The following is a 57,671-nucleotide window of genomic DNA, read 5'->3' on the forward strand; positions in this document are numbered from 1 at the left end:
TTACAGGACTTTACTGGTACCTACTTAGTCGTTTCTCATGATCGTCAATTTTTGAATGAAATCACGACCCATATCATTGATATCGAATTTGGCAAGCTTTCTAAGTATACGGGGAATTTAGACAAAGCATTAAAGCTAAAAACGCTGCAAAATGAAAGTTATATGAAGCAATACGAAGCACAACAAGAGCATATCAAGAAAACCGAAAGCTATATCCGTAAATACAAAGCTGGTTCTCGTTCAACAATGGCAAAGAGTCGTGAAAAACAATTGGCAAAAATCGAACGTTTGACCCCACCCCAAGATGTCCCTAAACCGCATCTAGGATTTGATTTAGCACCGATCGTTACCACCTTGGCCTTGGAAACCACCAATCTAGTCATCGGATACGACCAAAAGCCCTTACTCTCCCCGATCAACCTAACGATCCGCTATGGCGAAAAAATTGCTATACGGGGATTTAATGGGATCGGTAAATCAACATTGATCAAAACAATTCTTGGTGTGATCCCAGCAATTGAAGGGGCCGTTTCTTACCCACAGCATACAAAATTCAATTACTTTTCTCAAGACCTTGACTGGGAATATCCATTGCAGACCCCTCTTCAATACCTTGAGGATCTTTTTCCGAAGGCCACCAACAAAGAATTGCGACGGCAACTTTCTCGGGCAGGTTTACCTAGCCAATTAGCCCAGGAAGAATTGAAGCTATTAAGTGGTGGTGAACAGACAAAAGTCAAACTAGCCGAAATGATGTTGATCAAAAGCAACTTTTTGATTCTTGATGAACCGACCAACCATATCGATCAAGACACGAAAAACAATTTGGAAGAAACCCTGGCAGCTTTTCCCGGAACCGTTCTGATCGTTTCCCATGAAGGCGAGTTTTATGAATCCTTTGTTGATCGGATCATTGATTTGAAAGACTAAAAAAACACGCTTATCCTCTATTCGAAGATAAGCGTGTTTTTAACTTTCCACTTTTTCTTTTCTTAATTCAGTCAACTCTTGGCTAATATCTTTGCGTTTTTCTTTCATTACATAAGCCAAACCAATTATGAAGGGCCAAATGAATGTTGCTAAACGGTACAGTAGCATGGAAGACGCAGCATCGACCGTGCCAACTAATGGACCAAAAAGCAGCATATAAATAAATTCAAATGATCCGATCCCTGCCGGTGTTGGAATCACCCCGGACAAGACGACGGCAAAACTGATGAAGGATAACGTCAACAAGAAATCGATCTCTGGATGCTGCACAACAAGAATCACATAAGGAATCACATACCAAGGCAGCATCTTCAAAAGATTCCACAAATAGATACGCAAGAAAGCGGTGCGGTCGGTAATGATCGCATTGACTGTTTCTCGTAAAGAATAAATTTGGGTGTTGCATTTGTCAACGATTCCTCTTAATGTCGCACTTTTGAACAGCTTATTGCTGACGATCACGAAAAAGACTTGAATGTTGATGCTGACCGAAAGTGCTAACAAAGCGGCAATGATCAAAAAAACGAGTACGATCCCCGCTAAAATTACCCAAATCATATTGGGTGCATTGTCATAGAATAGCGAAAATTGAATGATCAACCCAGCGATTGCATAAGTCAATATGGCGAACTTATACATCACCATGTGTAAGGTGGTGACCCCAACGCCCTGTGACAACTGCAAGCCATTTTTACGGTAAAAATTCACCTCTGAGATTAAGGTGCCTGCCCCAAACGTCACAATCCGATAAAACCCACTGTAACAGACGGTCAGAAACCCCGCCTTGGTGGTGAATTCCGGTTGGAAAGTCACTGCGATCTCTTTGACTGTTCGTCCTTCAATCACTAGGTACAGTGTGCCAAGCCCCATAACCAGTAAGACGACGAGAAAGCTGGTCTCTCTTAGCCCCGCCAAAATATCCATCATCGAGTTACGGACAAAAAAATACATCACACCCAGAATCCCTACTAGTAAAAGTAAATTAAGGGCGAACTTCACTTTAGTTTTCATATTAACTCCTTGCTTGTTATACCGAATTTATGCAAAAAAGACCATCAGCAGGATAGCAAAAACGGTGCCAAAAGCAAAAAAGAGGTGAAACTTCTTCTTTCTTGTTTTGTGGCGAAATACGCGTTGCGCAATTAAACCGCCTAATCCTCCGCCAATCGCCCCCATAAAAAGGAGATTTGCTTCGGGAACCCGCCAACCTTGTTTCACTGCCTGATATTTATCATACCCCATCAGACAGAAAAGATAAAGATTGACTGCAATTAAATAAAACCACAATGGATTGTAAATCAGTGCATCCATCCATTTCCTCCATATGATTGATCGTAGGGACCATTATTTTGATTCTTGTGCTTCCTCAGGTACCAACATCGTCAACCCGTGCTTAATGACTTTCATCTCGATTGGCAGATCATCCGTTGGATCGCCGTCGGTCCGAGTATGAACCGTTTTTTCTTTCGCCTTGATCGAGACCTTTGCGGCAGTGAAATATTCAACACTTGGTACTTTGGCAATTCTACCACGAATGATTCTTGGCAAATACAAAATAAACCGTAAAATGTTCAATTTTGGCAAAAGAATAACATGGAACAAGCCATCGTCAGGTTTTGCTTCTTCATCAAAGTTCTTAAACCCACCTGCTGAATTCGACATGACGATCGTCAGTAATTGACTTTTCCCCTGCCATTTCCGTTCGTCAGCGATGACTTCCAATTTGTATTGTTTCTTTTTGATCAACAGATGAATGAACCGTTTCATAAACGCCAACGGACCGTACTGTTGTTTTTCTTCTTGGGAAGTTGCTGCTGCAGTATCTGCTAAAAGACCAATGGTCATCGTCGAGATCATTACTTGATCATTGACCATCCCATAATCGATCGGACGTTCAACCCCTGTTAAAATATTCTCAAACGCTTCTTCTGGCTTGACTGGAATACCTAACATTCGAGCGAAGTTATTTACCGTTCCTCCAGGAATGATCCCGATCTTCAGCTCATCCAGCTTTTCTTTGAATGTTTGCAGCCCCTGATGGATCGTTCCATCCCCACCAATAATAACAATCGTATCGACCGCATGTTTCTTGGCTGCCTCTTTAACATCCTCAGGGTCAACATCGGGATTTGATGCTTGTAAAAACACTTGATGCTCATCGCCTTGTTCGTTCACATAGGCTTGGAATTTTTCTGCTGTTTCTTTTGCTTCACTTTTCCCCGCTGTATCGTTGTATAATACGAGAATTTTCATCCTATTCACATCCTAATAAAAGGCCGGGCCTTACGCAAGACCTGCGTGAAGAGTTCCCAGCCCTAAAGTTATTCTTTTCTTTCAATGAAGAAGCTGCTGCTATGCTTGCGCATTCAGTTCGGCGATTTTCACGATCACATCGGTCGCTTTCATCATCGATTGTAGTGAGACGAACTCATAACGTCCATGCATATTTTCTCCACCAGCAAAGATATTCGGGGTTGGAATCCCTAGATAGGAGATTTTCGAGCCATCCGTACCACCACGGACAGGTTCTGTCATCGGTGTGATTCCAACTGCTTTCATCGCATCTTTCGCTAAATCAATGATGCTCATATCTTTTTCGATGATTTCTTTCATGTTGTAGTATTGATCATATAGATGTACGTGCACTCGTGGTTCATCAAAGCGGGCATTCAAGCTTTCTTGAACCGCTAATAATTGTGCTTTTCTTTCTTCGAAACGACTCCGGTCATGATCTCGAATAATGTATGCCATTTTCGCTTCTTCTACTGAACCACTAAGGCTCATCAAATGGAAGAACCCTTCTGTCCCTTCGGTTTTCTCAGGAACTTCATCAGCAGGTAGCGCATTTTGAAAATCGACTGCTAGTTGCAAGGCGTTGATCATGGTGTCTTTAGCTGTTCCAGGGTGGACATTCTTTCCTTGGATCGTAATTTCAGCTTGCGCCGCATTGAAGGTTTCGTATTGCAATTCTCCTACTGGACCGCCATCCATTGTATAGGCAAAATCAACATTGAAATCTTCCACATCGAATTTATCGGCACCAACACCAATTTCTTCATCAGGTCCAAATGCGACTTTGATTTCCCCATGCTTGATCGTTGGGTTTTTCAGTAAAATTTCCATGGCTGTCATGATTTCTGCAATACCTGACTTATCATCAGAACCTAATAAAGTGGTACCATCAGTAGTGATCAAGGTTTCCCCAGCATAATTTTTTAAATTCGGAAAATCTTTTGTATTTAATGTGTATTTTCCTTCTTTATCTAATTTAATGGTCGATTCGCCATCGTAATTTTCGATGATCTGCGGATCAACATTTTCTGCATTAAAATCGGCGGTATCCATATGGGCGATAAAACCGATGGAGCGCACGTCATGATCGACGTTACTTGGTAATGTTGCGATCACGAAACCATTTGATTCATTGTAATGAACATCGCTTAACCCTAGTTCTTCAAGTTCTTTTTGCAGTTCTTTAGCAAACGCGACTTGTGTTTGGGTGGAAGGGGTTGTGGTGCTTGTTGCATCCGAACGTGTTTCTGTTTTGACATATTTTAAAAAGCGAGGCAATAAATTTTCGTACATAAAAGATTCTCCTATCTATAGTCAAATGGATTTGTTGAAGTGGTGGAAGGAACAAAGGTCACAGCCCAGTTCTCTTCTGCTTTCCACTGATTGAATTTCTCAATAAACCGAGGAATACATTCCTTTTCGATGTTGTGCCCTGGATCGATCGCGATCAACCCATTGGCTTGCATGTCATGGGCGAAATGGTAACTGATATCGCCAGTGATGTACACATCCGCTTGATGGCGTAAGGCATCGGAATAAAACGATTGACCACTGCCGCCACAAATGGCGATTCGCTGAATTTTTTCAGGTGAGTTAGGAAAACTGACAACACGTAAAGCAGTCAAACCAAACCGCTCTTTGACACGTGCGACAAACTGATCAATGGAAAGAGGCTCAGCGAGGTTGCCAACCCGTCCGATTCCATAGGTCTTCGGCAAATTGTCTAAGGCATACAGATCATAAGCTGGCTCTTCGTAAGGATGAGCAGCGATCATTGCCGAAAGGACCTTTTTCTCGATCGTTTCTGGAAAAATGACTTCGATTTTCGCTTCTTGCACCTGTTCTTCTTTTCCAATCTCACCGATGGCAGGATGCGCCGCTTGCTGTGGCGTAAAGCGACCGGTGCCAATCAATGAATAGCTGGTGTTTTGGTAATTGCCTTGCTGACCAGCACCAGCTTTTCCTAATGCCTTTCGCAATGCTGGTGCCGATTCAACAGGTGTAAATACAGCTAACTTCTTCATTTTTACTTGATGGGTTTGCTTCAAGTACGTATCTGGTTCAACTTCTAGCAGTTCACAAAACCAATCGTTCAAACCGTCTTCAATAATATCCATATTGGTGTGGGCGGCGTAAACGGCGATATCATGCTTGACGAGATCCATCAACATCTTTTGTTGCGGATCATCGGTCAGCAAGCGGTTCAAAGGGCGAAAGATCGGTGGATGTTTCGCGATGATCAAGTCGATCTTTTTCTCGATGGCTTCGGTTACCACTTCTGGACGGACATCAAGGGTCATCATGACTCGCTCGAGGGGTTTGTTTAATGTACCAACATGCAGACCAACAGGATCGTCTTCTTCTGCCAAACATAATGGGCAATATGCTTCAAAGCGTTTGATAAATTCTTGACCAGAAATCATGCCAGTACCTCCTTGATCCATTCGATTTGTTCTTTCAATTCATTCATTTTCTCAGCAGGTGGTTCTTTGGCTTTCTCTAACTCTTTGACCACTCGTTGACGCTGCTTCAATTCATGCTGCCATTTTTTATAAAAAACTGGATTTTTTTCTTTTAATAAAAAGGGACCAAAAAATAATTGCTGGGGCGTGTACGTCGCTTTTCCAGTTTCCGCAACGATGATTTCGTAATTTTTGTCATTTTCTTCTAACAGCACTTCATGAATGATCGTAAAATTGTGATCAACGAGCCATTCCCGCAAAGTCCTTTCGCCAACATTCGGTTGTAAGACCAAACGCTTGACCCCCGCTAAGCGATTTTTTCTGCTGCCTTCTTCTAAAATAGAGCGAATCAAAGTTCCCCCCATTCCAGCAACAACAACCGTGTCGATCTTATCTGCTGGCTGAATAGCGTCCAATCCGTCTGCTAAGCGCACCACGATCTTCTCTGTTAGCCCGTTTTTACGTACTTGTTTACTGGCAGAATCATAAGGTCCTTGAACGACTTCTCCAGCTACAGCATAAGTGATTTTGTTCTGCAGCATCAATGCCACAGGTAAATAAGCATGGTCGGAGCCGATGTCGGCGATACGTGCTTGGTCGGGAATTTGTTCGCCCACGCAAGCCAAACGATCCGATAATGCATGTTCGTTCATATTGTCACTCCTTCTTTCGTAGTATAACACGCTTTCCATAAATAGAAAAAAATGTGCGTCTTGACTGTGGTGCCATTGCCAAGGCGCACATTGCATTAATCGTTCACTAATTCAACCTTTTGAATCGAGTTACCGGGAATTTGCGGTGGGATCGACATCGTCATGATTGGGACGCCTTGCAGCGACACTTGGACCTTGTCTCCTTCAACTAACTCCTCGATCTCTCCTGAATAGGCCTCGATAGGGACATGGAGAATGACCCCATCATTTTGAAAACTTTGGACGACTTGATCCTCATCTTCAACTGCCGCTACGTCTTTCAAAAATAATTGAAAGGTATCATCTGAACCTGCTCGGGCATCTTCTTGAATAATACCAGTAAAAACCGTCGCTGTTTCGCTCTCTGAAGAACTATTGGCAACGGAACTAGCATTCTCACTTGATTCAGAAGGCGTGTTATCGCCACTTGATGCATTGTTGTTTTCGGGACTGCCACAAGCCGTTAACAGCAGCACTGCTGCTAAGGACAAGCCTAGAATCACTTGTTTTTTCATCATCTTCTTCCTCCAGTAATGGTTTTTTTAGGCATCATTTCGTCGATTTTTGCCCGTCATTTGGATCTCTTGTGTCAAGTAACGAATACGCTCCATAATACGTTTGGCTTTCAATGGTTCGGATTCGCCGCGTTGCGTTACTGAAAGATGCTGCTCCAACTCATGCATGGTAAAATTCGAGGTGAAGAACGTCGGGAGTTGCTCTTGCATTCGGTATTGTAGAATCACACCGAAGACTTCATCACGAATCCAACTGCTCATCGCATCCGCACCGATATCGTCCATCATTAAGATTGGGGCTTTTTTCACTGCGTTCAGCTTATCCCCCACCTGATCTTTGCCGATTGCTTGTTTCATCTCTACTGCAAATGTCGGGAAGTGAACCAATGTCGTCGTGTAGCCTGCCTCCGCTAAATCTCTGGCGATCGCGCCAAGCAGATAGGTTTTTCCGATTCCAAAACTCCCTACAAAGTAAAGTCCTTTATGAAACTCCTGCGGATTGGCTGTCACCTCACTAATAAAATCAACGGCAGCTGCGATGGCCTCCATTCGGCCAGGCGTTTGCTGATAATCTGCAAAACTTGCTTCTTGTATATCTTTAGGCATATCCATCGCTTTGATGCGACTGCGGATCTCTTCTTGTTTCTGATACGCCAGTAGTTCTTTCGTTGGTACATAGGTGACGTCAATAAAATGAAAATTTAACGCTAAGCGCGGCTCATAGCCCGGTGCGATCATGGATGGATCATTGATGCGGAATTTCCGCTTTTCTTGGACGAACTCATACAGTTTCGCATAGCTTTTTTGAATATCTGCTTCGGTCAATACCTCTTCATTTTCGGCAATAAACGCTTTGACATCAGGATCTTGTAAAACCTCTGCCATCATTGCTGAAAACTGATCACGGTAATTGCGTTTATCCAATAGTTTTCCTAAGTTTTTCCCTACATCTTCCATTACTTGTCACCAGCTTTCTTATGCAAGTAGTTTTGCAGTTTTTTATCTAATTCTGCTTGTCGCTCTGGCGTTAAGGCTGTTTCTTCCACTGGTTTTTCAGCCCAAGAAGGCAGCTTTTCTTCGCGAATGATTTTTTTGCCGCTGATTTGTGGTCGGCTGCGTTTTTCCTTGGCACTTCGAACAAGGCTCCGAACATGTTTGATGGCATCTTCTGCCGTACCAATTTTTAATTCTGACCACTGAGCGGCGATATTGTTCACATAATTCCCTGACAAAGCGGCATTGTTTTGGACCACCAAGACATAATGAACCAGAACATTGATCACACTATTTGGCAATGGTGACCGTTCGACAAGGCTCTTGATCAGCCATTGTTCTGAATCCGTCATGAAACTGTTCTTCTCCGCTTTGATCGCCTTGAGAAAAGCGATCGGTGCATTGTTCTCACTTTCTTGAATCAATAACACATCATTTTCTGAAAAACCATTCTGTTTTAAGGTATTGAAGCGGCGCAACTGACTTTCCGCTTGGGGATCTTCTCTTTTTGATGTTTTCGTGAATGTTTGCCGTGATTTCTTCATGATAGCTTGTTCCAGCTTCTTCTGGTCGACCTCGCCTGTTGTCAAAGAAACATTGTCCGCCATCAAATCCAACAATTCCAACACATCATAGCCATATAAAGAATGGTATAGAACTAACTTTTGTCGAAAACTTGGCGTGAAATTAGCGGCACGGATATACCGACGCTGCGCTTCATATAAAAGAAAGTCCCAATCCAACTGCTTTTCGTCAAGCACCAAGTTCGCTTTGGTTTCTTGAAAAGAATCACTGACTGCCTGTAACGTTTCTTCATGTGAAGCAAAACGTGCGGTATTTAACCCATAGGCGGCTGAGAAGGATTGCGTCACTTCCTGATAATCGGTCAAGGAACACTGCTTTGGTTGATACAGCTTGACCAGCTGATCAAATTTACGCTCCCCGACTCTTTCCAACAACAGATAAGCATACAATTCATCTTGAAAAAACGCTGCTGGATGGACCGGTTCTTGCAACCAATACAGATACGAGCTTCCGTTTTGAGCATCTGCTTTCTCATAAGACTTTAGCAAGCCGATGCCCTCTAAGTTTTGCTTGGCTTTTATGAAGCGAGGCATTCCGGCATTCATGGCATTCAAGATATCTAGATGCACGGTCGTCATCGACTCCTCGCCAGAAAAGCTTTGGGCTTGGACATCGCTTGCGAGTGTTAAATACAACGCTAAAGCATCACTTTCAATAATTGGTTGATACAAATAAATGAGGGCGTCTTTCCCTTCCGTTGTAAGTGGACGGCTTTTGAACACTTTGTACGATTGATTCGGTAAACTATTGCCCACTTGTTGTCCCCCTCTATTCTTGTGGTTCTTTCGCTTTTTCGACGATGTCTTGTAGTTCTTTCAAGAAAACTGACATGTCTTTAAACTGGCGATAGACACTGGCAAAACGGATATAAGCGATCTCGTCTAAATCAACTAAATCTTCCATCACATACTCACCAATCTGTGTTGTAGAAATTTCATTTTCACCAAGAGCACGAACACGACTTTCCACATGATCGACGATCGTTTCCATTTGATCCATTGTCACTGGTCGTTTTTCAGCAGAACGAATCAAACCCCGTAGGATTTTTTCGCGATTGAATTCTTCACGGGCACCATTCTTCTTAATGACAAGTAGGGGTGCCTCTTCGATACGTTCAAATGTTGTAAAGCGATAGCCGCAATTTTCGCATTCACGACGGCGGCGAATCACACGTCCATCATCGGCTTGTCGACTATCAACTACCCTAGAATTGTTATGATGACATTTTGGACATTGCATAGTTCCACCTCATTTTCTCTCTTATGCGCTTACGTATTTACGTAAAGTCATCGGTTTCTATGATTAATTATAACATGAAATCCGTTGGTACAATAGCCAAAGTGGTTTATTCTGTTCATTTATTACAAAATTTAAATAATGTTATAACTACTGTTTTTTTGAATTTGAAAAAACGGCAGAAATTTTTCTGCCGTTTCATTTCGTTATTTATCTTTCATTTGCAGCAAAGAAACAAAGTCATGCAAATTTGCTGGCTGTTCCATCTGCTGATTGCACCGTTGGCTATCCCGGCAAATATAGTTCCCCCGTTTGGTATACGTTCCATCGCCATTGCTTTTTGTCAAAGAAAGAAACATCGAGACATTCCCCTCATGCTGACACAAGGGACAGATTCCTTTCTTGACCTCGGTTGAGACATGACCGTGAAGTCCTGTAAAGCCCTGCTCAGTGGCAATGATCATAAACTTACTTTGACTACCGATATCATCCCAAGAAAGATAGGTGGTCTCTTTTAAATCAACGGAAGCAAAATCAGGTATTTTTAGTTTTTTTACTTTCCGAAACATTTTTTCAATTTGTTTTGTTGTCGGTACCTGAAAGGGTCGGACGTACTCTTTGAGCTCTATTAACAGCTCATTGCTGCGACTGATCGTCATCCCTGGTTGAAAAAAAGCAGCTAAAATTTCACGTGGCGCTGTATCTTCTTCAGGAAAAAATTGTTCTATGGCGTCTTTTGTCATCGTTTCAACCGTTTTGATCGTTCGAGGATCATTGACCGATTGATACGTTCGTACTAATTGGTATACTTGATGTTTAATTGAATGAAATTGGTAAGGTTCGATCATAAAAAAGCCTTCTTTCTAATTTTCCGTTTCCTATTGCGGCTGTTCTACTTTCTTGACAGTCGTACACAATGCATAAATAAGCATTTGATGACCACCTCCCAATTTCTTTGCTGCTTTCCATGCGATCTTAATGGATTATAATGAGAGGTTGAGAAATTGTCAACTGTGCAGGTGGTTGTCTTTCAACCTCTCTTTGGTCTCATTAACAAAAAATGCCTCGTCTAGAAGACGAAGGCATCCACGTTTGTTTATAATTTATCTTCAATTCCTGTGTAATGCTTCAGCTGGTCTGCATCCCGTCGATCATTCGAAGAAATTTTATTTGCATCGGGATTTTCAGCTCGCAATAGTTCTTCGCTACTGACATTTTCAGGGGTGGTTCGATCATTGCGGGCATCACGCTCATCATTTTGAATATCTAGTTCATTGACTCGTTTTTGATCGTGCTCTTTCTTGATTTGACCTTCTTGTGCTTGTTCTTTCCCAGAGTGGGCAAGTTCTTCATTGTTGGTCCACTCCCCGATTTTTTCTTTGGCTTTGCCAACGATCACATCTTTTTCATCTTTAAAAGTACCCATAGTTATCATCCCTCCTGTATAGTTTCATCATAACAAGCATTCTGGTTTCTGACAAAAGATATGAATGCGATACCAAATAGCCAGCAAAATGTTTTTCTTTATGCTATAATATGAGCGATTATTTTCTGAATATTCTTACAACTGGAGGTGAAGAACCTGTTTAAGGTTCGACAATAGATGACAATCCTCGATTTCCAACAGGTTTCATTCGTTCGCAACAAGAACTATTTATTAAAAGCGATCAATTGGCAAGTGAAAAAAAATGAGCATTGGGCGATTTTAGGTCTGAATGGTGCTGGCAAAAGTTTATTACTCCAAATGATCACGGGAAGTTTATGGCCTTCTTCTGGTCAACGAACGGTCTTAGGGGAGCGTTACGGAAAAACGTCTGTGCCCGATCTTCAACGGCGCATAGGTTGGGTCAGTTCAGCGCTGCAAAGCAAGTTTTATGGTCGCGATCTTGCCGAAGAGATCGTTCTTTCCGGACTTTATTCCAGTATTGGTCTTTATGAGTCCTACGAAGAAGAACAGCTGATCCAAGCAAAAGAGCTTTTGGCTGACTTAGGTTTGTCGCATCTGATCCATCGTTCCTATCACGTCCTTTCTCAAGGGGAAAAACAATTTGTCATGATCTCACGTGCCATGATGGCACAACCAGAGATCCTCATTTTGGACGAACCATGTACGGGCCTTGATTTATTTGCACGAGAAGAACTGCTAACCCGTCTGGAGGCTTTCTCACAGCTGCCGAATACGCCGACTCTTCTTTACGTTACCCATCATACGGAAGAGCTACTACCGATTTTCACTCATTTGCTGATGTTAAAAAACGGCAAAGTCCACGCCGCTGGTCAACGAGAGACGATTTTTACTGAGGAGGTTCTCACCTCTTTTTATGATCAGCCGATCGTTCTTCACCCCTTTTCCAGCAATCGCGTGATCGTGACCCCAAAATAAATCTGGGCTGGTACTTTGATGTTTAACCATTCATACACGATCGTCTTACTTTCCAAACCAAACAGTTTCCGACGTGTTTCAGCGCCAGTTGTTTTTGGAAATGATAGGGCTAGGTTTGCTATTGAAAGACAAATAGCAGGTTCCCTTTTGCTGAAGGGAACCTGCTGTCTTATCTATTTGTTTAAGGATGCTAACCAATCATCGATCTGCTGATTGAGTTGGGCGATCGTTCCTTGATTATCAAAGACAATATCGGCCCGTTGTTTCTTTTTCTCAATGGAAAGCTGACTGTCGATTCGTTGTTGCGCTTCTTGCTCACTCAGTTGATTACGTGCCATCAACCGCTCTTTTTGAAGCGCTTCTGGCACATAAACGACTGCGGTTTGATCCATGTATTGGTCATAGTCGGCTTCATAAAGCAAAGGAATGTCAACGATCAACAAGGGCACTTGCTGCCTTTTTTCTTCGATCTGAGACAAAATCTCTTGTCGAATAAATGGCGACAGCGTCTGATTCAGCAAGCGACGTTTTTCTGGATCATTAAATATCAGGGCACCGAGGGTTTGCCGATCCAGGTGTCCGTCATCGGTCAAAATCTGCGGACCAAAGGCTTGTGTCACCGCCTGCAAGCCCTCCGTATTCGGTTCAACGACTTCTCTGGCGATGATATCGGCATCAATAATCGGTAAGCCCAGTGAGCGAAAATGTGCGACTGCGGTACTTTTCCCAGTGGCGATCCCGCCAGTGACCCCTAAGACAAAGCTCATTTGCTGGACCTCACATGCAATTTTTGGCACTGAGGACAAAAGTGCGTCCCCCGTTGGGCAACCTTGGTCTTGACGATTGGTGTCCCGCATCGCCCGCAAGGATTGCCCGTTTGGCCATAGACATTTAATGACATTTGGAATTTTCCTGCTTCGCCCAATGCATTGAGATAGGTCCGAATGGTTGTCCCCCCTGCTTCAACGGCGCGTTCCAAGACATCGATGATCGCTTGATGCAACACGTTGGCTTCTGCTGGGGTGAGCGAATCTGCTGGTTGTTCAGGATGGATCTTCGCTTGCCATAGCGCCTCATCTACATAAATATTGCCCAAACCAGTCACAAGTTTTTGATCTAACAAAAGGGGTTTGATGGCTTTTTTAGACCGCTTCAATCCTTGCTCAAATGCTTCTAATAAAAACAATTCAGGCTTAGGCTCAGGACCTAATTGCATGATGCCTTTATAGGCTGCGCTTTGGTCTTTATCCACTAAAGTCATACGACCAAATTTTCTTACATCATGGTAATTTAACTGACTGCCATCCGTAAAATGGAAAATGACATGTGTATGTTTATCGACAATCGGGTCTGACTCAAAATACTCGTACTTGCCTTCCATTCGTAGATGAGAGATCAGATCATAATCTGTCAATTTAAAAATCAAAAATTTTCCACGTCGTTCAAATTTTTCAAAACGTTGCCCTTTCAACAGTGCCGAAAAGATCGGCACTTCAGGACTTTCGATGATTCGCGGCCAAAGGATCTCGACCGATTCGATCGTTTTATTTAAAACAAGTTTTTCAAGTCCTTTGCGGACCGTTTCAACTTCTGGTAATTCAGGCACCTCTGTTCACCTCATTTATTTTGCATCGTACCATGTTTTGCCCCAATTGCTGTCTGTCAGTAAAGGGACATGCAATGCAACGGCTTGCTCCATCACTTCTTTCACTAAAGCGTCAAGACGAGGCAATTCAGATTCAGGTACTTCAAAGACTAGTTCATCGTGTACTTGCAGCAGCATCGTTGCTGCTAATTTTTCTTCTTTCAAACGTTTCGCCAAATCGATCATGGCAATCTTTAAGATATCCGCCGCACTGCCTTGGATCGGTGTATTGATGGCGGTTCTTTCAGCAAAAGTCCGAATATTGAAATTGCGCGAATTGATATCAGGTAGGTAACGACGGCGATGATACAAGGTTTCAACGTACCCTTTGTCCTTCGCCTCACGAACCACATCCTCCATGTACGTTTTCACACCAGGATATTTTTCAAAATACGTATCAATGTATTGTTGGGCGGCTTTTCTGGTGATTCCTAGATTCTGGGATAAGCCATAATCGGAAATACCATAAACGATACCGAAGTTGACCGCTTTGGCTTGACGACGCATATTTGGTGTCACATCTTCTGCTTTTTCGATACCAAAGACTCGCATCGCTGTGCTTGAGTGGATATCTTGACCTTCGATAAAGGCTTCTTTCAAATGGGTATCATCTGAAATATGTGCCAACACCCGCAATTCGATTTGAGAGTAGTCAGAAGAATAGATCACCCAATCAGCTTCTCGTGGCACAAAGGCTTCACGGATCTTTCGACCTTCTTCTAAACGAATCGGAATGTTTTGCAGGTTCGGATCGACAGAACTTAAACGACCAGTTTGGGTCAAGGTTTGTACATATCGTGTATGGACTTTGCCATCCCCTTGGATCACTTTTAATAAGCCTTCTACATAGGTTGATTGGATCTTAGCGATTTGACGATAAGTCAAAATGTCTTCAACGATCGGTGCTTGCTCTTTTAGTTGTTCTAACACATCGACTGCTGTCGAATAGCCAGTTTTGGTTTTTTTGATAACTGGTAAGCCCATTTTTTCAAATAAAATTACACCCAGTTGTTTCGGTGAGTTTAAGTTGAAGGTTTCACCAGCTTCGGCGTAGATTTTCTCTTCAATTTCATGCAACCGTTGCGCAAATTCGCCCTTCATCTGATGCAAGCGAGACGCATCAACTTTGATTCCAGTAATCTCCATATCAGCTAAAATCATTGATAAAGGCAATTCCATTTCTTCGAATAGCGCTGTTTGATTCTTCGCTGCCAATTCTTCCGTGAGCTTTGGTGTTAGGTTCGTAATCGCTGCTACTTTCCGGGCTAAATGAGCAAAGAAGTCTTCCTCATCCGCTGGCAGACCTTTTTTCGCACCTTTTCCATAAATCGCTTCATCCGATTGGATCGCATCATAGCCATAGTGAGCGGCAACACCTGCGATGTCATTATTCGTATCATTCGTGTCTAAAAGATAAGCTGCCAATAAAACATCAAAAGCGATTCCTTTTGGTGCTGTCGTGTATCGGTTTAATGCCACATACGTGCGTTTGGCATCATAGACGATTTTTTTACGTTCCTCGTCTTTTAACCAATTGGTAAAGACTGGACTTTCAAACAATTCTTCACGATTGCTGACATAAATTTTTTCTTGATTGCCCCAAGCAACACCGACGATATCTTCCAAATGATAGTTATCCCCCATCATCTCGACATACAATGCTGTGTCTCCTTGGAACATATCTTCTGTAACTTCTTCAACGACCGAAAATAAAATGTCTTCCATCTCAACTGGTTCAGCTGTAATCTGCAACTTCTCTAAGAAGCTATTAAAGTTCATTTCTTGGTAGAATGGCACCAATTTCTCTAAATCTTTGCCTTCATATTTCAGTTTGTCAACATCGACCTCAATGGGCGCATCCACATCGATGGTTGCTAATTGTTTTGAAAGAAAGGCGATCTCACGGTCATTGATCAGGTTTTCTTTCATCTTGCTTTTTTTCATTTCATCGATGTGTTCATAGATCCCCTCAACGGAGCCATATTCCTTCAATAATTTGATGGCTGTCTTCTCACCAATTTTGGTGACACCAGGAATATTATCGGAAGCATCGCCGGCTAGTCCTTTCATGTCGATGATTTGTAAGGGCGTTAGGCCGTCATATTTTTCAGCCACATGAGCGGGCGTATAACTTTCAATTTCGCTAACTCCTTTGACCGTAATATCAACTTTCACGTGCTCCGTTGCCAGCTGGGTCAAATCGCGATCGCCAGATAAAACGACGACATCAAACAGCTCTTTGTCGACTTTATTTGCCAATGTGCCAATGATATCATCGGCTTCGTAGTTATCTAATTCGTAGTATTGAACACCTAACGCGTTGATCAATTCGCGAATGTAAGGCATTTGTTCTTTGAATTCCCCAGGGGTTTTTGAACGTCCACCTTTATAGTCTTCATACATTGCTGTTCTGAAGGTGGTTTTTCCAGCATCAAAAGCCACTAAAACATGTGTTGGCTGTTCTTTTGCCATCACATTTTCAAACATAGTATGAAACGCATAGATGGCATTTGTGTGCAGCCCATTGGCATTTTTAAACCGTTCTAATGAATTATGCAACGCAAAAAACGCGCGAAAAGCCACACTATTCCCATCAACGAGTAGTAATTTATTTTTTGGCATTTGATTACTCCTTTTCTCAAAAAGTTCCTCTTTATTCTATCAAAGAACGGGCACAAAAGCGATGAATTGCTTTGTTTTCTCTCTTATTTTATGCAAAAAAAAAGGCGAGTTTCCTCGCACTTTTTTTAGTTGTTTTTCCCAAAGATTCGCAATAACGCAAGGAATAAGTTGATAAAGTCCAAATACAGTTGTAATGCCATGAAAACGGCCATTCCTGTATTTGCGCCACCATTCGTTGCGAAATATACATTGCGGATTTGCTGATTGTCATAGGCGGTGATCCCCATAAAGACAAAGACGGTCACGATCGATAAGAAAAAGTCAACCGGTTGACTGCGTAAAATAAATACATTCAAGAGCGTCGAGATGATGATCCCGATCAACAGACCATAGCCGATACGACCAACCACACTTAGATCCCGTTTAGTCATGATCCCAAATGCTGACATGACACCAAAAGTGACAGCTGCGGAAACAAATGCTCCCACGATCGATCCAAAGTCATAGATCATCAGTGTCACAGACAAGGTCAATCCATTCAAGAGCGAATAGACTAAAAAGCCAGCAACGGTCAAGGACGGATTTTTCTGCGCCTTCACCCCTAATACAATAACTAGAATGATCTGTAAGATCCAAAGACCGGTAAATCCTAGCGGAAAGTTGTCAATAAATTGCAGCGTTTGCGCTTGAAAGACTTCCCCAAATATATAGGCTGAGATCGCACTGATCGCAAGCCCAACGCCGAAGAATAAATACACTTTTGAATAAAAGCGATTTAAGCCTTGGGCTTGGACGGTTTCATTATTTAAATTATTCATCTTGTTGTTCCTCCTCATTTTCTGCTACTGCTTTTGGCGGCTGGACCATGACCACAGCATCTAAAATACGATGATCTTCTGTGTTGATCGCTTCAACCGAAATAGTTACCACGTCTTTCATTTTATCCACTTTGATCACTTCGAATTCAAAGGTCAACGTTTCATAATGATATACAGGTTCAATAAAGTTTACCGAAAAATTGACTACATGAGAGCCAGGACCAGGCAAATGTTTCGATACGGCACTGGTGATGATCCCCATCAACATAATGGATGGTACGATGGGACGCTGGTACTCAGTTTTTTGCGTGTAGTCATGTTGTATATACAAAGGATTGGCATCATTAGTCAGCCCTAGATATAACAACAGTTGATTGTCTTCGATCGATTCTGTTAAGGATAACGAATCGCCTTCCTCGATATCTTCAATACTTTTTCCTATTTTTCGCGGTTTCCCTATATTCAAAATTTAATTCCTCCAAAAAGAATAGTTTCATCTGAGTATATTCTATCAGATGCCGACAAAAGTGCAAGTTCGCGGTGCTGCTTTTGCAAAAACTTCACATGTAAAAAACTCTTGCAGCAAACACGCCACAAGAGTCTTTGATTACAATACGTTACGAGTTGTATTGCTTAATAGTTTTTCATAGGCTGTCTCAAATTTTTGCACATCGCCTGCTCCCATGAAAATCACGACAGCATTTTGATGATCCAATAGCGGAGATACGTTCTCTTCTTTGATCACAGTTCCGCCTTTTTGAATTTTCTTGCCTAGATCTTCAATTTTAACATCTCCTCGTGATTCACGAGCAGATCCAAAAATGTCACATAGATAGACATGGTCTGCAAGATCCAATGCTTCCGCAAATTCATCCATCAAAGCGATCGTGCGGGTAAAGGTATGTGGTTGGAAGACAGCAATAATTTCTTTCTCTGGATATTTTTGACGAGCGCCATCGATCGTTGCTTTGATTTCTGCAGGATGGTGGGCGTAGTCGTCCACGATCGTCATATCCGCCACGATTTTTTCGCTAAAGCGGCGTTTCACTCCAGGAAATGAAATCATCTCAGCAGCAACTTCTTTCATATCCAATCCTTCTTTGTAAGCCACAGCGATCACACTTAATGCGTTGTTGATGTTGTGCTGACCAAACGCTGGTAAGACAAAATGGCCAATATTTTCACCATGGATGAAGACGTCGAACTCTGAACCTTGGGTGGTGCGTTCAATATTTTTTGCTTGGACATCGTCGTTATCGTTGACGCCGTAATAGTAGATTGGGACATCGGCTTCAAGTTTACGCAAGTATTCATCATCACCAAAAGCAAAGATGCCTTTTTTCACTTGACTTGCCATCGATTGAAAGGCTGAGAAGACATCCTCGATCGAGTGGAAGTAGTCTGGGTGATCAAAATCGATGTTGGTCATGATTGCATAATCCGGTGAATACGCTAAGAAATGACGACGGTATTCACAAGCTTCAAACGAGAAGAATTCCGCATCAGGTTCCCCATGACCAGTACCATCGCCAATCAAGAAACTTGTTGGACGGATGCCGCTTAAGACATGAGAAAGCAATCCTGTCGTACTGGTTTTCCCGTGAGAACCGGTCACCGCAATACTCGTATAGGGCTGAATGAATTGGCCAATAAAGTCATGATAACGAGTAACTTCTAAACCAAGTTCTTTTGCCCGTACGATTTCTTCGTGGGTGTCAGGGAAAGCATTCCCTTGGATAATGACCATTTCTGGTTGAATGTTTGCTTTATCGAAAGGCAACAATTTGATCGCTGCTTTTTCTAGATCACGTTGAGTGAAGAAATATTCTTCCACATCAGAGCCTTGTACTTGGTAGCCTTTTTCGTGCAGAATCAAAGCCAATGAACTCATACCGGAACCTTTGATTCCAACAAAATGATGTATTTTGTTTTGATTTTCCATTATTATAATCCTCTTTTCTCAAATCCGCGTCGTAAAAAAAACGCGTGTATTGACAAATATCAGGTTGTCACACGACCTACATTATCATACAAAATGAAAAAAATAGCAACGAGTTTTATTTTTCGACTTGACTTTTCTCATCATTTCCTATTTCTATCAAACGTCCACGGCATTTTCCACAAACATATTTTTTGATATCCACACGTCGCTGCCGCCGAATCTCGCAGCCGCAATTTTGGCATCGATAGCGATGTTTGGCTGTCCTTTTGGCAGGAGGTGCATAACGCAAGCCTCCCGTTCTTGCCAGCAATGCTTTAAAGGCAGGATCTTGGTGACGGTGACCAAGACCTGCTAAGTGCAAATGATAATGACACAATTCATGCTTGATAATGCCGATAAAAACCTCCATCCCGTGTTCTGTGAGCATGGTTGGATTGAAATCCAAGTGGTGATCACTTAGATGGTAGCGGCCACCGGTTGTTTTTAAGCGAGAATTAAACACCGCTCGATGCGTGAATGGTTTGTTGAAAACAGACAGCGACAGCTCTTCCACCAACCGCTGCAGTTCTTGTTGGGTCATTTTGCATTTCCCGGATCGACCATGGTTAAACTGATACGGCCTTTTTTGACATCTACTTGCTCGATCCAAACGGTTACGACATCACCGACGGAAACAACGTCTTTCGGATGCTTTACAAACGAACGGCTCAGCTTCGACAAATGCACCAGTCCATCTTGTTTGACACCGATATCGACGAAAGCACCAAAGTCGATCACATTTCGAACCGTTCCCTTCAGTTCCATTCCCGGTTTTAGGTCCTCCATACTCAGCACATCTTTGCGCAATAATGGGGCTGGCATTTCATCACGCATATCGCGTCCAGGCTGCATTAACGCCTTTAGGATATCCGTGATGGTTTCTTTGCCGACTGACAATTTTGCGGAAAGCTCCGCTGGGCGTAGTTGGGCAAGTTTCGCTTTATTTTCTTCCATTTGCTCTTTCCCTAGCTCCGCTAAAGAAATACCCGCGATCGCCAAAATTTCTTTGGCAGTGTCATAACTTTCTGGATGGATCCCGGTATTGTCCAAAATGACTTTTCCGCCAGGTATCCGCATAAAGCCGATCGCCTGTTCATAAGCTTTTGGTCCTAAGCGAGGGACTTTTTTCAGTTGATTCCGCTGCGTAAATACACCAGTTTCTTCTCGATAAGTCACGATATTTTGAGCAGTGGTTTTATTTAAACCAGCTACATGCTGCAAGAGTGCCGCACTTGCGGTATTGACGTCAACGCCAACTTGGTTGACAACAGTCTCAACAACAAAATCCAATTGTTCAGCGAGGCGTTTTTGCGAAACGTCATGCTGGTATTGTCCGACGCCCACGGATTGTGGATCAATTTTGACTAATTCTGCCAAGGGATCTTGCAGACGGCGACCAATACTGATGGCGCTGCGTTCTTCCACTTGCAGATCAGGGAATTCTTGACGAGCGATCGGACTGGCAGAATAAACAGAAGCGCCTGCCTCATTCACGATCACATAATATACTTCTTGATCGATCAATTTTAATTGTTCAGCGACGAATTGCTCTGATTCCCGACTCGCAGTCCCATTACCGATTGCGACCATCTCGACTTTATAGGTTTGTAATAAGCGACGAAACGCTGGTCCGGCAGCTTCTCGCTTATTCATAGGCGCTGGTTTATGAGGATAGATCACTTCGATCGCTAGTACTTTTCCAGTCTCATCAATGACGGCTAGTTTACAGCCTGTACGATACGCTGGATCAAAACCTAAAACGACTTTGCCCTTCAATGGCGGCTGCAGCAACAGATTGCGAAGATTTTCTCCAAAAATCGCAATTGCTTGTTCGTCAGCTTTTTCTGTCAATTCATTGCGGATCTCTCGTTCGATGGCTGGTGAAATAAACCGTTTCAGCGCATCAGCAGCTGCAGCTTCAACAAAACCGGCTGCGGGTGAATCCCTATTCGTGATCAATTTGCGACGTAGGTAATCCATGATTTTTTCTTCATCTGCCACAAGGGCGACCTTCAAGATGTCTTCTTGTTCCCCACGATTAGTGGCTAAAATTCGGTGGGACACCATCTTATTGATAGGATGCTGGAAATCGTAATACATTTCATAAACGCCTTTTTCATCTTTTTCAGCATTTTTGACCGTGCTTTGATACAGTCCTTTGTTTGTGTAATAGCTGCGGATCCAACTACGAAACTCTGCAGTATCACCAACGCCTTCTGCAATGATCTCGTGCGCGCCTGCTAAGGCATCTTCTACAGTAGGAACAGCATCACTGATAAATTCGGCCGCTTTTTCTTGAACGTCACCTGCTTTTGGGAAGCTTAACAGCCACTGAGCAAATGGTTCCAAGCCGTTCTCTTTGGCGATCGTCGCTTTGGTGCGTCGTTTTTGTTTATAAGGACGATACAGGTCTTCGACGGCCTGCATTTTTGTCGCAGCTAAAATCGCCTGTGATAGTTCAGGCGTTAGCTTTTCTTGTTCTTCTATCAAACGCAAAACCTCTTGCTTGCGTTTCTCTAAGTTTTCTAAGTATTGGTATCGCACTTCAATTTCTCGAATCTGAACTTCGTCAAGTCCATTCGTCATTTCTTTACGGTAGCGGGCAATAAAGGGGACGGTATTTCCTTCTTGCAATAACTGCAACACCGTACTGATTTGTTTTTGGGTAAAAGCGGTTAATTCTTGTTTTACTAAATCAAGTACCTCTTGATTCATTTCTGCCATTTGTTCTCACCTTTCCTTTGTTGCTTTTGCTATTTTAACATAAAAAAGACAGCCATTGAGCGAACAAGATTGCACGAAAACAATGTTGCTTTCGCGACTCTTGTTATGGCTGCTTTTGTCTTTTCTCAAAAAGACTTTTAAAAGTCTGGTTGCCAAGGACCTGCTAAATTTTGGTATTCGATGTCCTGAACGATCCCTTTGTCATCGAAAATCACGCCATGCACCGATCCACCAAATACTGCCCCGCCATCGATGCCGATTTTGTCGTCTTGTTGCCATAGATCCGTCGTCTGCATATCTCCATGCAGCATGGGCGTGATGGTATGGCCAAAAACGATCGTTTTTCCTGTACGGTTTTTTCCTTTATGAAACGGCTCGCGAATCCAGATAAAATCATGGTCTGCGGTCTTACGCCAATCTTTTTTACTTAAATCCACGCCCGCATGAACAAAGAGATACTTTCCCCATTCGTAATAAAGCGGTCGCTCCATCAAAAACTCTATTAAGTCTCGATAGCTACTGCGGATCATTAAGGCGATTTCCGTCGGCGAATACTCCTCAGTAGCGCCTGTATGCAAAAGACTTTCAATCGTTTCTTTGCCGCCATTGCGTACGTAAGCGGCAAACCAATCCTCAGGGGCATTTAGAAATTGCAGAAAATACTCTTCGTGATTGCCGCGTAAATAAATCGCTTGGTATTCTTCGACTAACTTTTTTCCAAGCAAAAAACACTCTTTTGACTTCGGCCCCCGATCATTTAAGTCTCCAATCAAAAGCAGCTGATGGAGCTTAGGGTCATAATCGGTAAGAAGTTTTTTAAACAGATCGGCCATTCCATGAATATCACTGATTGCATATAGATAGTTTTGCATAGTCATTTCCTCCTTAAAGGCAATTGATTCTCTTGTTATCAATTTTAGACCTTTGCCCGTAAAATGTCTTGCAATAAAACGAAAAAACCAACCATTTGTCCTGAACAGTACGACAACATAAAGTCGGGTTCAAAAGGACGAATGATTGGTTACGATCGACAAAAGCTATTTTCCTGAAACAGCAAAATAATTACCATCCGGATCGGCAAAATTGAAAACCAGTTGTTCTTCCATCTGAATCAATTCACCCACTTCTGCTTCCATCTCTAAAAGCTTCTTATAAAGTGTCGTAATATCTTCTGCAAAAAACATGATCGATGGGGAATTCAAAGCGACTTCAGGTGAATGTGTTTCGATAAACTCACGGTCATATAAGACAAAATGTGCCTCCGCCTCTTTTGATGGCGCAATTTCAACGACGGATGTTCCATCAACGGTTTGTTGTTCAATGATCACAAACCCTAGTTCTTGCCAAAACTCAACTGCTTTCGTCACATCATCGACGTATAGCATCACTTGCATTTGATTGGAAAACAATGGGCATCCCTCCTATTTCTCGTTATTCGTCTTCTTCCTTCGCTTCTTGTGCAGCGTTCGAATTGGTATTAAAGTTCAATTGTAAACCTGGTTTGTCGGTCACGATCTCTGTCACTTCATAAGTCAAGCGTTTGACGATATCAAACAAGGGCTCAACCAAGCGATCAGTTTCGGCTTTCGTCAAATCCTCTCCAGAATTGACTTTGCGATTCAAAATATGATTGACTTGTCCGACACGTCCTGACAAAACGTAATCAGGGAACACCAATTGGAATTCTAAACGGGCACCAATAATACTGTTTTTTTCCATATATTCTTCATCTTTGACTTTTAACGGCGCAAAGCCGACATTCAATTTTGTTTCCATTTCTTTGTCTTTCGGTTTCATATCGAAATGATATGCTTCAACGATCGGTTGTTGTCTTTTTAATTCCACTAGATTCACACTCCTTATCTAAAAGTATAGCATAACCTTTTCTTTGAGCCTACTGTATTCTTTAGACAATAAAAAAAACGGCAAGTGCCGTTTTAATTTGCTTCTTTTAGTGTTGCTAGGTAGTCCAATGCATCTTGGACATTGGCGATCGGAACGATTTTCATGTCTGTGTCTAACTTCTTCGCTGCTGCCACTGCCTCTTCGTAATTCGTTTTAATGGAAGGATCTATTTCACGCTCTTCATCAGTGATTTCATCGTCCGGAGCAAAAAAGATTTCTGCACCACTTTCGCTGGCACTCGCTACTTTTTTGTCAATCCCACCGATTCGACCAACCGTCCCATCAGCTGAGATCGTTCCGGTTCCAGCAATATTATGGCCTTTACGCAAGTTATCTCCAGTTAGCTGTTCATAGATTTCAAGGGTGAACATCAACCCAGCTGAAGGCCCACCGATATTGCCAGAATCGATCACGATCTCTTCATCAGAAGTGATCTCTGTATGATCGACGAGTGAGATACCGATCCCAGCTTTTTGATTGCTTTCCAGTTCAATTAATTTGCCTGTTGCTTCTTTTTCTTCGCCATCTTGCAAGTAAGTCACGGTGATCTCATCACCAATGGTTTGACTTTGTACATAGTCGATAAAGTCTTGGCTACTTTTAAACTCTTTGCCATTGACTGCGGTAACGGTATCTCCAACGGATATTTTCCCCGCAAAGCTGGAATTTGGATCAATCCCCATGACATAGACCCCTTTATAGGTCATTTCATAAGGCAAGTCTGCCAGCTTTAATGCTTGCTCAATCGCACTATTTTGCGAGGATTCCATATAATAGCGCTGGATGCGATTGTACTCCTCATCTGTCGCACCGCCTAAAAGTTCTTCCTCACTGATCAAGTCTTGAAATTCATTGAATTTTGTTCCAATCGCCGTAAACACGGTAGCCTGTCGAATCCCGACACTGGTTAAAGAAAAGGAGCCAGCTGAGGTGTCTTCTTTTTGATTGACGGTAATCAATTCTTTTAAATCGATCGTTGCACCAGGTTGCTCGATATAATAAGGAATAGGCAAAAAGGCACAGGCTGCGATGATCAGTGCTAAAACAAACAAGAGAACATATTTGATCGTTGATTTAAGATTCATTGGTATCACGCTTCTTTACTATAGCATCGTAGATATTTTGAGGTAAATATTCGGCAACATCGCCGTTAAAGGTCAAGATTTCTTTCAACAAACTGGAACTGATGAAACTGTGCTTTGCGTCTGCTAAAAGAAAAACGGTCTCTAATGAGGGTTCTAGGTGATGGTTCATCTCCATGATGTCCCGCTCATATTCATAGTCTTTCACACTGCGAATGCCTCTAAGCAGAAACTGAGCACCTAGTTTTTTTGCGATCGTAACCGTCAGCTCCGTTTCTTGTGCCAAAATCTTGACGTTAGGAATATGGGCGAGGGCTTCTTCGATCAAATGAACTTTTTCTTCACTCGTAAAAAAACTTTTTTTATTGGTGTTTGTAAAAACGCCGACGATCAATTCATCGAAAAGCGTGGCTCCTCGCTCAATCAGGTCAACATGACCGGACGTCAATGGGTCAAAACTCCCTGGAAATAAAGCAATCTTTTTCACGTTATCCCTCATTTCTATAGATCGTCACTGCCGATATGCCATAGGTTTGGGCACGGACCAAATGCAACGAGCCGATTTGTTCTGGTAAGTCGATGGACTTGTCTGTTTCGCAAACTACGTATGCAAACGGACGAATCAATTCATCCTTCAGCATAGCTTCTAGCTGTTGCAGGATCTCTTGCTTTGCGTAAGGTGGATCTAAAAATAGATAGTCAAAACTTTGTCCCTCAGCTGCAAACTGGCGTAAGGCTTGATTGGCATCCATTTTTAGTACCGTGAACTTTTCTGGTTCTTTGGTTATTGCAATATTTTCACGGATCACTTTGATAGCTGGAAAACTACGGTCGACACAAACGGCATGCTCCGCACCACGAGAGACCGCTTCGATCGCTAAGCCCCCGCTCCCACTAAACAGATCCAGTACAACTCCTCCATCTAAATATTGCCCTAACATGTTAAAGATCGCCCCTTTTACTTTGTCTGTCGTGGGGCGAGTGTTATCTCCAGCAAGACTTTTTAATCTGCGGCCACCATATTCTCCGGCTACTACACGCATGCGTTTTTCCCTCCAAGATCTTCGTAAATACAAATATAGCACTGTTTCTATAAATAGCAATAAAAAAATGGCGGTGACTCAAGGCACCCCCACTTTTCTATTACACGTTTTCTGCCAATCGAATCATCGTATTTTTTTCTTCGATATCAAACCCTTCATCTTTCACTGGATAGGCTGCTGATGTACCAATTTTTTCAGCAAAATCCATTTCGACATCTGGTCGATAGGAAGCTTCAACTTGTCGAACAAAGTGAAACTGCTCGATTTTTGTTTTTTTGCTTTCGTATTCTTCTTCGTTCAAATACATGACCACATATTTCATTTTGCGTGACACATAATGAACGAAGCCAAAACGACGCAAATTTTTTAGTTGGCGTAGGCTGTAGACCCATACGATCAATCCTCGACGCTTCTGCATCGTAAAAGGCGTTTTATCCTCGTGCATGACAATTTCCTCCACAACTTGATTTTGATTGAAAAAAAGGACTTCCAGCATCCACTTTGACAGTTGGTGAAAAACACGTAGAAATCGCTACGGTCAGTTCATCCAGCAAACGCTGCAGCTGCGTTTCACTCCAGCGGTACTCGCTCACTTGCTCATTGAGATCCAGCTGTCGCTTAGCTGTGCGCATCGCACGCTTTTTCTCTTTGTAATCAGGGGCATATGCGCCGTACGCTTCAATTCTTTCAAAATCCAGCTTTTTTTCTAAAAACGATTGCATCAATTCCTGAGCAACAGGATCTTGATGCATGGTTTGTTTTGCTATTTGATAGTTTCTACACGTTTCACTCGCTTTGATTGCCGTCACAAGTGAATCGATTTGATCTTCAATCTCGAAAAAGGCTTCATCGTAAATCATCTGATGTACTATCCTCGGTCCCTTCTACATCTTCTTGCACTAAGACTACCATATTTGCTTCAGAAAAAGCAATTCCTATCTTTTCTGATTGTTCATGGGTCAAACGTTCAGTAAATCTTGGGTTGCTGAACCAAGATAAAATAGTAAAGGTTGGATCATAGACAGGCGCTTCAAAAATCGAAGCAGAAGCCTCTAACTCCTTCGCTGCTAATAACTCCTGCCACTCATCGTTCGTCAAAACAAAATTACTCGTTTTTTCCGAAGAAAGAGCACGTTGATAGGAATGGATGCGTTGAGAGGTCAAATGATCCGATAGATTATTCGTCAAATCTGCTAAAAGTCCGACCGCATCTTGATGCGTCTGGGTATCTTGTACAAAGCTTTCCAAACCGATTTGATTACGAAGCTTATCAATAATGACAAAGGCTAACGTCTCTTTTTCAAGATCAGCTTGTGCTTGGTCAATCGTTTGCGAAACTTGAAACAGCGGTCGTTCTCCTTCCGTCAAGGGATAGGGCGCTAACTTAAGCAGGGTCGTCTGATCCAAGTAAGTGATCGCCTGCAGTTGAGCCGTCTCTTGATCAAAGAATAAAACAGCAAATGTCCCATTATCAAACGCTACTAAGGGTCGGTAGTTCATATCTTCTTCCATCAATTCAAAACTGATGGTGCGATCATTTTGTGTCAAGGTGAAATTTGGATAAATCATGGTCAGCTCAGTCAAGTCAGTCAAGGTCATGCCCATTGCAAAGGGCGCTAGGGAAGATCCCCCGGCGCCGATCACTTTGATTGCCTGCACACTCTCACCATCCGTATTGATCTCAACATATTGCTGATCGTCTAATTGATTGTAGACCCGAATTTCAAACTCGTAGCCCGAGCGATACGTTTGAACTGGAAGCCCGTAGATTTCTTCAAAATCAGAAACAGGCTCCCCAATCAATTCAGCTAATCCTTTGGCTGCGATTGGTTCATAATTCATGGTCGTTGGTGCTTTGATTGGGTTCTCGATCGTCATTCTTGAATCTGAAGCGTTTTGCATGAATACTGGCTGCAAATACACGATTATCAGGGCTAGGACAAATAAGCCGCAAAATAATAATCCCCTTCGCTTCATCTGCTGATCGACTCCTTATTTTTCTTTGACTTCAATCAGAAGGTCTCCTGACTGGATTGGTTCCCCATCGGTTACGTAAACATGCTCAACTACACCAGAGAAGCGAGCTTCGACGGAAGTTTCCATCTTCATCGCTTCAGTGACCATCAAAGTCTGTCCACGTGCCACTCGGTCACCTTTTTTGACTAATACTTCTAAAACTGAACCACTCATGGAGGCACCGATTTGTTCTTTGTTCGTTGGCTCTGCTTTGCGTTTTGTTTGAACAGAACTGATGATCGAACTATCTTTCACAACGATTTCTCGTCGTTGACCGTTTAAGTTAAAGAAGAGGGTCCGATTGCCTTCGATATCTGGTTCACCGATTTCATCAAGACGAATGATCAAGATTTTGCCTTTTTCTAATTCGACATTGATCGTTTCGCCTAAGCGCATACCATTAAAGAAGGTTGGTGTATCAAGGACTTTTACATCGGCAAACTGCTCATACGCTTTTCGATAATCCAGGAAGACTTGCGGATACATCAAGTAGCTCAAGACTTCTTCGTGTTTTGGTTCATAGCCGATTTTTTCCGCTAGTTCTTGTTTCACTTCGGCAAAATCAACTGGTTTGGCAAAGGTTCCTGGTCGTTCCGTAAAGGCTGGGCGTCCTTTTAAGATAATACGTTGCAATTCTTTCGGGAAACCGCCGACTGGCTGACCTAACTCGCCTTGGAAGAAGGTGATCACTGATTCTGGGAAGCTCAATGTATCGCCTTTTTCAAAAATATCTTTTTCTGACAAGCCATTTTGTACCATGAAGAGCGCCATATCGCCCACGACTTTCGAAGAAGGTGTCACTTTCACGATGTCTCCAAACATCATATTGACTTCATGATACATTTCTTTGATTTCATCCCATTCTTCGCCTAAACCAACGGCTTTGGCTTGCTGCTGGAGATTGGTATATTGTCCTCCTGGCATCTCATGCTTGTACACTTCCGTTTGAGGGGCGTTCAAGCCATTTTCAAAGGAATGGTAGTACATGCGAACATCTTCCCAATAGTGATTCAATTGTTGGATATTATCCACATTGATCTCTGGGCAACGCTCGCCGTTTAAAAGAGCATAATACAAACTACTCATACTTGGCTGACTCGTTGCGCCACTGATAGCTGACATAGCGACATCCACGATATCAACGCCAGCTTTGGTAGCTGCTGAGTAAGTGATAATCCCATTCCCGCTGGTATCATGCGTATGCAGATGGATCGGTACATCGATCGTATCTTTTAACTCACTGATCAAACGATAAGCCGCTTGCGGTTTTAATAATCCAGCCATATCCTTGATAGCAATAATATGGGCACCAAGATTTTGCAATTCTTTTGCCATGTCTTTGTAATATTGTACCGAATATTTTTGGCGGGATGGATCATTGATATCCCCTGTATAACAAATCGTCGCTTCTGCAATTTTCCCCGTATCGCGAACGGCTTGGATACTTTTCTCCATTTGTGGGACCCAGTTCAAACTATCAAAGATTCGGAATACATCGATTCCTTGTGCCGCAGATTCTTTGATGAATTCTTCCAAAACATTGTCTGGATAATTGGAATATCCGACAGCGTTGGAGCCTCTAAACAACATTTGCAACAGGGTATTCGGCATTTTTTTCCTGAACATCCGCAATCTTTCCCATGGATCTTCTGTTAAGAAACGGTACGCAACGTCAAAGGTTGCTCCACCCCACATTTCACTTGAGAACAATTGTGGTAGGCCAGCTTCCGTCATCGCGGCAATTTTCTTAAAGTCATGGGTTCTTACACGAGTTGCCAACAAACTTTGATGGGCATCTCGGAAGGTTGTATCCGTCAGTAAGACATTCTTTTGTTGACCGATCCATTCAACGACACCCTCTGCACCTTTCGTATCTAAAATATTTTTGGCGCTGACAAAATCAGGCGTTGCTTGGATGTGTTGTGGCATCCGTGGTTCATTGTAGAAAGGTTTCTTTTGTTTTTCGATTCCCGGGAATCCATTGATCGTGATTTCACCGATATACTTCATGGTTTTGTTTCCACGGTCACGAATCCGAGGGAAATTGAATAGTTCTGGCGTATTGTCGATAAAAGTGGTTTTGGCTTCCCCTGAACGAAAGGCTGGATGAGAAACAACATTACGCATAAAGAGAATGTTTGTTTTTACACCACGTACTCGGAATTCTTTCAGACAGCGCATCATTTTTTGAATTGCTTGGTCGAACGAAGCTGCATGCGTACAGACTTTTACAAGTAGCGAGTCGAAATAAGGGGTTACCACTGCACCGGCATAAGCATTTCCGACATCTAAACGAACCCCAAACCCACCTGGAGAGCGGTAGGTATCGATCTTACCAGTATCTGGCATAAAATTATTCGCTGGATCTTCTGTCGTCACGCGACATTGGATCGCAACACCCTCAAAGCGAATGTCTTTTTGTTCAGGAATCCCGATTTCTTTATGCAAGTCTTTGCCTTGTGCAATCAAAATTTGTGTCGTCACGATGTCTAAATTGGTGATCATTTCAGTGATCGTATGTTCCACTTGGACCCGTGGGTTTACTTCGATAAAGTAGAATTTGTCGCCCTCTACTAAAAATTCCACGGTTCCAGCATTGATATAGCCGACATGCTTCATTAGTTGAACGGCTGCTTGGCATATTTTTTCCCGTTGTTCATCAGTCATTGACACACAAGGTGCCACCTCGACTACTTTTTGGTGGCGGCGCTGAACCGAGCAATCACGTTCAAATAAGTGAACGACGTTTCCGTGCGTATCTCCTAAAATTTGGACTTCAATATGTTTTGGATTACTAATGTATTTTTCAACGTAGACTTCATCGCTACCAAATGCCGCTTTGGCTTCACTTTTGGCACGTTCGTAGCCGTCTCTTGCTTCTTTTTCATCATGAGCGACACGCATGCCTCGCCCACCGCCCCCAAGGGCTGCTTTGATCATGATTGGATAATCATGTTCGTTTGCAAAAGCTAAAACGTCATCGATCGATGCAACTGGACCGTCAGAGCCAGGAATCGATTGAATCCCTGCCTCGATCGCTGCTGCTTTTGCTTTGATCTTGTCGCCAAAAATATCTAAATGATGGGTGGATGGTCCGATGAAAATCAAACCTTCTTCTTCACAGCGTTGAGCAAATCCCAGATTTTCTGATAAAAAGCCGTATCCAGGATGGATTCCTTCGGCACCGGCCTTTTTCGCCGTGCGAATGATATCTTCAATGTCTAAATACGCATCGATCGGACGTTTGCCTTTCCCTACTAAATACGCTTCGTCTGCTTTAAAGCGATGGACGGAGTATTCATCCTCCGCAGCATAAATTCCGACAGTTTTGATCCCAAGTTCCGCACATGCGCGGAAGACACGGATCGCGATTTCTCCACGATTGGCAACAAGAATTTTCTTCATCTAATCCACTCCATTCAATTGATCAATAATTCAAATAAACCTGTTTCCTCTTTTCTTCGGCACTGATATTTAACACAAAACCGATACAAATCGATAGCATCAGCAAGCTTGATCCACCTTGACTTAGAAATGGGAAAGTGATTCCCGTCAACGGGATCAAACCAGTGATTCCACCTAAGTTGATAAAAATCTGAGACATAAATAATGTCCCTATACCTATGCACATCATGGAATTAAAGGGATCTCTTGAACGGATACCGACAAGAAAGATTCGTCCCACCATATAGAACAAAACACCTAAAATGATGATCGATGGGATCAGCCCTAATTCTTCCATAACGATCGAAAATATATAATCGGTGTGCGCTTCGTTTAAGAAGCCACGTTTTTGGATACTATTTCCAAGCCCGCGCCCGAACAGCCCACCGTTGAACATTGCGTAATACCCATTAACCATTTGATGACCTGTATCGTATTCATCAGCAAACGGGTTCAAAAAAGATGAAAAACGACTATAGACATAGTCGGGTAAAAGCTTACCACCGGTTAGATTCACAAACAAGACGATCAACATACTACCGATAATACCTGCCACACCTAATATTAAGGTATACAGGTAATTCAATCCGCTAGACAATAACACGACAAATGCCAGCAACATAACGATTACAGCATTCCCTAAGTCGGGATAAAGTGCCATGATCCCGGTGTAGACAAAAACGATTCCGATTGGACGCCAAACCGTTTTCCAAAATTCTTGTTGGATACCTTTTTGACGATAAGATAGCGTCACCGATAAAAACCAAATCACAATAAACTTTAAATACTCTGCTGGTTGAATGGAAAAGCCAGCAATCGATAACCAACCGAGTGCCCCATTTCTTCTTGGGAAAAAGAAGGCAGCGATCAATAAGAACAAGATGACGATCATGGCGATCTGGACAAATTTTTTGTTCCGAAAAACATCCGTTTTCATTTTATACATGACAGTGATCGCTATTAGGCTCACCAACCAAAATAATGTTTGATTGATGACGTAAGAAGCAGCTGTGGTCGGTTGTGTGGCGGTCATCGCAACGTAAGATGTGGAACTATAAACCATCATCAAGCCCGTGACACACATAACAATATATGGTAATAAAATACTATAATCTAATAAATGTCTTTTCTTTACTTTCTCTGGCAAGTTTATGCCTCCTTGCCGATGTCAGGTGTCCGCTGGTCCTCGTAGACCTCGCTATACAATTGGTTCAAATCTTTTTCAAGATCCGCCATCAATTGCTGTCCTGTTTGATTATCAACGATCCCCAAGCGGATCGCAAATGCCACTTGTCGTGATAGACCATACATCTGGGTATCAACCACTTCTTCAAATGCTTTGCATTGTGCGATACATAAACTATTTTCTTGGTTTCGGATCAGCTTTTTGATTCGTTCTGCGTCATCTCTCAGCAGATCAAGCGCTTTTGTAGAATCGATTTGCTCCATTCCGGTCCCCCCATTTCTTCGTTTCACCATTATAGCATATTCTTATTCGCTTTTGCATCCATAGATTGGATAGAAATACGGAAATAACGAACTTTAATGAGCATATATTCGAAAAGTTCGCTTTTTGATGATTATCATTCGTGTTTTGGAAATTTTATTCGTTTTATTTATATGATCCGCGCCCGATCTCGTGAAACAAAGGCGAAACGTGAAACACTTTATAAAAAACGTCCTTTACTAAAATTTAAGAAAAGCTATTCTATCAAGTATTCGAAAAAAAATCGGTGCCTGCTTTTCCACAATTACGTTTTAAAAAAAGAACAGGTCCAAAAGTCCCTGTTCTTTCAACTCGCATGAAAAGAAAAATCGTTTACTTTGTTTCGTCGCCGATCTTGCCATCCCCATTGATGTCCTCATCGGAAAGACGTTCGACTTCTTTAATAAAACCTTCGCTCATCTCTTGATAATTTTGCTCACCAACGACCGCATCGTCAGGGATTTGATCGACATTTGCAAAAAACTCAATATGATTGTGTAGGTTTTCAAAGCGCATAGGAGCATCTCCGCCGTATTCGCCATCAAGGTTGATCATTAAACGATTGACCTGTTCTGGTGCGTCTACTTCAAGAAAAGATGTTTTCGTATAAATCAGGCGACGATCGTTGATGTGTTTTCCACCATTCATCATTAAAGCAACTAAGTGGACGATCTCAAAAATATTGGCCGTTTTGACAATGATCAACGAAAATTTCCCATCGTCAAGCTTTGCATCAGGCGCAATCTGTTCAAAGCCCCCCACTGAATTCGTCAGCCCTAAAAAGAACATCGACGCTCCGCCAATGTATTCTCCGTCTTCATACTTTAGATGCATTTTGATTGGTTTGACACGAGGCAGTAATTCCGCTCCTTTTGCTAGATAAGCTAAGTAGCCAAAAACACTTTTCAGTTCAGAAGGAACATCGTAGGTCAATTCCGTTAAGTGCCCACCAGCAGCAATGTTGATAAAATACATGTTGGGTGTTTTTCCGACATCCATTTTCACTGTCTGCTGCTTCAAAATCACTTCCGCAGCTGCTTTGATATCCGTACGGGGAATCTTTAGTGCTCGTGCGTAGTCATTGGTCGTGCCTCCAGGAATGATCGCCATTTTTGGTCGCTTTTCTAAAGGAGCGATCCCATTGACGACTTCATTGATCGTGCCATCCCCACCGGCAGCTACCACCAAATCAAAACCAGCTTCGCCGGCTCTTCTTGCTTCATCACGAGCGGAAAATGGCGCAGCGGTCGTGGCAAATGCACTCGCCTCATAACCGCCAGTTTCCAAAACATCTAAAATATCTGCTAAGTTTTTTCGAATCAATTCTTTCCCAGATGTCGGGTTGTAGATTACTCTTGCTCTTTTCATCGCTTGCCTCTTATCGCTTTGCTAGTTCTTCTTGCAACAGCTTGTTCACAACGCCTGGATTCGCTTGTCCTTTGGTTGCTTTCATGATTTGACCAACTAAGAAACCGACTGCGCGGTCTTTTCCGTTCTTGAAGTCATCGACGGATTGTTGGTTGTTATCTAATACTTCATTGATCATTGGTAGTAATTGCGCAGGATCTGATAATTGGATCAATCCTTTGGCTTTTACGACTTCTTCAGCGTCGCCGCCGTTTGTGATCAACTCTTTGAAGACTTTTTTCGCAATCTTCGAACTGATCGTGCCATCGGCGATCAAACGAATCATTCCCGCTAAATTGTCTGGGGTTAATTTCGTTTCTGGCAGTTCCAATTTCTCGCTGTTCAGATACGCTGAAACTTCACCCATCAACCAGTTAGAAGCTTGTTTAGGATCAGCACCAGCATCGATGGTTTTTTCAAAGAAATCGGACATTTCTTTTGATAAAGTCAAGACCATTGCATCATATTCTGGTAAGCCCAATTCAGAGATGTAACGGGCACGACGTTTTTGCGGCATTTCTGGCAAGCTTTGACGTACACGTTCGATCCATTCATCATCGATCACAAACCATGGGATATCTGGTTCTGGGAAGTAACGATAATCAGAAGAACCTTCTTTGACACGCATCAATAAGGTTTTGCTGGTTGCTTCATCAAAACGTCGAGTTTCTTGTTGGATCTCGCCTCCAGAAAGCAATACTTTGGCTTGGCGTTTTTCTTCAAATGCCAACCCTTTTTTCACGAAGGACATAGAGTTTAAGTTTTTCAGTTCTGTTTTTGTTCCGAATTGTTCTTGGCCGTAAGGTCGCAACGAAATATTCGCATCACAACGCATGGAACCTTCTTCCATCTTCACATCGGATACTTCTGTAAACAAGATGATTGAACGCAACGCTTCTAGATACGCATATGCTTCTTCTGGTGAACGCATATCCGCTTCGGAAACGATCTCGATCAAAGGGGTTCCTTGACGATTTAGATCAACATAAGAATAACCGCCTTTGCCGTGCATGTTTTTCCCAGCATCTTCTTCCAAATGAACTCGCTCGATGCGAATCTTTTTCTTTTTGCCTTCCACTTCGATCTCGATCCACCCATCATGACCGATCGGTTGATCGAATTGCGAAATTTGATACGCTTTTGGATTGTCGGGATAAAAATAGTTTTTGCGGTCGAAATGCGTTTCTTTTGAGATTTCACAATTCAGCGCAAGCGCAGCTTTCATCCCAAATTCGATAGCCGCTTTGTTCATTACTGGTAAAACACCTGGATAGCCCCAGTCGATCACATTCGTGTTGCTATTTGGTTCAGCGCCAAAGTGAGCAGGTGCTGGAGAAAAAATCTTTGATTCTGTTTTTAATTCTACGTGGACTTCAAGCCCAATGACTGTTTCGAAGTTCATGCCTTATCCCCTCCTAAAATCACTGGTTTTTTCGTGTGGAAATCAGTTGCTTGTTCAAAGGCATAAGCCGCTTTATACATGGTTGCTTCATCAAAATGTTTCCCAATGATCTGCAAGCCGACTGGCAGTCCTTCAGAAAAACCTGCTGGGATCGACATCCCTGGCAGTCCTGCTAAGTTCACAGGAATGGTTAAAATATCATTCAAGTACATGGTGATCGGATCATTGATGTTTTCTCCAATACCAAATGCTACCGTTGGGGAAGCTGGGCCAATGATCAAGTCGTATTGGCTGAAGACCTTATCGAAATCTTGTTTGATCAACGTCCGTACTTGACCGGCTTTTTTGAAGTAGGCATCGTAGTAGCCAGCACTTAGTGAAAACGTACCTAACATGATCCGGCGTTTTACTTCTTCCCCGAATCCTTCACTGCGAGAATTGACATAGACATCTTCTAGATTGCTGACATTTTCTGAACGGAAACCATAACGAATACCGTCAAAACGTTGCAAATTAGAACTTGCTTCAGAAGAAGCGATGATATAGTAAACGGCTACCCCGTATTTTGAGTGTGGCAAGCTGACTTCTTCCACAGTCGCTCCTAACGCACGGAAAGTGTCCGCTGCTTTTAAGATTGCTTCTCGAACGCCTGCTTGGATCCCTTCACCTAAGTATTCTTTAGGCAAAGCGACTTTCATTCCTTTGATATCACCCGTCAAACCTGCTGTAAAATCAGGAACAGCGGCGCCTGCTGACGTACTATCTTTCGCATCAAACCCACTGATGGCATTTAATGCAAAGGCATTGTCTTTCACACCACGCGTCATCGGTCCAATTTGATCTAAAGATGATGCAAACGCGATCAGACCAAAACGAGAAACCCGTCCGTAGGTTGGCTTCATCCCGACGATTCCATTGAAAGCTGCTGGTTGGCGAATCGAACCACCTGTATCGCTACCTAAAGATAATGGGACTTGTCCCGCTGCAACGGCAGCCGCCGAGCCACCTGATGAACCACCAGGTACTTTTGTCTCATCCCAAGCGTTTTTCGTTTTCTTAAAGAACGACGTTTCGGTACTTGCGCCCATCGCAAATTCATCCATGTTTAACTTACCAACTGGAATCATGTCTGCTTGGTAAACTTTGTCCATGACTGTTGCATCGTAGATTGGGTCAAAGTTGCCTAAAATTTTAGAAGCCGCTGTTGTGCGTAGATCTTTCGTAACAATGCTATCTTTGATCCCAATGGGAATCCCTGCCAACACATTGCCTTCAGTGATACCTTTTTGATCGATAGCTTGCGCTAACTCATGGGCTTTTTCTTCATTCAACGCTAGAAACGCATCGACTTTCGGCTCTGTTTCTTTAATGCGAGCAAAGGTTTCGCTCGTTAAGTCTGTTGCAGTAATTTCCTTTGACACTAATAAGCTGTGTAATTCTTCTAAGCTTTTTTTATATAATTCAGTCATTAGGCACCCGCCTCCCCATTATCAATGATTGCAGGCACTTTGATAAAGCCTTCTTCGGATTCTGGAACATTTTTCATTAATTCATCACGGTCCCAGCCGCCGGTCGTTACATCTTCACGCATCACGTTAATCGTTTCTGCGACATTCGATGTGAATGGTACTCCTGTGGTGTCCACTTCTTCAAGTGTTTCAACCATATCAATAATTTTCCCTAGCTGAGAGGTAAACTCATGTAATTCATCGTCTGAGAATGAAAGTTTTGCTAGTTTGGCAACGTGTTTGACTTGTTCTTCGCTGATCGCCATAAAATCCTCCTCTTTCTCGTATCCGTAATCTACGTTTACGTTTTTCCAATGTATTGTATCATTTTTTTAACAAATCATGAAATAGAATTTGAAAATTATCAAATATAATTGCAAATAAAAGCAGAAATCATTTCTTTCCTCGTAGTGCAGGGAAGAAATGATTTCAATTAGACAAGAAAAAACAACTGCTTCTCGTCTGTGACAATGCTTAAAGGTTATTGATCTGCCGAATGACTGCCTTCGATCGCAGCCACCATTTGAGCTTCATCCCAAACGGTGACACCTAGGGATTGTGCTTTGGTCAGTTTGCTGCCTGCCTCTTCCCCAGCAACAACGATATCGGTCTTTTTCGATACACTGCCTGTTACCTTCCCACCGAGATTTTCAATTCGTTCCTTGGCTTCTTCACGAGTGAAGTGACTTAATTTTCCTGTTAAAACGACGGTTTTCTCTTTAAATGGTGATTCGACGTCTTCCAACTGTTCATTTCTAAGCCCCAAATAAGCAAAGTTGACACCCGCTCTTTCAAGTTCATCTAACAGGTCGTGAACTTCTTGATTGTCAAAATACGTGACGACACTTTCAGCAATCGTTGCGCCGATAGCTTCTAGCGAAATGATTTCTTCTTCCTTGGCTTTGCTGAGCGCCCGCAGATCACCGAAATGTTCTGCTAAAATCCGAGCCGCTTTCGCACCGACATGACGGATGCCTAGCCCAAAAATCAAACGTTCAACCGAATTTCCTTTACTCTGATGAATCGCCCGCAACAGGTTATTGGCTGATTTCTCTTTGATTTTATCAAGGGTCAACAATTGTTCTTCTGTTAAAAAGTACAAGTCGGCCACATCTTTAACTAAGGATTTATCGAACATTTGCTCTAAAACACGGGGTCCTAAACCGTCAATGTTCATAGCATTCCGTGAAACGAAATGGCTGAGTCCTTCTTTGATCTGTGCTGGACACTTTGGATTGATACAACGCAAGGCAACTTCTTCATCTAAATGGATCAGCTCACTCCCACATTCGGGACAATGTGTAGGCGATTCAAAGGGTTGACTTGCTTCTGTTCGTTTTTCTTCCAAGACTTTCGCAACCTCTGGAATAATGTCCCCCGCCTTAAAGATGATGACCGAATCGCCAATGCGGATGTCTTTCATTTTAATGAAATCTACATTATGGAGACTGGCACGGCTGACCGTCGTTCCAGCAACACGAACAGGGGTCATCACAGCGGTCGGTGTCACAACACCCGTCCGTCCCACGGTCCATTCGATCGTTTCGATCACTGTTTCCGCTTCTTCCGGTGGAAACTTATATGCCGCCGCCCATCGGGGTGCTTTTACGGTAAAGCCTAGCGCATCTTGATCTTTGAAATTATTGACTTTGATGACTACGCCGTCAATCTCATAGGGAAGCTCACTGCGCTTGTCATGAAACTCTTCGATATATGCCCAAACCTCATCGATGGTGTGGCACACTCTGCGTTCGTGATTTGTACGAAAGCCTAATTGATCCAGTTCATTCAATGCTGAAAATTGATCATTGGCTTCAATTGGTCCAAAGTCAGCTAGTGTGTACAAGAAGGTGCTTAAGTTTCTTTGGGCTGCGATCCGTGTGTCTAATTGTCGCAAGCTTCCAGCCGCTGCGTTTCTAGGATTGGCAAAAACTTCCGCCCCTTCTTCTTCTCGCTGTTGATTCAATTTCAAAAACGAAGCCTTTGGCATATAGCATTCGCCGCGAACTTCCAACGAGATCGGTTCTTTTAATTTCAGTGGAATCGATTTGACGGTCTTTAGGTTTTCTGTAATGTTTTCACCTACCGTACCATCTCCTCGAGTTGCTCCACGAACAAAGCGCCCTTCTTCATATTTCAAGGAAATTGACAATCCATCGATCTTTAACTCGCAGACATAATCTACCGCTTTCCCCAGTGCTTTTTGAACACGGGCATCAAAAGCCACGATTCCTTCTTTGTCAAAGACATCGTTCAGGCTATATAGCGGAATATCATGCGTGACCTTTTCAAAGCCAGGTAAAATGATACCGCCTACTCGTTGGGTGGGTGAGTCTTCGGTTACTAGCTGCGGATAATTGGTTTCAATTTCAACCAGTTCTGCATATAGCTGATCATAGAGATAATCTTCCACGGAAGGCTGATCTTTTACATAGTATTCGTAAGCATACTGATTTAATTGTGTGCGCAGCTCTTCTGCTCGTGATTGGATTTCTTTTGAAGGGACATCCATCCTAATATCCTCCTTATTTTTCAACTTTTTCAATCGGCGCAAAGGCCGCCAACAATCGTTTGACTCCTTGTTGTGGGAACGCCACATCTAATTCAACATCTTGCGCGCTGCCAGTCGTCCGAACGACGGTACCGATTCCCCATTTTTTATGTTGAACTTTCTCGCCAACTTGCCATGTATTACCAGCTGCAGAAGTCTGTTGTTTAGAAGCGACAGTCGTTTGACGCGGCTGTGTATAGCTCGGTTTGAACACTTTTGGTTGAAACGGTGCAGCAGCTTTCGGCTGTGAACGCTCGCCTAATGATTGCAGCAGATCTTGTTCGATCTCTTCGATAAACCGAGACGGACGATTGTATTGGGTCCGACCGTATAATGTTCTGGAAAAAGCGTTGGTCATAAAGAGCTCTTCCTCGGCACGAGTGATTCCCACGTAAGCAAGGCGCCGTTCTTCTTCGAGCTCGCTTTCTTCCATTAAGGCACGAGAAAGCGGGAAGATATTTTCTTCCAACCCAATCAAAAATACCACTGGAAACTCTAGTCCTTTTGCAGCATGCAAGGTCATCAAAGTCACTTGACTACTTTCTTCTTCATAACTATCGACGTCTGACAATAAAGCTAAGTCATTTAAGAAAACACTCAACTTCTCATCTGGTGCATCTGCATCGTCTTCGTTTTGCGCCTCAAATCGTTTGTCGAATTCTTGGGTAACCGATAAAAATTCTTCCAAGTTTTCAAGTCTAGCTTGTGCTTCTAAATTATTCTGGTTGACTAACTCTTGACGATAACCCGTTCTTTCTAATATTTCTTTTGTCAGTTCGGTTACTGATAGGTAAGGAACCATCTGGGCGAAGCCATCCATCATCATCCCAAAGCTTCCTAATTCTTTGCCAGCCTTTCCAGAAATATTCGCTAACTCGACGTTCATGGCTGCTTCTAACAATGACCATTCATGAAGATTCGCAAACGCTCGTAGTTTCTCGACGGATGTCGCACCGATCCCACGTTTTGGTACATTGATGATACGCTCTAAGCTGATGGAATCTCGCGGATTGGCGATCGCCGATAAATAGGCCAAAATATCACGGATTTCTTTGCGGTCATAGAATTTTCTGCCGCCGACCATCGTATAAGGAACGTTGGCTTTTAAAAGCATTTCTTCAATGATCCGTGACTGGGCATTGGTCCGATACAATATCGCAAAATCACCGAATTTACGGTTCTTTTCTGCAATTTGTTTTTGCATTTCACTGACGATAAATCGTGCTTCATCTCGTTCACTATCCCCGCGATAATAAGTGATCTTTTCCCCATCATGATTTTCTGTCCATAGATTTTTATCTGGACGGTTGCGGTTATTTTTGATTACTTGGTTTGCCGCATTTAAAATCGTTTGCGTTGAACGATAGTTTTGCTCTAACAAAATCGTTGCGGCATCTGGATAGTCCTTTTCAAAGTCTAAAATATTTTGCATGTTGGCACCACGCCAACCGTAAATACTTTGGTCCGCATCCCCAACAACACAAAGATTTCGAAAACGAGCGGCCAATAAATTGACCAGTGTGTATTGGGCGTGGTTGGTATCTTGGTATTCATCGACATGGATATAGTGGAATTTCCGTTGATAAAATTGCAGCGCATCTTCATTGTCTTGGAAGAGGCGGATCGTATTCATGATTAAATCATCGAAGTCCATGCATTGATTATTGCGCAGCTCTTTTTGATATTTTTCATAACAACGACCTACGATCTGCTCAAATAGACTACCTTCCATGGCTTGGTAAGCTTCAGGTGTCAACAGCTCGTTCTTGGCATGAGAGATCGTTCCCAAAATAGAACGAGGATCATATTTTTTGGGATCGATATTCAGTTCTTTTAATACCCGTTTCATCAGTGTATTTTGCTCAGAAGAGTCAATGATGGTAAAATTCTTCGAATAGCCAATACGATCAACGTCCCTGCGCAAGATTCTGACACACATCGAGTGGAAGGTTGAAACCCAAACGTCTTCTCCACCCGATCCTAATAGTTGACTGACCCGTTCCTTCATTTCACGTGCCGCTTTATTGGTAAATGTGATGGCTAAAATATTCCATGGATTCACATTTTTTTCTTCTATTAAATAGGCGATTCGGTGGGTTAGGACACGGGTCTTCCCGCTTCCTGCACCTGCCATCAGCAGCAACGGTCCTTCCGTATGCATAACGGCTTCTTTTTGCCGTGGGTTCATGCGTTCAAGTAATTCACTTTTGGATGACATGATTTTAAACATCCTTTCTTTCTCAATCTTCTCAATTATAGCATTATCCGGGAAAGGGGAAAACCGAACGCTTTGAAAACTTTTAATTAAAAGCGCTCTGATTTTTTCCCTTACGATTCATGCGATTTTTCAAGAGAAAGCAGGCTTGGTTTGTTTACATAATAAAAAGGCTGTAAACCTACCAGCCTTTTTATTCGTTTGAAGATTTTGGTTAACTAAAGTACTTCTCTACTAGTTTTTCATTTACATAAATCGAGACTTGCCCATCATTGACCGGGAAAACACCTTTTCCGGTATCATCTAAAACAACTTTCGCTTCATTGTTTCTCAATATATCCACGAATGTCTCTCCACCATGGATCGCACTGATAGTCATTTCTTTTTCCGCTCCTTGGGCATTGGTCATCACGACCGCTAATCCAGAAAGCTCATGTTCATAATCGCCAGTTAATACCCAGCCAATGCAATTAGGATCATCGAAATAATCGACTTGATTCCCGAATGCAAGCTTCTCCCGAAGTTTCAGCATATGGACCAGCGCATCCCCGACAGGGGCGATTTCTTGCGCGGGAATCCCAAATAAATCCCCCCAGAAAACTACTGGTACGCCAGCTTTACGTAAAAGGATCAATGAATAGGCATGGACTTTGAACCATCCGTCTATCCAAGATTGTAAACTTTGCCCAACCTGCGTGTCATGATTATCCACAAAAGTCACTGCATAATCTTCGCGAGCGGCGGTCAACGTACCTGCAAAAATTTGGCTCATATCGTATTCGCCATTTGAGTGAGATGCTTCATATAAATTGTAGTGCAATGGCACATCAAATAAATAAATCAAATTTCCTGAAGAATCTAAATACTCTTCTAATTTTGGCAGATCCCCTGACCAATATTCTCCGACAACAAATAGTGGTTTGCCTTTTTCCTCGCGTCGGTTTAAGATCCAATCCGCGTAATAGTTGAACTCAATGTGTTTGACCGCATCTAGTCGATACCCGTCAACGCCGGTCAGTTCTTGGTACCATTGGCCCCATTTATTGAGTTGTTCCACTGTTTCGGGATTTTCCATGTCCAAATCACAACCCATTAAGTAGTCGTAATTGCCCATCTCATCATCCACTTGGTTTTCCCAGCCCTTGTCAGCGAAGTTAAAAATCCCGTGGTCTTTGTTGCGGTCATCATAATCGACACCAGAAAAATTATGCCACGTCCAAACGTAATCATTGTACGTCCCCTGACGTCCTGGGAATGTGAACTTGGTCCAAGCTTCGATTTCTTCCTCATCACTGATCGGTTCATTACGGTTTTCGGTATTGTATTTAACCGCTGGAACGACTTCTTTTTCATCGGCACCAATCAAGTGATTGAAAACGATGTCGGCATAAACCTCTATTCCTTGTTCTTGCAGTGCTTTGATGGCTTCTAGGTATTCATCCTTTGTCCCATATTTTGTTGGCACCGACCCCTTTTGATCGAATTCGCCTAGATCATAATAATCATAGACACCATACCCAACGTCTTCGGACCCAGCTGTCCCTTTATAGGCAGGCGGCAGCCAAATTGCGGTAAATCCATACTCTTTGATTTCTTTACTCATTTCTTTCAATTTGTTCCAGTGCTGGCTATCTGCCGGCAGGTCCCATTCGAACCCTTGTAAAATGACTTTGTTATTCATTTATTTATCCCCCCTTACTTCAATTAAGCCAAATAATAGTAAAAATTGTCAAATATAAGGATAGCTATTAAATCAAAATGACGGTTATCATGACCGTTTATGACCGATTCCATTTATTCACGCTTTCATTTTGAATGTTTTTTACTGTTTATGATTGCTTTTGAACGAATCATATGGTATCATGGCAGGTGAAGAGGTGATGAAAATGCTTACAGAGGAGCGTCATCAAGCGATTTTGGCACGATTGGAACAAGAAGAAATCGTCAAGGTCAGTGACCTGATTCAACTGTTGGATGCTTCAGAATCAACGATCCGTCGAGACCTGCAAGAGTTGGAAGACAAAGGATTTTTAGTCAGAATTCACGGTGGAGCCAAGAAAAGTCAGCAATTAGGCTTCGAACCAAACATGTCAGAAAAAACGGCGAAGTTTCAAACGGAAAAACAAAAGATAGCAAGAGCAGCTGCCCAGACGATCAAAAATGGTGAAGTCATTTACTTAGATGCTGGCACAACGACCCTCGAAATGATTCCTTTCCTATCGGCTATCTCAGGCCTTAAGGTGGTCACAAACTCCGTCAAACACGCTTCCCTATTGATCGATCACGGGATCGACACCATGATTTTAGGGGGGACCATTAAGATATCGACGAACGCTGTGTTAGGGATCAATGCTGGTAAGCAACTGCGAAAACTACGCTTTAATCGTTGCTTTATGGGCATGAACGGGGCTCATTCTGAGGCTGGATTCACAACACCTGATCCTGAAGAAGCCCTGATCAAGCAGATCGCTTTAGAGCACAGTCAACAAGCCTATGTCTTGCTAGACCATTCCAAATTTCAGCAAACGACTTTTGCTCAAGTTGCTTTTATCGAAGGTGCGACGATCATCACCGATTATTGCCCAAAAAACTATTTAGCGAAATTCAGAGCAAAAACAACCATTATGGAGGTAATACAATGATTTACACAGTAACACTCAATCCATCGATCGACTTTATCGTCCATGTCGATCATTTGGAAATCGGCGCCCTTAATCGAATGAAACAAGACTTTAAACTACCTGGCGGCAAAGGAATCAATGTCTCACGGATTTTGAAACGCATCGGCATCGCCTCGACTGCCCTTGGTTTCGTTGGCGGATTTACTGGTCGTTTTATTGAAGAGTGGCTGACCAAAGAGGAAATCAACAGCAACTTTACCCAAGTCGCTGCGGACACACGAATCAATATCAAACTAAAATCCGGCGAAGAAACAGAAATCAACGGTCTTGGTCCAGTCATTCGCCAGCAAGAAATTGCTGAATTGAAACACCAATTAGCCACTCTTTCTGCCGAAGACATCGTCATCCTATCAGGAAGTAAACCAGCTGGTCTTCCAACCGACTTTTATAAAGAATTGATCAAAATCGTTAAAGAAGCGGGTGCGGAATTTGTCATTGATACGACCGGCGCGGAACTTTTTGATGCTTTATCCGATCAGCCTTTGCTGATCAAACCAAATAATCATGAATTAGCCGAACTTTATGAAACTTCTTTTTCAACAATCGAAGATATTTTGCCTTATGGTCAAAGAATGCTAAAGGATGGCGCTAAAAATGTCATTGTCTCTCTAGGCGGCGATGGCGCCCTGCTCTTTACTGGCAATGAGATCTATCGATCCAATGTGTTGAAACGACCTTTGAAAAATTCAGTCGGCGCTGGAGATTCCATGATTGCTGGATTCATTGGGCGTTATGCAAAGACCAAAGATGTGGTTGAAGCATTCAAATGGGGAGTCGCTTGTGGCAGTGCCACTGCGTTTTCAGATGATTTAGCTGAGGCGTCATTTATCGAAGAATTACTACCGGAAGTCATAATTGAACAAGTGAATCTATAGGAGGATGGAAAAAATGAAAATCAATGAGTTGATGCTGAAAGATGCCATGATTATGGACTTACAAGCAACAGACAAAAAAGGTGCCATTGATGAAATGGTAGCAAAATTATATGCTGTCGGACGAATTTCAGATATCGAGGTCTACAAAGAAGGAATTCTTGCCCGAGAAGCTCAAACATCAACAGGGCTAGGTGAAGGCATCGCAATGCCTCATGCCAAAAACAGTGCGGTCAAAGAAGCGACGGTCTTATTCGCAAAAAGTAATGCGGGTGTTGACTATGAGGCGTTAGATGGACAACCAACGTACTTCTTCTTTATGATCGCAGCACCAGAAGGAGCAAATGATACTCATTTACAAGCATTAGCAGCGCTATCTCGCTTGTTGATCGATCCGGATTTCGTTGCTAAATTAAAAACAGCGACGACTGCTGATCAAGTACAGCAACTTTTCTCAGAAGCTGAGGCACAGCAAGAAGCCGATGCTTTAGCAGAAGAAGCGGCAAACCAAGAAGCAGCACTTGCTAGCGAACGTCCCTATATCGTCGCAGTTACAGCTTGCCCGACAGGAATCGCCCATACCTACATGGCAGAAGATGCTTTGAAAAAGAAAGCCAAAGAGCTGGGTGTTGACATCAAAGTCGAAACAAATGGTTCAGAAGGAATCAAAAATCGTCTAACAGAAGCTGATATCGCCCGAGCTACTGGTGTAATCGTAGCTGCTGATAAAAAAGTAGAAATGGATCGCTTTGACGGCAAACATTTAGTAAACCGTCCTGTCAGTGATGGTATCCGTAAAACCGAGCAATTAATCAATGAAGCAATGAGCGGTACTGCTCCTGTTTTTCATGGTAGCGGCCAAGCTTCTGATAAAGAGGACGCTTCTGCTGATGGTTCAGTCGGTCAACGAATCTATAAAGATTTGATGAATGGTGTTTCTCATATGCTGCCATTTGTTATTGCCGGTGGAATCATGATCGCTATTTCCTTCATGGTGGACCAGTTCATGGGTGTCCCTCAAGATGCCTTGAGTCAATTAGGAAACTACAACCAAGCAGCTTCTTGGTTCAATCAAATCGGTAGCGCGGCATTTGGTTTTATGCTACCTGTCTTAGCTGGATTTATCGCTTCAAGTATCAGTGACCGACCTGGATTGATCGTCGGTTTTGCAGCAGGTGCGTTAGCAAATACAGGTGGTGCTGGGTTCTTAGGTGCCTTGATCGGCGGTTTCTTAGCTGGTTACGTCATCAAGTTCTTACGTTCATTATTCAAAGGCTTACCAAAATCATTAGAAGGAATCAAAACGATCCTCTTCTACCCTGTTTTCGGCCTATTGATCACTGGCTTCTTGATGTTACTGATCAACGTGCCAATGAAAGCTATCAACGACGGTTTGAACAGCTTCTTGACTGGCTTAAGTGGTACCAACGCAGCTTTACTTGGCGCTTTGTTAGCAGCGATGATGGCAGCCGATCTAGGCGGCCCAATCAACAAAGCCGCTTATGTTTTCGGTACTGCAACATTGGCAACGACCGTTGCTGACGGTGGTAGCGTCGTGATGGCATCTGTAATGGCGGGCGGAATGGTTCCTCCATTAGCAATCTTTGTCGCAACGTTATTGTTCAAAAATAAATTCACAAAAGACCAAAAAGAAGCAGGTTTGACAAATATCGTCATGGGGCTATCCTTCGTCACAGAAGGTGCGATCCCATTTGCAGCAGCAGATCCATTGCGGGCGATCCCAAGCTTTATCGTTGGTTCTGCACTGACTGGTGCGCTTGTCGGTGCCTTTGATATCCAACTAATGGCGCCACATGGTGGGATCTTCGTTGTCCTGTTATTATCGAAACCAATTTTGTTCTTGCTATTCATCTTGATCGGTGCGATCGTTTCTGGCGTCGTATTCGGTTTGTTGAAAAAAGCGCCTGAGCAAGCAGCTTAATTGAAAAGACCCACAAGATCCTCGTGATCTTGCGGGTCTTTTTCATTCTTGATTGGTAAAAAGCTGCTGCTCGACTAACTTTTGGGTATTCATAAAATACACTCGAAGTTTCTTGCCATTCTTTTTTAGATTGACCCACGTATATTTGCGCGTGCGGTGCAAATACCCAAAATGAACATCCGGCATCGCTGCTTTCAATCCGTCTATTGGCAGCTCCTTCAAGGCTGTTTCTGGTAAATAAAATTGTAAGCAAGCTGTGTAGTCTTTAAAGCGATCCTCTGAGTAATCAATTTCGAGGTGATTCCGAATATAAAAGGCATATGCCTCGACCCCATCATCTACAGTCAATTCCGGTTTTAATACGATATAATCCATCATTCGCAACCGCTCTTGATCCACCCAAGGAAAATACGCTTGGGCATTCAGATACCCTTTCACTCGCCGCTCTTGATACTCTTCGTTCACGAGGTCGAAGCTTCTGGTGACAAAATGTGTCGCGCTGCGTTTTGTTGTCGGCTGCAGTCGATCATTTTGGTATTGGATGGTTTGGATCAAGTGATCCCAAAAGGCATATTCAATATATGGTTCTCTCAAAATACCGACCCCGTTATCCCAAGTCAATTGATCGATTCCAGTTTGATCGCGAAACAATCGCTGATAGGATAGATTCAATTCGTGATCCCACTGGAAAGGATCGCGATACAATTCCACCATCACGACCCCTTGGTCTCTTACCTGCACTTGCTCCACCTGTTGCGCATCAGTAATGATCACTTGAGGAATGATATGCGCGTAGAATGCCGAAAAGTACATGCGCCAGCAAGAAGTCAATGTATAGCCATTGTAAAAAACATCGTACCCAGCAAATTGATTGCAGTCGATGACGATTTCTTGTTCAAAATTTTTCCGCTTCGGTAACGCGTTGATTTCAGCAATCGATTGAAAATTTTGTCTTTTCTCGATTCCTTCGACGTTATGCATCAAGTACTCGTCATATGAACGCAAATAGCCGAACAAGCCATCTCTTTGCATCGTTTCATCAAAGTAACTTAAAATCACTGGTTTTTGCGCGGAAAACACCTCTTTTGTAAACAGATGCCGTTGTAAAACTGCCTCTTGAATGACATGGATACTAGACTCATTTTGTCCATCCGTGACAATAATTTCTGTATTGATTTCTTCAGGGGCGTTATGCAACAACCGACTGATTTCATCAAAATCATAAGGTTTCTTTGCTTGTTGATTGTAGTAGTATTCCGTCGGCTGATAGCTAAGACGAACCAAAGCGAACCAATTTTCAATCAACAAACGCAACTGTGCTGCTTCCATTTGGGTCGATTGTAGAAAGCCATAGATTTTTTCAGTTTTGATCATCGCTATCCCTCTTTTCTATCCCCTTTCTTTAATTATAGTAAAGGGGGAAACGATTGAACACTATTTCGCTTTTTTTGATGAAATCTACCACCGTTCGTGGTAAACTTAAGGCGCTTGGAGGTGAACCTATGGGCTTAAAATTCCAACGAGAAGACTCGCTAGATAAAATGTTTGATGATTTTGCCTTTCTTCCCGATAACGACAAAGACAAGAAAAAACAGGAAAACGATATTGAGCGTTTCTTGAAAAACGAACCTGCTGAAGAGAAAAAAACACAACCTAAAGATAGTAAGAAAGCAGACTAATAAAAAAGGCAAAGGACTGAAGCGACCCCCAAAAGTTAGACCAAAAAATCTAACTTTTGGGGGTCGTTATTTGTATGGCAAAATATCCTTTTGAATTAAAACTAAAAATCGTTAAAGAATATCTTAGTGGCGTGGGCGGATATCGGTATCTTGCCAACAAATACGGTATTTCAAGCAAGTCTCAAGTAAGTGATTGGGTGAATGCCTATCGTGAATACGGAGAGGAAGGTCTATTGAGAAAGCATCAAAATCAGAAATATTCTGTTCAATTTAAGTTAAATGCGCTAGAGTTATATCAAACAAGTGAGATGTCCTATCGAGAAGTTGCTAGCACTTTAGAAATGAACAACCCTGCGCTTATTGCCAATTGGATGCGTAATTTCAGAGAAGCAGGTATTGAGGGGCTCTCAAAAGAGAAAGGGCGACCACTTACTTTGACTAGAAAAAAAGAAAACAAAAAAGAAAATACAACAACTGAAGAACGCGAGCGTATCAAGGCATTAGAAAAGCAAGTCCGATCCCTTCAAATTGAGAATGCCTTTTTAAAAGAGTTGAGGAAGCTGCGAAAACAGGAAGCCCAGCAAAGACGCAAGAATCAATCGCACGAATCATCGCCAGCCTCCGAGGATCATTCAAACTAGTTGAGCTTCTTGAAACATTGAAATTTCCTAAAGCAACCTATATGTATTGGCAGAAACGGTTTGACAGACCAAACCCAGACCAAGAAATTGAAGAAAAAATGCTTGAAATTCGCAAAGAGCATAAAGACTATGGCTGTCTGCGACTAAAAAAAGAATTAGAGAATCAAGGGATTCATGTCAATAAAAAGAAGATTCAACGTCTGATAAAAAAACTAGGTATCGAAGTAAAGTCTTACACTCGAAAATCTCGACGGTACAATTCTTATCGTGGGAAGGTTGGTACTGTCGCCAAAAATCGTATTCATCGTCGGTTTTATACAAATATCTGTCACCAAAAAATTACAACTGATACCACAGAGTTTAAGTATTATGAAGTAGACACCGCAGGTGTCGTTCGTCAGAAAAAGCTGTATTTAGATCCTTTCATGGATTTCTACAATAGTGAAATTCTATCTTATCGGATTTCTGAAAAACCAAACGCACTAGCCATAATGGAAGGATTAGAAGAAGCAATCCAGATGACAAATGATTGTCCATTTCGTAGAACCTTCCATTCAGATCAAGGATGGGCCTATCAAATGAATGCTTATAAGAATAAATTGAAGCAGCATAAAATCTTCCAGAGTATGTCTCGTAAAGGGAATTGTTTAGATAACTCACCTATGGAAAACTTCTTTGGTTTATTAAAGCAAGAGATTTTTCATGGAGAAGTCTATCGGAGTTTAGATGAATTGAAAACAAAAATTGACCAATATATCTATTATTACAACCATAAACGCATCAAAAAGAAATTAAATTGGCGAAGTCCGGTTCAGTTTCGAGAAGCTGTAAAAACAGCTGTCTAACAGTTAATCTTATCGTACAAAAAAGGAGTGGATTTCTCCACTCTATAAAAGTCTAACTTTTTGGGGTCACTACAGACTCCATAGTCCCTTGCCTTTTTTACTTGTGGTAACAGAAAATGAGCCCCTGAAGCTACATATGTTTAACGATCAGAAACGGCATCTAGAGGTTTTCTTATAGCTCTTCATACAACATGCTTTGACGTAATCGCACCAAGCCGATGGTCAACAAGCAAAGAATAAAAAAGATGGTTGCTAAGATCGTCACCACGAAGATCATCACAAAAATCGGTGAGCTTGTAAAACGAATCATTGGTTCAAAGATAGTGGTTTTAATCAAGTCAGGGATCTCTGAGACTATGAGTTGTTGAATCGCTTGGTTAAAATCTTCCGTGGTTGAATTTGAGGGTAAAACAGCCATAAAGCTCCCTACACCATAATTAGCAACCCCAATCCAAGCAATTGCGACATTTGCTAGAGCGAGCCAGCCAATGCCAAGATTACCAACAACGATCGAGCCGACAGCAAGATTGCCAATCCCAACTAAAAAGCCAAAACAGAGGTTCCCTATTGCAATGACACCGGTGCTGACTGTCCCAATCCCCAGCATTCCGAAGGACAATAAGCCAATCGATAAAAAGCCTAAACTCACAATCCCCAAAGCAATAACCCCTTTGGCTTTGACACCAAGGCTAAACCAGCCGCTGGCAGTTGGTAGCTCTTTCATTAGAACAAAAAACTCTCGAACGCTCGTCACTTGATTCAGTAGTAAGAATAAATTAGGAATCAAAATGTGCATTAATGGAAGCCGCAGAACCGTCCGTTCACTTTTGTATTCATAATAGTAGGTTTCTTTCTTTTCTTTTAATAGCTCTTCCACGGGTGTGCCTAGTAAATCGGCTAGACGAACCAATGTCTCGATGTCTGGCAACCCATTTCCTCGTTCCCATTTTGAAATGGCCTTATCAGAAACAAATAACCTTGCAGCTAATTCCTTCTGTGTTAAGTTATATTTTGATCGATACTCTTTTAATTTTTTGCTTAATGATTCATGCATTCGACCACACCTCCTTGTTACAAGTTTAACAAATATCAAGGAGATTTTCGCTAAAATTGGGCAAATTTAGCACTCTATGCTACGTAGAATAGCGTAAATCAGCTAATTTCCACTGTAAAATGAGAAAAACCGAAGCAAGGGACTTTCTTGCTTCGGTTTCCTAATTGATAATTATTTTATTGCTGCTTCAATCGCTTTCCACGCTTCTTCTTTTCCTTGTTTGGTAATGGAAGAAAATAGGATAAACGTATCTGCTGGGTCAAAGGACAATGCTTTTTTGATCATACTTTCATGCTTGTTCCATTTCCCGCGAGGGATTTTGTCTGCTTTGGTGGCGACCACGATCACTGGAATCTCGTAGTATTTCAAAAACTCATACATTTGAATATCTTCTTGTGAGGGGGCATGACGTAAATCAACAAGAGATACGACTGCACGCAGCTGCTCTCTTTGTTCAAGATATGTCTCAATCATTTTCCCCCATTTCGCTCGCTCTGTTTTCGATACTTTTGCATAGCCGTAGCCGGGGACATCGACAAAATGCAGCGTATTTTCAATCAAATAAAAGTTCAGCGTTTGCGTCTTCCCAGGTTTTGATGAGGTACGGGCTAAATTTTTACGATTGATCAATGTATTGATGAAGGATGACTTTCCGACATTTGAGCGGCCTGCTAAGGCAATCTCCGGTAAAGGTGTAGCTGGATATTGTGCTGGAGAAACGGCACTGATGACGATTTCAGCATCATGTACTTTCATCGAATCGCTCCTTTCTATTTTTTCAAAAAGAAAGCCGGATAGCAATGAAACTATCCGACTTGGTCTCGATTAGACTGCTTTTTTGGTCTCTTCATTGTAAATGATTTTTGGTTCACCAAGTCCTTTTGCCGCTTCTTCCGTGATGGTGACTTTTTGGATCGACTCATCAGAAGGGACATTGAACATGACGTCCATCATGATATTCTCGATGATCGAACGCAACCCACGAGCACCGGTATTTCGCTCAATGGCTTGCGCAGCAATGGCACGCAAAGCCTCTGGCTCAAATTCAAGCTCGGTGTCATCTAATGCCATTAACTTTTGGTATTGTTTGACCAGCGCATTTTTTGGTTCAGTCAAAATATGCACTAAATCATCTACTGTTAATTTCTCTAGGGCAGCCATCACTGGCAAGCGGCCAATAAATTCAGGAATCAAACCGAATTTAAGCAAGTCTTCAGGAATGATTTGCTGCATCACGCTTTCGCCTTCTTCAAGGCGCTTATTGTTCGTGCCAAAACCAATTGTTTTTTCACCTAAACGGTTTTTAACGATGGTTTCGATTCCGTCAAACGCCCCACCAACGATAAAGAGAATATTGGTGGTATCAATTTGGATCATCTCTTGATGTGGATGTTTTCGTCCACCTTGTGGCGGTACACTAGCAGTCGTTCCTTCTAGGATCTTCAGCAATGCTTGCTGCACGCCTTCACCGGATACGTCACGAGTAATCGATACATTTTCACTCTTACGGGCGATTTTATCGATCTCATCAATATAGATGATTCCTTTTTCTGCCATTTCTACGTTATAATCAGCAGCTTGTAACAGTTTCAAAAGAATGTTTTCCACATCTTCACCGACATAGCCGGCTTCTGTCAAACTGGTTGCATCAGCGATTGCAAAAGGCACGTTTAGTGAACGTGCTAACGTTTGTGCCAAAAATGTTTTCCCAGAACCTGTTGGTCCGATCAAGCAAATATTGCTTTTTTGTAATTCTACATCTTCTGCTGTCGTTTCTACATTGACCCGTTTGTAGTGATTGTAAACCGCTACAGCCAGTGTCCGTTTCGCACGATCTTGTCCAATCACATATTCATTGAGAACATTCAGTAGTTCTTGCGGTTTCGGCACTTCGGTAAATTCACGAATTGCTTCTTCGTAAAACTCTTCATCAATGATTTCTTTACACAAATCGATGCATTCATTACAGATATAGACCCCAGGACCTGCAACGATCTTTTTCACCTCTTCTTGCGTTTTGCCACAAAAAGAACAACGAACAGCTTCATTACCGTTTGTATTATCGTACATACTGTTCACCCCTTGAAAATTTTCCAACCTATTTAAAGGAGTGGAATTTTGTTTACTAACTTTGCAGTCTTAAACAATCATATCATAACTTTTTTGAAAGAAAAAGTTCTTTTTACGTTGCCTAACGTTTTCTTATCATTTGTTAGTAATTGTTAAACTAGCCCCTCTTACTCCCAAGAAAAAACGGCAAACACCGCTAGATGTTCGCCGTTTTTAAGCATTTTGCTTACGCTTCTTTTGCAGTACCTGTGACAAGTTCAACTGCTTTCTTCATCGTGATATCATGTTTCAACATGTCTTCTGTTAAGACGCGTTTGATTTGATCCACTGGCATGTTGTAAGCTTCAGAAAGTTCTTTGATTTCGTTTTCGATATCTTCTTCTGTTGCTTCCAAACCTTCTGCTTTAGCGATTGCTTCAATAACAAGGTTTGTTTTCACGCGGGTTTCTGCTTCACCTTCAAATTGTGTGTGCAGATCTGCTTCAGTTGAACCAGTTAATTGATAATACATTTCTGGTGAGATTCCTTGACGTTGCATGTTGTTCAAGAATTCATCCATTGAACGGTGTACTTCATCATGAACCATTGAATGTGGTAATTCAACGATTTCTGCGTTTTCAACTGCTTGACGGATCGCAGCTTCATCTTTTGCATCTTCAGCTGCTTTTTCTTTTGATTCAGTCAATTCAGCACGGTATTTTTCTTTTAATTCAGCTAATGATTCAACGCTGTCATCAACGTCTTTTGCGAATTCATCATCTAATTCAGGAAGTTCTTTTGCTTTTACTTCGTGAACAGTTACTTTGAAGACTGCTTCTTTACCAGCTAAATCTTCTGCTTGATAATCTTCTGGGAAAGTAACGGTAACGTCTTTGCTATCACCAGCTTTTGTTCCTACTAATTGTTCTTCAAAACCAGGGATGAATGAGTTTGAGCCAAGTTCAAGTGAGTAGTTTTCACCTTTGCCGCCTTCAAATGTTTCTTCCCCTAAGAAGCCTTCAAAGTCGATAACGACTGTGTCGCCATTTTCAGCAGCTTCGTCTTCTTTGATAACTAATTCAGCTTGTGCTTCTTGTTCACGTTTGATGCGTGCATCCACGTCTTCTTCTGTTACTTCACGGTCTTGTTTTTCAACTGTTAATTCTTTGTAATCACCAAGTTTTACTTCAGGTTTTACAGTAACTTCTGCATTGATAACCCAATCTTGGCCTTTTTCCATGCTGTCAACGTCGATTTTTGGTTGCGCAACAGGATCGATCCCTGCTTCTTTTACAGCAGCTTCATAAGCTTCTGGAAGAACAGCGTTCAATGCATCTTCATACAACGCTTCTTCGCCGTACATACGGTTAAATACTTGGCGTGAAACTTTCCCTTTACGGAAGCCAGGTACGTTAAGATTGCCTTTCACTTTATTGAATGCAGTCGTCAAGCCTTTTTGGATTTCTGCTTGAGCGATCGTAAATGTCAAAACACCATCATTGGTGCCTGTTTTTTCCCATTTTGCAGTCATTTATTTCCCTCCGAATATTAATTGATTTACATATGAAATAGCTTCATGCATACCTTTAAATAGTACACTAACGTTGTTTAATTGTAAACATTTTACCATGAAAGTTGCGAATTTTTCTTTCAGCGAATGCTCAATCGAAGGATATTGCGTAGGTGTCGTTTGCGTTCTTCTATTTCATTCGCTGCTTTTGGCTGTTCTTTTTCTTCAAATAACCCACGATAATCTTCAATGTAGCTTGCCACCCATGCTTTTGCCTCCTCTTTTGCAGGTAAAAATGGGTAGCTGATGGCTAAATGATCATTGATTTCTGCTGAGACGCTTTCTGCTAAAATCGGATCTTCTTGGGCGATCGTTTCGTCAATCTCTTTCTGGATCGCTTTAACAGCGGCATCTTCTTGCAAAAGTTTTAACTCTTTCGGAACGATTTGCTGCATATTCCCAAGGTAATCGATCAGTTCAAAAGGTTCGTCCACTTCAAGACGCACGAGCTCATCCACTAATTTGGGCAGCAAATATGGATTTTTGATGGAAGCTAACGTTTCATGCATCAGCGTGACAAATTGTGGTTTGGTAATGGCTTGGGTAAAAACGTGCCATTCTGTTGCACTCACCGGTTGATTGGCTTCATCTAATGCACGTAAATGCTTGCGTTTCCCATGAAAATCTTCCAGCCCTAAAATTTGCTGCACTTCTTCTACCTTTGCTAATTCACTTGCTAACTGTTCCTGATAGCGGCTTGCAATTTTTGTTTTTTTACCTAATGTAAGCCAGCGCCGAGCTTTTAAATACTGACCATCCAAGATCAGCAGATGACCAATTTGTAAATACCCGTCGGTTTCTTTTAAATAGTCATCCAAATAGTCTTCCGCCAGATCTAACGCTTTGGCAAAATCATTCAACTGCTGCAGACATTCAACCAGCCATTGATTGATCTCAAAACTGGCATTTTTTTGATAGAGTTCATTGTACAGGCGAAAAGCTTGCAAAAACTCCTTTGACTGGTAGGCTTTTTCTGCCGCCAGCCGAAGCCGTTCATTTGGTCCTGGGAAATCAATCGTCTCACCCATTATCGATCCCTCCTTTACTACTTGCTTGATCTGCTAGTTAGTTTTGTGCGCCAATCATTACGTGATTGGCATCCACCTGTTTATTGAAAGCTTTGATCAGATTAATGGTCACCACACTGGTTTCTGCGAAATAATCCGCAGCCTGCTGCTTATTTTTATTAAAGACGATTGGCAAATAACCGAGATAAAAGAAAAGATTGAATTGTAATACGTAGCGTCCGCAAAGCTCGCGAATCAACACAGTTTGCCAGCTGAGTTCTTCCTCTACAAAAGAAACCACTCGAATACCAAAGAGCATTTTCCCAATGGTTTGACCATGATTTAGCTTTGTCATTAGAACAAAATAGCCTAGATAGATTGCTAAGGCACAGATGTTGTAAAGGCCAAACCGCTGATTGGTTGCCGTTAAATTCGCTAGATTGTAGATACTACCGATCGTTATTTGGGTAATCGCTCGGATCACCAACACATCAACGAGATAAGCAAAGAAACGAATCCAAAACCCAGCAAAAAAGTAGCTAGGAAAATCATTGAAGAACCGTTTGTCTTCTGCCTGTTTTTCAGGTTCTTCGTACCGTTGCCAGGCTTGTTGTTTTTCCTCGATCTCGCTTTGGGTATACTCTTCTTCCTTAAAAGACGTCAAGACTTGTTGGTAAAAATCATCGGGATGATTTACTTGTGTGTTCCTCATCGCTTTGTTGGCAGTTACTGGTTCGGTTGTTTCTGAAACCTGTGCCTCAGTTGGCACATCCATATGATCGGTTGACGGTGTCGAGGTTTCCCGCTGTTCCCTTTGATCGATTGACGTACTTGTGTGATTGTCATCCGTTGACGATGTGCCAGCGGAATACTTGTTTTTCTCTGTCATAGTCATTCACCTCCATAATAATAAAGAGGTTTCGGAGCATCGCTGGTTCCAAGGCTTTCCATCAATTGGATCACCCGCTCTGTGTTTGATTCTTTTAATCCTTGTAGTTCGGCTAAACTTGAACCTAACCAAGTAGAAGCAAATCCAGTAGATGAAACATCATAGCTGAAAATCTCGGCATCTTCCAAGCCTAGATCTGCTTGCATTGCTGCTAATGTATCTTCAGGAAAACCGATTTCATCCACTAAACCAACGGACACTGCTTGCTGCCCATCATAGATACGGCCATCAGCGATCTTTCTAACGGCTTCTTCTGTCATGCCGCGTCCTTCTGCTACGATTTTAACGAACCGACCATAGGCATTGTCGACATAGGTCTGCAAGACTTCTTTGTCGGCTTCTGTTGGTTCTCTCGTTGCTGAACCTACATCTTTTAGCGCGCCAC

The 57,671-nt window shown here is 42.4% G+C and carries 55 protein-coding genes (2 of these 55 cut by a window edge); 8 read left to right on the top strand and 47 right to left on the bottom strand.

Annotated features, from left to right (window positions below; genetic code table 11):
• On the top strand, positions 1 to 930 hold the 3' portion of the coding sequence (locus IGJ15_RS08305; RefSeq protein WP_333719124.1) for an ABC-F family ATP-binding cassette domain-containing protein. It extends 597 nt beyond the left edge of the window; only the last 930 of its 1,527 coding nucleotides appear in the window; the start codon falls outside the window, past its left edge; its stop codon occupies positions 928 to 930.
• Positions 931 to 969: 39 nt separating this feature from the next.
• On the opposite strand, the gene IGJ15_RS08310 is transcribed toward IGJ15_RS08305, so the two are convergent.
• The 12 genes from IGJ15_RS08310 to IGJ15_RS08365 form a co-directional block, all read right to left on the bottom strand.
• Positions 970 to 2,001: a lysylphosphatidylglycerol synthase transmembrane domain-containing protein gene (locus IGJ15_RS08310; RefSeq protein ID WP_430599453.1), complete on the bottom strand. Its 1,032-nt coding sequence runs from the start codon at positions 1,999 to 2,001 to the stop codon at positions 970 to 972.
• Positions 2,002 to 2,028: 27 nt separating this feature from the next.
• The gene (locus tag IGJ15_RS08315; RefSeq protein WP_077454516.1) at positions 2,029 to 2,301 is read right to left on the bottom strand and encodes a DUF1294 domain-containing protein; all 273 of its coding nucleotides are present in this window, start codon (positions 2,299 to 2,301) and stop codon (positions 2,029 to 2,031) included.
• Positions 2,302 to 2,334: 33 nt separating this feature from the next.
• Entirely contained in the window at positions 2,335 to 3,243 is a 909-nt protein-coding gene (locus IGJ15_RS08320; RefSeq protein ID WP_333719123.1) for a diacylglycerol/lipid kinase family protein, read from the bottom strand.
• A gap of 99 nt (positions 3,244 to 3,342) precedes the next feature.
• Entirely contained in the window at positions 3,343 to 4,575 is a 1,233-nt protein-coding gene (gene pepT, locus IGJ15_RS08325; protein WP_005226010.1) for a peptidase T, read from the bottom strand.
• 11 nt (positions 4,576 to 4,586) lie between these two features.
• Entirely contained in the window at positions 4,587 to 5,705 is a 1,119-nt protein-coding gene (locus IGJ15_RS08330; RefSeq protein WP_236596167.1) for a Nif3-like dinuclear metal center hexameric protein, read from the bottom strand.
• Positions 5,702 to 6,397 (bottom strand): tRNA (adenine(22)-N(1))-methyltransferase, encoded by a 696-nt coding sequence (locus tag IGJ15_RS08335; protein ID WP_010748203.1) that lies wholly within the window; start codon positions 6,395 to 6,397, stop codon positions 5,702 to 5,704. Before IGJ15_RS08335 ends, IGJ15_RS08330 begins: the two co-directional genes overlap by 4 nt.
• A gap of 95 nt (positions 6,398 to 6,492) precedes the next feature.
• Positions 6,493 to 6,954 (bottom strand): hypothetical protein, encoded by a 462-nt coding sequence (locus IGJ15_RS08340; protein ID WP_010748202.1) that lies wholly within the window; start codon positions 6,952 to 6,954, stop codon positions 6,493 to 6,495.
• 24 nt (positions 6,955 to 6,978) lie between these two features.
• Positions 6,979 to 7,908, bottom strand: a complete 930-nt coding sequence (dnaI, locus tag IGJ15_RS08345) for a primosomal protein DnaI (protein WP_201689055.1) — start codon at positions 7,906 to 7,908, stop codon at positions 6,979 to 6,981.
• A complete protein-coding gene (locus tag IGJ15_RS08350; RefSeq protein ID WP_213356436.1) occupies positions 7,908 to 9,284 on the bottom strand; it encodes a replication initiation and membrane attachment family protein in 1,377 nt (458 codons plus the stop codon). Before IGJ15_RS08350 ends, dnaI begins: the two co-directional genes overlap by 1 nt.
• Before the next feature lie 13 nt (positions 9,285 to 9,297).
• Positions 9,298 to 9,768 (bottom strand): transcriptional regulator NrdR, encoded by a 471-nt coding sequence (gene nrdR / locus IGJ15_RS08355; RefSeq protein ID WP_005226004.1) that lies wholly within the window; start codon positions 9,766 to 9,768, stop codon positions 9,298 to 9,300.
• A 203-nt stretch (positions 9,769 to 9,971) separates the two neighbouring features.
• Complete coding sequence (locus tag IGJ15_RS08360) at positions 9,972 to 10,613, bottom strand: FusB/FusC family EF-G-binding protein (protein ID WP_333719122.1); 642 nt, start codon at positions 10,611 to 10,613, stop codon at positions 9,972 to 9,974.
• 248 nt (positions 10,614 to 10,861) lie between these two features.
• Positions 10,862 to 11,200, bottom strand: coding sequence for a CsbD family protein (locus IGJ15_RS08365; protein ID WP_185953951.1), 339 nt, complete (start codon positions 11,198 to 11,200; stop codon positions 10,862 to 10,864).
• A 168-nt stretch (positions 11,201 to 11,368) separates the two neighbouring features.
• Between IGJ15_RS08365 and IGJ15_RS08370 the strand changes: the two genes are divergently transcribed.
• Positions 11,369 to 12,148: an ABC transporter ATP-binding protein gene (locus IGJ15_RS08370; protein ID WP_333719121.1), complete on the top strand. Its 780-nt coding sequence runs from the start codon at positions 11,369 to 11,371 to the stop codon at positions 12,146 to 12,148.
• A gap of 173 nt (positions 12,149 to 12,321) precedes the next feature.
• Here IGJ15_RS08370 and coaE read toward each other — a convergent pair whose 3' ends face one another.
• From coaE to IGJ15_RS08505, 27 genes are all read right to left on the bottom strand, one after another.
• On the bottom strand, positions 12,322 to 12,915 hold the full coding sequence (coaE, locus tag IGJ15_RS08375; RefSeq protein ID WP_015509632.1) for a dephospho-CoA kinase: 594 nt from the start codon (positions 12,913 to 12,915) through the stop codon (positions 12,322 to 12,324).
• The gene (gene mutM / locus IGJ15_RS08380; RefSeq protein ID WP_060792046.1) at positions 12,912 to 13,754 is read right to left on the bottom strand and encodes a DNA-formamidopyrimidine glycosylase; all 843 of its coding nucleotides are present in this window, start codon (positions 13,752 to 13,754) and stop codon (positions 12,912 to 12,914) included. Before mutM ends, coaE begins: the two co-directional genes overlap by 4 nt.
• Positions 13,755 to 13,769: 15 nt before the next feature.
• Positions 13,770 to 16,415 carry a DNA polymerase I gene (polA, locus tag IGJ15_RS08385; protein WP_167822783.1) on the bottom strand — a complete coding sequence of 882 codons (2,646 nt, stop codon included), beginning with the start codon at positions 16,413 to 16,415 and terminating at the stop codon, positions 13,770 to 13,772.
• Positions 16,416 to 16,540: 125 nt separating this feature from the next.
• Entirely contained in the window at positions 16,541 to 17,233 is a 693-nt protein-coding gene (locus IGJ15_RS08390) for a Bax inhibitor-1/YccA family protein (protein ID WP_201689046.1), read from the bottom strand.
• Positions 17,226 to 17,699, bottom strand: coding sequence for a MaoC family dehydratase (locus IGJ15_RS08395; RefSeq protein ID WP_005225996.1), 474 nt, complete (start codon positions 17,697 to 17,699; stop codon positions 17,226 to 17,228). The genes IGJ15_RS08390 and IGJ15_RS08395 overlap by 8 nt, the downstream gene beginning before the upstream one ends.
• Positions 17,700 to 17,840: 141 nt before the next feature.
• The gene (murC, locus tag IGJ15_RS08400) at positions 17,841 to 19,175 is read right to left on the bottom strand and encodes a UDP-N-acetylmuramate--L-alanine ligase (RefSeq protein ID WP_005225995.1); all 1,335 of its coding nucleotides are present in this window, start codon (positions 19,173 to 19,175) and stop codon (positions 17,841 to 17,843) included.
• A 115-nt stretch (positions 19,176 to 19,290) separates the two neighbouring features.
• Positions 19,291 to 19,755 carry a SprT family protein gene (locus IGJ15_RS08405; protein ID WP_167822794.1) on the bottom strand — a complete coding sequence of 155 codons (465 nt, stop codon included), beginning with the start codon at positions 19,753 to 19,755 and terminating at the stop codon, positions 19,291 to 19,293.
• The gene (locus tag IGJ15_RS08410; protein WP_167822795.1) at positions 19,752 to 21,938 is read right to left on the bottom strand and encodes a Tex family protein; all 2,187 of its coding nucleotides are present in this window, start codon (positions 21,936 to 21,938) and stop codon (positions 19,752 to 19,754) included. Before IGJ15_RS08410 ends, IGJ15_RS08405 begins: the two co-directional genes overlap by 4 nt.
• 137 nt (positions 21,939 to 22,075) lie before the next feature.
• Positions 22,076 to 22,810, bottom strand: coding sequence for a metallophosphoesterase family protein (locus IGJ15_RS08415; protein ID WP_123833883.1), 735 nt, complete (start codon positions 22,808 to 22,810; stop codon positions 22,076 to 22,078).
• Between the two features lie 165 nt (positions 22,811 to 22,975).
• The gene (locus IGJ15_RS08420; protein WP_005225991.1) at positions 22,976 to 23,347 is read right to left on the bottom strand and encodes a VOC family protein; all 372 of its coding nucleotides are present in this window, start codon (positions 23,345 to 23,347) and stop codon (positions 22,976 to 22,978) included.
• A 22-nt stretch (positions 23,348 to 23,369) separates the two neighbouring features.
• Complete coding sequence (locus IGJ15_RS08425) at positions 23,370 to 23,783, bottom strand: DUF1149 family protein (RefSeq protein WP_167822796.1); 414 nt, start codon at positions 23,781 to 23,783, stop codon at positions 23,370 to 23,372.
• A 92-nt stretch (positions 23,784 to 23,875) separates the two neighbouring features.
• Complete coding sequence (locus tag IGJ15_RS08430) at positions 23,876 to 24,928, bottom strand: SepM family pheromone-processing serine protease (RefSeq protein ID WP_005235759.1); 1,053 nt, start codon at positions 24,926 to 24,928, stop codon at positions 23,876 to 23,878.
• Positions 24,918 to 25,412 (bottom strand): pantetheine-phosphate adenylyltransferase, encoded by a 495-nt coding sequence (gene coaD / locus IGJ15_RS08435; RefSeq protein ID WP_005231326.1) that lies wholly within the window; start codon positions 25,410 to 25,412, stop codon positions 24,918 to 24,920. Before coaD ends, IGJ15_RS08430 begins: the two co-directional genes overlap by 11 nt.
• Position 25,413: 1 nt before the next feature.
• Positions 25,414 to 25,968, bottom strand: a complete 555-nt coding sequence (gene rsmD, locus IGJ15_RS08440) for a 16S rRNA (guanine(966)-N(2))-methyltransferase RsmD (RefSeq protein ID WP_167822797.1) — start codon at positions 25,966 to 25,968, stop codon at positions 25,414 to 25,416.
• A 100-nt stretch (positions 25,969 to 26,068) separates the two neighbouring features.
• Entirely contained in the window at positions 26,069 to 26,413 is a 345-nt protein-coding gene (locus IGJ15_RS08445) for a YlbG family protein (RefSeq protein WP_005225986.1), read from the bottom strand.
• Positions 26,400 to 26,828 (bottom strand): YlbF family regulator, encoded by a 429-nt coding sequence (locus IGJ15_RS08450; protein WP_167822798.1) that lies wholly within the window; start codon positions 26,826 to 26,828, stop codon positions 26,400 to 26,402. Before IGJ15_RS08450 ends, IGJ15_RS08445 begins: the two co-directional genes overlap by 14 nt.
• The gene (locus tag IGJ15_RS08455; RefSeq protein ID WP_167822799.1) at positions 26,815 to 27,945 is read right to left on the bottom strand and encodes a CAP-associated domain-containing protein; all 1,131 of its coding nucleotides are present in this window, start codon (positions 27,943 to 27,945) and stop codon (positions 26,815 to 26,817) included. The genes IGJ15_RS08450 and IGJ15_RS08455 overlap by 14 nt, the downstream gene beginning before the upstream one ends.
• A 15-nt stretch (positions 27,946 to 27,960) precedes the next feature.
• Entirely contained in the window at positions 27,961 to 31,389 is a 3,429-nt protein-coding gene (locus IGJ15_RS08460; RefSeq protein ID WP_333719119.1) for a pyruvate carboxylase, read from the bottom strand.
• Positions 31,390 to 31,411: 22 nt separating this feature from the next.
• Complete coding sequence (locus IGJ15_RS08465; protein WP_087627421.1) at positions 31,412 to 32,575, bottom strand: FtsW/RodA/SpoVE family cell cycle protein; 1,164 nt, start codon at positions 32,573 to 32,575, stop codon at positions 31,412 to 31,414.
• Positions 32,576 to 32,577: 2 nt separating this feature from the next.
• Complete coding sequence (locus tag IGJ15_RS08470; RefSeq protein ID WP_010748186.1) at positions 32,578 to 32,877, bottom strand: YlaN family protein; 300 nt, start codon at positions 32,875 to 32,877, stop codon at positions 32,578 to 32,580.
• A 370-nt stretch (positions 32,878 to 33,247) separates the two neighbouring features.
• Positions 33,248 to 34,282 carry a diacylglycerol kinase gene (locus IGJ15_RS08475; RefSeq protein ID WP_005225980.1) on the bottom strand — a complete coding sequence of 345 codons (1,035 nt, stop codon included), beginning with the start codon at positions 34,280 to 34,282 and terminating at the stop codon, positions 33,248 to 33,250.
• Positions 34,283 to 34,292: 10 nt separating this feature from the next.
• Positions 34,293 to 35,723, bottom strand: coding sequence for an Asp-tRNA(Asn)/Glu-tRNA(Gln) amidotransferase subunit GatB (gene gatB / locus IGJ15_RS08480; RefSeq protein ID WP_201689039.1), 1,431 nt, complete (start codon positions 35,721 to 35,723; stop codon positions 34,293 to 34,295).
• Positions 35,720 to 37,192, bottom strand: coding sequence for an Asp-tRNA(Asn)/Glu-tRNA(Gln) amidotransferase subunit GatA (gene gatA, locus IGJ15_RS08485; protein WP_430599012.1), 1,473 nt, complete (start codon positions 37,190 to 37,192; stop codon positions 35,720 to 35,722). Before gatA ends, gatB begins: the two co-directional genes overlap by 4 nt.
• Positions 37,192 to 37,497, bottom strand: a complete 306-nt coding sequence (gatC, locus tag IGJ15_RS08490; protein ID WP_005225977.1) for an Asp-tRNA(Asn)/Glu-tRNA(Gln) amidotransferase subunit GatC — start codon at positions 37,495 to 37,497, stop codon at positions 37,192 to 37,194. The genes gatA and gatC overlap by 1 nt, the downstream gene beginning before the upstream one ends.
• Before the next feature lie 215 nt (positions 37,498 to 37,712).
• Positions 37,713 to 39,743, bottom strand: a complete 2,031-nt coding sequence (gene ligA / locus IGJ15_RS08495; protein WP_086295266.1) for an NAD-dependent DNA ligase LigA — start codon at positions 39,741 to 39,743, stop codon at positions 37,713 to 37,715.
• Between the two features lie 13 nt (positions 39,744 to 39,756).
• A complete protein-coding gene (gene pcrA / locus IGJ15_RS08500) occupies positions 39,757 to 42,000 on the bottom strand; it encodes a DNA helicase PcrA (RefSeq protein WP_430599013.1) in 2,244 nt (747 codons plus the stop codon).
• Between the two features lie 211 nt (positions 42,001 to 42,211).
• Positions 42,212 to 43,678: an alpha-amylase gene (locus tag IGJ15_RS08505; protein ID WP_015509620.1), complete on the bottom strand. Its 1,467-nt coding sequence runs from the start codon at positions 43,676 to 43,678 to the stop codon at positions 42,212 to 42,214.
• A 205-nt stretch (positions 43,679 to 43,883) separates the two neighbouring features.
• Here IGJ15_RS08505 and IGJ15_RS08510 point away from each other — a divergent pair, with 205 nt between their 5' ends.
• Genes IGJ15_RS08510 through IGJ15_RS08520 form a run of 3 tightly spaced genes read left to right on the top strand, consistent with a single transcriptional unit; the run spans position 43,884 to position 47,492 of the window.
• Entirely contained in the window at positions 43,884 to 44,639 is a 756-nt protein-coding gene (locus IGJ15_RS08510) for a DeoR/GlpR family DNA-binding transcription regulator (protein WP_201691688.1), read from the top strand.
• The gene (pfkB, locus tag IGJ15_RS08515) at positions 44,636 to 45,553 is read left to right on the top strand and encodes a 1-phosphofructokinase (protein ID WP_015509619.1); all 918 of its coding nucleotides are present in this window, start codon (positions 44,636 to 44,638) and stop codon (positions 45,551 to 45,553) included. The genes IGJ15_RS08510 and pfkB overlap by 4 nt, the downstream gene beginning before the upstream one ends.
• Before the next feature lie 13 nt (positions 45,554 to 45,566).
• Positions 45,567 to 47,492 (top strand): PTS fructose transporter subunit IIABC, encoded by a 1,926-nt coding sequence (locus IGJ15_RS08520; protein WP_430599014.1) that lies wholly within the window; start codon positions 45,567 to 45,569, stop codon positions 47,490 to 47,492.
• A 42-nt stretch (positions 47,493 to 47,534) separates the two neighbouring features.
• Here IGJ15_RS08520 and IGJ15_RS08525 read toward each other — a convergent pair whose 3' ends face one another.
• A complete protein-coding gene (locus IGJ15_RS08525) occupies positions 47,535 to 48,866 on the bottom strand; it encodes a hypothetical protein (protein ID WP_430599015.1) in 1,332 nt (443 codons plus the stop codon).
• Between the two features lie 128 nt (positions 48,867 to 48,994).
• Between IGJ15_RS08525 and IGJ15_RS08530 the strand changes: the two genes are divergently transcribed.
• The 3 genes from IGJ15_RS08530 to IGJ15_RS08540 all read left to right on the top strand — a co-directional run bounded on the left by IGJ15_RS08530 (position 48,995) and on the right by IGJ15_RS08540 (position 50,657).
• Complete coding sequence (locus IGJ15_RS08530) at positions 48,995 to 49,171, top strand: SPJ_0845 family protein (protein WP_254777463.1); 177 nt, start codon at positions 48,995 to 48,997, stop codon at positions 49,169 to 49,171.
• Positions 49,172 to 49,245: 74 nt separating this feature from the next.
• Positions 49,246 to 49,812 (top strand): transposase, encoded by a 567-nt coding sequence (locus tag IGJ15_RS08535; RefSeq protein ID WP_430599016.1) that lies wholly within the window; start codon positions 49,246 to 49,248, stop codon positions 49,810 to 49,812.
• The gene (locus tag IGJ15_RS08540; RefSeq protein ID WP_413118969.1) at positions 49,782 to 50,657 is read left to right on the top strand and encodes an IS3 family transposase; all 876 of its coding nucleotides are present in this window, start codon (positions 49,782 to 49,784) and stop codon (positions 50,655 to 50,657) included. The genes IGJ15_RS08535 and IGJ15_RS08540 overlap by 31 nt, the downstream gene beginning before the upstream one ends.
• Before the next feature lie 172 nt (positions 50,658 to 50,829).
• On the opposite strand, the gene IGJ15_RS08545 is transcribed toward IGJ15_RS08540, so the two are convergent.
• From IGJ15_RS08545 to sppA, 7 genes are all read right to left on the bottom strand, one after another.
• Positions 50,830 to 51,711 (bottom strand): helix-turn-helix transcriptional regulator, encoded by an 882-nt coding sequence (locus tag IGJ15_RS08545; RefSeq protein WP_086295255.1) that lies wholly within the window; start codon positions 51,709 to 51,711, stop codon positions 50,830 to 50,832.
• A 171-nt stretch (positions 51,712 to 51,882) separates the two neighbouring features.
• Positions 51,883 to 52,467, bottom strand: coding sequence for a ribosome biogenesis GTP-binding protein YihA/YsxC (yihA, locus tag IGJ15_RS08550; protein ID WP_005225967.1), 585 nt, complete (start codon positions 52,465 to 52,467; stop codon positions 51,883 to 51,885).
• Between the two features lie 69 nt (positions 52,468 to 52,536).
• Positions 52,537 to 53,781, bottom strand: a complete 1,245-nt coding sequence (gene clpX / locus IGJ15_RS08555) for an ATP-dependent Clp protease ATP-binding subunit ClpX (protein ID WP_010748174.1) — start codon at positions 53,779 to 53,781, stop codon at positions 52,537 to 52,539.
• A 226-nt stretch (positions 53,782 to 54,007) separates the two neighbouring features.
• On the bottom strand, positions 54,008 to 55,291 hold the full coding sequence (gene tig, locus IGJ15_RS08560; protein WP_201689035.1) for a trigger factor: 1,284 nt from the start codon (positions 55,289 to 55,291) through the stop codon (positions 54,008 to 54,010).
• A 119-nt stretch (positions 55,292 to 55,410) separates the two neighbouring features.
• Positions 55,411 to 56,358 (bottom strand): hypothetical protein, encoded by a 948-nt coding sequence (locus IGJ15_RS08565; protein ID WP_201689033.1) that lies wholly within the window; start codon positions 56,356 to 56,358, stop codon positions 55,411 to 55,413.
• Positions 56,359 to 56,395: 37 nt separating this feature from the next.
• Positions 56,396 to 57,226, bottom strand: a complete 831-nt coding sequence (locus tag IGJ15_RS08570; protein ID WP_086295249.1) for an RDD family protein — start codon at positions 57,224 to 57,226, stop codon at positions 56,396 to 56,398.
• A gap of 2 nt (positions 57,227 to 57,228) precedes the next feature.
• A protein-coding gene (gene sppA, locus IGJ15_RS08575; protein WP_086295247.1) for a signal peptide peptidase SppA crosses the window boundary here: on the bottom strand, positions 57,229 to 57,671 show its 3' portion. Its footprint extends 589 nt past the window's final position; 443 of the gene's 1,032 nt are visible here — the last part of the coding sequence; the start codon falls outside the window, past its right edge; it ends in the stop codon at positions 57,229 to 57,231.

It is taken from the genome of Enterococcus sp. AZ079 (assembly GCF_050547255.1).
GTDB lineage: Bacteria > Bacillota > Bacilli > Lactobacillales > Enterococcaceae > Enterococcus_D > Enterococcus_D casseliflavus.

Coding starts and splice junctions, on each gene's coding strand:
- IGJ15_RS08310 (WP_430599453.1), bottom strand. CDS start 2,001: ATGAAAACTAAAGTGAAGTTCGCCCTTAATTTACTTTTACTAGTAGGG.
- IGJ15_RS08315 (WP_077454516.1), bottom strand. CDS start 2,301: ATGGATGCACTGATTTACAATCCATTGTGGTTTTATTTAATTGCAGTC.
- IGJ15_RS08320 (WP_333719123.1), bottom strand. CDS start 3,243: ATGAAAATTCTCGTATTATACAACGATACAGCGGGGAAAAGTGAAGCA.
- pepT (WP_005226010.1), bottom strand. CDS start 4,575: ATGTACGAAAATTTATTGCCTCGCTTTTTAAAATATGTCAAAACAGAA.
- IGJ15_RS08330 (WP_236596167.1), bottom strand. CDS start 5,705: ATGATTTCTGGTCAAGAATTTATCAAACGCTTTGAAGCATATTGCCCA.
- IGJ15_RS08335 (WP_010748203.1), bottom strand. CDS start 6,397: ATGAACGAACATGCATTATCGGATCGTTTGGCTTGCGTGGGCGAACAA.
- IGJ15_RS08340 (WP_010748202.1), bottom strand. CDS start 6,954: ATGATGAAAAAACAAGTGATTCTAGGCTTGTCCTTAGCAGCAGTGCTG.
- dnaI (WP_201689055.1), bottom strand. CDS start 7,908: ATGGAAGATGTAGGGAAAAACTTAGGAAAACTATTGGATAAACGCAAT.
- nrdR (WP_005226004.1), bottom strand. CDS start 9,768: ATGCAATGTCCAAAATGTCATCATAACAATTCTAGGGTAGTTGATAGT.
- IGJ15_RS08360 (WP_333719122.1), bottom strand. CDS start 10,613: ATGATCGAACCTTACCAATTTCATTCAATTAAACATCAAGTATACCAA.
- IGJ15_RS08365 (WP_185953951.1), bottom strand. CDS start 11,200: ATGATAACTATGGGTACTTTTAAAGATGAAAAAGATGTGATCGTTGGC.
- IGJ15_RS08370 (WP_333719121.1), top strand. CDS start 11,369: ATGACAATCCTCGATTTCCAACAGGTTTCATTCGTTCGCAACAAGAAC.
- coaE (WP_015509632.1), bottom strand. CDS start 12,915: ATGAGCTTTGTCTTAGGGGTCACTGGCGGGATCGCCACTGGGAAAAGT.
- polA (WP_167822783.1), bottom strand. CDS start 16,415: ATGCCAAAAAATAAATTACTACTCGTTGATGGGAATAGTGTGGCTTTT.
- IGJ15_RS08390 (WP_201689046.1), bottom strand. CDS start 17,233: ATGAATAATTTAAATAATGAAACCGTCCAAGCCCAAGGCTTAAATCGC.
- murC (WP_005225995.1), bottom strand. CDS start 19,175: ATGGAAAATCAAAACAAAATACATCATTTTGTTGGAATCAAAGGTTCC.
- IGJ15_RS08405 (WP_167822794.1), bottom strand. CDS start 19,755: ATGACCCAACAAGAACTGCAGCGGTTGGTGGAAGAGCTGTCGCTGTCT.
- IGJ15_RS08410 (WP_167822795.1), bottom strand. CDS start 21,938: ATGGCAGAAATGAATCAAGAGGTACTTGATTTAGTAAAACAAGAATTA.
- IGJ15_RS08415 (WP_123833883.1), bottom strand. CDS start 22,810: ATGCAAAACTATCTATATGCAATCAGTGATATTCATGGAATGGCCGAT.
- IGJ15_RS08430 (WP_005235759.1), bottom strand. CDS start 24,928: ATGAATCTTAAATCAACGATCAAATATGTTCTCTTGTTTGTTTTAGCA.
- rsmD (WP_167822797.1), bottom strand. CDS start 25,968: ATGCGTGTAGTAGCCGGAGAATATGGTGGCCGCAGATTAAAAAGTCTT.
- IGJ15_RS08445 (WP_005225986.1), bottom strand. CDS start 26,413: ATGCACGAGGATAAAACGCCTTTTACGATGCAGAAGCGTCGAGGATTG.
- IGJ15_RS08450 (WP_167822798.1), bottom strand. CDS start 26,828: ATGATTTACGATGAAGCCTTTTTCGAGATTGAAGATCAAATCGATTCA.
- IGJ15_RS08455 (WP_167822799.1), bottom strand. CDS start 27,945: ATGAAGCGAAGGGGATTATTATTTTGCGGCTTATTTGTCCTAGCCCTG.
- IGJ15_RS08460 (WP_333719119.1), bottom strand. CDS start 31,389: ATGAAGAAAATTCTTGTTGCCAATCGTGGAGAAATCGCGATCCGTGTC.
- IGJ15_RS08470 (WP_010748186.1), bottom strand. CDS start 32,877: ATGGAGCAAATCGATTCTACAAAAGCGCTTGATCTGCTGAGAGATGAC.
- IGJ15_RS08475 (WP_005225980.1), bottom strand. CDS start 34,282: ATGAAAAGAGCAAGAGTAATCTACAACCCGACATCTGGGAAAGAATTG.
- gatB (WP_201689039.1), bottom strand. CDS start 35,723: ATGAACTTCGAAACAGTCATTGGGCTTGAAGTCCACGTAGAATTAAAA.
- gatA (WP_430599012.1), bottom strand. CDS start 37,192: ATGACTGAATTATATAAAAAAAGCTTAGAAGAATTACACAGCTTATTA.
- gatC (WP_005225977.1), bottom strand. CDS start 37,497: ATGGCGATCAGCGAAGAACAAGTCAAACACGTTGCCAAACTAGCAAAA.
- ligA (WP_086295266.1), bottom strand. CDS start 39,743: ATGGATGTCCCTTCAAAAGAAATCCAATCACGAGCAGAAGAGCTGCGC.
- pcrA (WP_430599013.1), bottom strand. CDS start 42,000: ATGTCATCCAAAAGTGAATTACTTGAACGCATGAACCCACGGCAAAAA.
- IGJ15_RS08505 (WP_015509620.1), bottom strand. CDS start 43,678: ATGAATAACAAAGTCATTTTACAAGGGTTCGAATGGGACCTGCCGGCA.
- IGJ15_RS08510 (WP_201691688.1), top strand. CDS start 43,884: ATGCTTACAGAGGAGCGTCATCAAGCGATTTTGGCACGATTGGAACAA.
- pfkB (WP_015509619.1), top strand. CDS start 44,636: ATGATTTACACAGTAACACTCAATCCATCGATCGACTTTATCGTCCAT.
- IGJ15_RS08520 (WP_430599014.1), top strand. CDS start 45,567: ATGAAAATCAATGAGTTGATGCTGAAAGATGCCATGATTATGGACTTA.
- IGJ15_RS08525 (WP_430599015.1), bottom strand. CDS start 48,866: ATGATCAAAACTGAAAAAATCTATGGCTTTCTACAATCGACCCAAATG.
- IGJ15_RS08530 (WP_254777463.1), top strand. CDS start 48,995: ATGGGCTTAAAATTCCAACGAGAAGACTCGCTAGATAAAATGTTTGAT.
- IGJ15_RS08535 (WP_430599016.1), top strand. CDS start 49,246: ATGGCAAAATATCCTTTTGAATTAAAACTAAAAATCGTTAAAGAATAT.
- IGJ15_RS08545 (WP_086295255.1), bottom strand. CDS start 51,711: ATGCATGAATCATTAAGCAAAAAATTAAAAGAGTATCGATCAAAATAT.
- yihA (WP_005225967.1), bottom strand. CDS start 52,467: ATGAAAGTACATGATGCTGAAATCGTCATCAGTGCCGTTTCTCCAGCA.
- clpX (WP_010748174.1), bottom strand. CDS start 53,781: ATGTACGATAATACAAACGGTAATGAAGCTGTTCGTTGTTCTTTTTGT.
- tig (WP_201689035.1), bottom strand. CDS start 55,291: ATGACTGCAAAATGGGAAAAAACAGGCACCAATGATGGTGTTTTGACA.
- IGJ15_RS08565 (WP_201689033.1), bottom strand. CDS start 56,358: ATGGGTGAGACGATTGATTTCCCAGGACCAAATGAACGGCTTCGGCTG.
- IGJ15_RS08570 (WP_086295249.1), bottom strand. CDS start 57,226: ATGACAGAGAAAAACAAGTATTCCGCTGGCACATCGTCAACGGATGAC.